This window comes from Agrobacterium sp. NPDC089420, from assembly GCF_044900305.1.
Classification (GTDB): Bacteria; Pseudomonadota; Alphaproteobacteria; order Rhizobiales; family Rhizobiaceae; genus Agrobacterium.
In genome coordinates this window covers 1-55,586 of the sequence record NZ_JBJDMY010000019.1, presented here as the reverse complement: position 1 = coordinate 55,586, position 55,586 = coordinate 1, and the positions used below count along the sequence as shown (strand labels likewise).

Sequence of the window (55,586 nt, the reverse complement as noted above, 5' to 3'; positions counted from 1 at the left end):
TGCCCAGATCGGCACGCCCGACGATCTTTACCGCCGGCCGGACAATCTGTTCGTCGCCGGTTTCATCGGCACGCCGCCGATGAACCTCCTGAAGGGGCGGGCGGAGCGTGAAGAACTGCGCATCGATGACGCGCGGCTCCGCCTCAATGCCCGCTGCGATGGCGATATCACCTTCGGATTGCGTCCCGAGGATATCGCGCTCGTCAAACCCGCCGAAGCACGGCTTGAAGGCGAGGTCGCCGCCGTCGAGCCGATGGGGCGCGAGGTTTTTTATACGATCGACTCGTCGGCGGGCATGGTTCATGCGCTGGAATATGGCGAGACGGTGAGACACGCGCCGGGTGAGCGGGTCGGCCTCGCCTGCGCACCCGCCCTGACGCTGGTTTTCGATGCCGCCGGCAATCGTATTGCCGGGCTGCACGCCGATCTTTCGCACCATTCGACCATTCCGGCGCGCGCGCCGGAGCTCGTAAACTGACAGGATGACCCATGCCCAAAATCGTTTCCCACCGCGGCGCGAACCGGTTCGCACCCGAAAATACCTTTGCTGCCGCCGACCTCGCCTTGCAGCAGGGTGCTGATTACATCGAGCTTGATGTGCGCGAGAGCGCCGATGGCGTGCTTTATGTCTTTCACGACGAAACGCTCGATCGTACCACAAACGGCACGGGACCGATCGGCCATGCCCTGTCGAGCGAAATCGATGCGCTGGATGCCGGCGGCTGGTTTGGCGAAAGCTTCAAGGGGGCAGTGGTGCCGCGTCTCGATGCCTATCTTAGCCATCTGCGCGGCCGCTGCGGCGTTTATATCGAGCTGAAATATTGCGATCCCGTCAAGGTCGTTGCACTGGTGCGGGATCTCGGCATGGCGCGCGATACGTTCTTTTTCTCCTTTTCGGAGGAGATGCGCCGGGGATTGCAGGCGGCCGCGCCGGAATTTCGCAAGATGATGACGCTCGACATCGCCAGATCGCCCTCGCTGGCGGCGGCGGTTCACCATGCCTCGATCATCGAGATCACGCCGGCGCAGATGCGCAGGCCGGGCCTTGTCGAGGCATGCCGCAAGGCCGGTCTCGACGTCATGGTTTATTATGGCGGCGATGACGTCGACCTTCATAATGAGATCGCATTGGCCGGAGTAGACTACGCCAATATCGACCGCCCTGACCTGTTCGATATGGCGCGCCGAACAACACGGCTGCCTGAACTTGCGTAATCTTTTATCCCTGGAGATGATGACATGAGCAATCTTATTGGTACGGGTTTCAACGCCGGTTCGGACGACGGCGAACTGGCCACGCTTGAAAACGATCTGCGCGCATTGGCCGAGATCGGCTGCGATACCGTCGAAATCGCTGCGACCAGCCTCGACATGATCGCCGGCGGCCGTATCATCGAGGAGCGCGCCGACCGTTTCGTGGCGCTCGTGAAGGCGTTCGATTTCCGCTACACCGTGCATGGCCTGGTTTCGTCGAATTTCATGGATCCCGTGACCTGCCGTTACCAGATCGATGCCGCCAAGGCGCTCGCTGTTCTCTGCGACCGCATCGGCGCCGGCATTCTCGTCCAGCATGGCGGCGCCTTGCGTGCCGACCAGATTGCCGAACGCGCCGATGCCGATGCCCGCGAGCGGGAAGCGCTGTTCGAACTTGGCGAATTCTGCAAGCCCTATGGCGTGCGTATCGCGCTTGAGAATATCTTCACCACCGAGCCTGGCCAGTATCGCCAGACCCCGGCCGAGGTGGCAGCGACGGTGAAGGCCGTCGGTCACGACAATGTCGTGGCGTTGATCGATTTCAGCCATGCCTATCTGGAATCCACCTATCGTGGCCTCGATTTTCGCCAACAGCTGCGCGCGATGGCGCCCGTTGCCGGCCATCTGCATGTGCACGATTCCTTTGGCCGGCCGCAGGGATTTTACGAGCCCTATTTCACGCAGGAAAATACCGCGCTCGGCATTGGCGACCTGCACATGCCGCTCGGCTGGGGTGATATCGAATGGGAAAGCATCTTCTCTGAACTGACCTTCCTGCCGGACACCGTGCTGATGATGGAAATCGGCCGTCGTTACCGCGCCGAACAGCCGGCAAGCCTGGAAACGGCGCGGCACCTCATGTCGCTTTATGCCGCACGGACGCAGCTTGCGGCCGAGTGAGGCGGCTAAACAGCGGCAGCCCCAAGGGCTGACGCCTGAAACGCCGGCAGTTCTGGACGCGACTGCCGGCGTTTTTATCAGGCGGCCCAGTCCGACAGCGAATAGGCCCTGATATAGTCGATCATCATCTGCGAACCGTCGCTGAAATCATCGGCGGAAGGTGTTCCCGCCATGCCGCCGACGGCGAGGTTGACCACCATATACATGGGGTTGTGCATATCGTCCGGCGTATCCGTCTGGGCGACGGCGACATCGTCGAAATACCAGGTGATGTGTTCGGCGTCCCACAACACGCCGTAGGTGTGAAACCCGTCCGTGCTCGGTACGCTGACATTGTTGATGACCGACGTCTGCTCGCCGGTGGCGTTGGAATGGGTGGACATGATGAGCGTGTTCGGGTTCTGGCCGCGCATTTCGATGACATCGAGTTCCGGCGGCCAGGATCCGTCTTCCGGCAGAAGCCAGAAGGCCGGCCAGGCCCCCTGATCGGTCGGCATATCGGCGCGGATTTCGAAATAGCCATAGGTCTGGCTGAAGGAGGAATAGGTGTTTAGCATGCCCGACGTATAGTCGTACCCCTCGACCTCATCGGCGATCGATTGCGGGGTTTCGGCAGCGGTGATGGTCAGGACGCCGTTTTCCACGCTGAAGGGATTGACCTCGGACGTGCCGGCATAAGAGGGGTTTATGTACCATTGCGCCTCGCCATTCGTCGTCAGCGAGCTGCCTTTTTCCGGCGCCCACCAATATTTGGCGTCCCAGGTTCCCTGATCGCCATTACGCAGCGACAGCGCGTCAAATTCGTCCGCGAAGGTCTGGGTCAGGGTTGACCGGTCGAGGCTGAGTTCGAACTGGCTGGCCTGAAGATCGTCTATGGTCGTTCCGGCCAGAACGACGGCCTCGCCATTCGAAAAATTCAGCCACAGATCATCGCCCTGCTGCGTGGCGCTGCTCACGAGCTGGTCGAAGGATGTGATGTCATAACCGTTGAGCCGGATCGTGTCGTCGGCGCCGAAATCCATGATGAGGTCGGTGCCGTTGCCTTTGGTGAAAACAAAGGTATCCGCACCGCCGCCGCCGATCAGCACATCATTGCCGGCGCCGCCATCGATAGTCTGGCTGCCCGACCCGCCGGTGATGATATTGTCGAGCGAATTCCCGAAAGCATAACGGCCATCGCCCGTCACCCTGAGATTTTCGAAATTGTCCGGCAGGGTATAGCTCATCCATGTGTCGATGGTATCGATGCCTTCACCGGCATTTTCGACGGCGCGGTTGATGCTGGAATAAAGATAATAAATATCGTCGCCCGTGCCGCCCGCCATCGTTACATTGACGGCACTGTCACCCCACATGGAATCATTGCCGGCCGTGCCGGTAAGCAACGGGCCGGAGCCCGTGGCGGAGAAAAATCCTGTGGAACTGCCGCTGTAATAAAGCGTGTCTCCAAGCGCATTCACCACTGTCCGGGCCATGGCCGTCTCCTGTCCGTTAGCGTTGGGTTTCGCTCCTCCTGCAAGACAGCCTAACAGGGCAAAAAGCCTCCTGTTAGGGCCAGAAATGAGGGGTACGTTCCATTCCGGAAGGGCAGGTGAAGACTGTTCCTATGTAATGAAACAGAGCGCGGTTGTCACATGTGGTGGTTACCGCTGGTTCTTGAGGTCGTCTTGTTCTTCATCATCACGAACGATCAGCCTTTGCCGTTTTAGGTTCGTGTATTCAACATAGTCTGCCGCACACTCTTTCCTAGGCGAATGAATGGCTGTTCGATAAAGTGATAGGTGAGAATGCTTAGTATGATGGTGGCGACAAACAAGCTGACAATATACGCGCCAGACCGGATTAGAGCGTCCTCCAGCCCAAAAACCGTGATCATCTCCATCAATATTGGGTGCGTTATATAGAGAGAATAGCTGATGACACCCATGTAGGTGAGGGAAGGAAACTCCAGTTTGTCGAACCACGCCAGCGTACTCAGAAAGAGAATGATCGCTGCCGCATGAGTGATGATGATCGAGTTGAAATTCTCAAATTTTGTATCTGTTCCGTATAAGAACAATACATAATGAATATATCCCCGAAGTATAATTCCGCCCATCAGCAGGACGATGATCAGTTTAAGCCAGCCGTCGACAAGGCGCCCCTGATCGATCTGTGTTTTCCGGATCGTCGAACCCAGGAACATAAATCCTATAAGAATGATTTTATCGCCTGCGGCGACCGGCTGGCCCATTATCTGGAAAATTGAAATTATGATGGATAAACAAGCGCATAAAATTGCGGCCTGTCGGGTGATCGTCAAGTTCAGCGGCCCTGCGCACACATATATGATGACGACAGTCACGTAGAACAGGACTTCATAAGCCAAGGTCCAGTAGATATCGAGGACCCGATGGGATGCCAGAAAATCAGGAATCATCGTCATGTTTGCGAGCACATCATATATTGATAGTGGGTTTCCCGCATAAAAACGAAGGAACAGCGCGGCCGTAAGAGATGCCCAGAATAACGGGTAAAGCCTGAAAACGCGGCTTATGACGAAACCCGCAATCGGATTTTGCTTTGGAAAGCTGAAAGGGACGACGTAACCGCTGATTATGAAGAAAAGAATCACGCCAAAACGGCCAAAATTGAGATAGTCTCCGGCTATGACATTCTTGAAAGTAATATCTACCCAAGAATTTTGAACTATGTCGCTCCGATTGATGAGTGAATGGGCCGACAGATGGTAAAAAATGACGGATAGTGCTGCAATGCCACGTAATTGGTCAATGCTTGTGAGGCGCGTTTTCTCAATCATTTCAATCTCTATATGTGAATAAAATTTCGTAAAAAAACAATTTATGCGTATTATTTAAAATTAACTCAGTTTACCGATCACCGCAATCTGGCTTTGTTTCCTCCTGGCGCTTAGTTTTTTAAGCACCGCGAGCGGGAATGCCGGATAATCCCGATAGCCGGGTGAGCGCGTTTTTCAGAAAAAGCCTGAAGTCGAGATCGATAAACGCATATCCAAGCGCAAGTCCGATATGCGCCATAAAGACGGGGTTTGAATTCAGTTCCTCGAATTGATAGCCAATAATCACTCCAATCGCCGAGTAGAGGAAAAAGCCGACTTTTCGTTTCCTGAAGACGGTATAGACAAGTGCAAAAGCGCTTAGCAGGCAAAACCCTATGCCTGATGTATAGGCGGTGGCGAGAAAGCCGTTATGAGGCGTGCCTATGCCCGATATTCCCGACAACTCCTGGTCTCGAGCGCTGAACCCAATTCCTAGCGGGTGATTGATCATCACCTCGAAGCCCCCGGTAATCGTCGTCCATCGTTCCTGTGCATTGTCAGTGCTGCGGTTGTCCTCGAGAAAGCGTTTGGAAAAGGCTTGCTCCGCAAAATCGAGCGCCCCGAAAGGTAAAACGGCGGCAATGATAAGCGCCGACAATGCAAAGCCGAAATAGGTGCTGAACAGCATGCGGATGGAAAAATTTCTGAGGTAAAAATAAAGCCCGATCGCGAAAACGGCGAATACACCTGACCTGTTGAGAGTCAATGTGAAGCTGGCCAAATAGATAAGCAAGAACACGGCGAAGAATGCTGGACGCCGGTAGCGCTCGGCAAGATAGGCAGCCGCGGCACCGGCCAGAGCGAAGGCCGGTCCCGCCATGTTGCCTGCAGACCAGATCCCCCCGGCCTTTTCGATGCGCAAAAACATGGCGCTCATTTCACCTTTTGCTGCGGCCTCCAGAACTGCGGCTTCGTCGAACTGGAAGGAAAGCCCGAGCGAGGCGAGCCGGTCATGAATAACACTGTCCAGAAAAAGAAGGATAATTACCACAAGGAAGCCCGCGGATATTCCCCAGCAGAAAACGTCCAGAAGCTTCTCCTTGAACAGCATGTAGGTGAAGAACAGAAAATAGACTGCGTAGAAATAGGTTAGTGCCGTGGGATAAAATTCGCCATCACCGCGGGCATCCGCAAAAAGAGCGGTGAGGACAAACAAGACCGTGAGTGGGAGCAGATAAAGTAGAATGATCGACGGTGTGAGACAGCGGATGTAGAGAAGGGCGACGGCGGGCAGCGTCGTCAATACCAGCATGTCGGTAATGTTGAGAAAGCGCAGCCCTATATTGCTGGTTACGATATTACACTGGATGAAGAAGCCCATAAAAAAAACGAAGAGGGCGAGAACGATGCCGGGAAGATTGACCGTCTTTGATGGGTAAAAGGGCATCGCCATGACGAAACCCGGCAATTGAAACTGGTGCGATGCCGCCATGTTTGCGCTTCTGGTCATTCGCGGCCTGTGTCTTTCACTGCCGGACCTTTGATCGGCCCTGTTGGAAGGGTGTCATCACCATGAGGCAAAGGGATGACGGCGATGGATAGTGGTTCTGATAACCTTGCCGCGCAAGGGATTTTATGTCCTGGTCAGTCGCTCAGATTGCCTTTCGGCAAGGGACCCTCGGTGGCGATGATCCGCTGGATATAAAGCGGCTCATCGGAACTCGGCGGGCTGATGCCAAAGGCCGGATAGATATGCAGATACAAATCGAAGCCGTCGGGGTTGAGATCGGGATCGATTTTGATCTCATTGGCGGTAGCCCACATCCAGCCACTGCTGCCGGCGGCTTCCGCCCCGCCGAATTGCAGGGCGGACATATTGATGGTGTGAGAAATGCCGCCGCTTTTTACGATCAGCATGATAAAGGGCAGGCGCTGGCCCTCGGAATGTCTATAAAGTATCGCAAAAGAAATCGTCTTGCCGATCATGGCGGCCGCCTCCGGGCCGCGGAAGTAGTGAAGCAATCCGACTGCTTGGTTGCCATTGGCGCGCAGGGCGAGGCTGTACGCGAAGGCGGGGGAAAAGGTCACGTCGGTGGCTTTGACAGCGGAGCCGGACGCACTCAAACCCCAGCCTGCGGGCAAAAGGCCTGACCAGTCGGTGAAATCGCCATTGGCAATGAGATTGGTCGTGGGAAGTTTCGGCCAGCAGGGGGTCTCGAAGCTGGTGCCGGGTGCTGCCGCCAGAAAGGCGCTGAACAGGCTCTGGGCGACGAGCCCGGCGCCGGCATCGTTCGGATGGATATTGTCGCGGTAAAGCGCCACGTCCTTGTTCCTGGCCATGAAGGCCGCATGGGTATCCACCAGGGTGAGACCGGGATGTGCCCGGGCGACATCGAGTATCGCCTGGTAGACCTTGTCGTAACCATTGTCGTGCCGCCAAGGGTTTTGGGTGGTGATAAGCTGGGCTACGCCAGGCCATCGCCACGCCGTCATGCCCAACGGCCCGAGCAGGGTGGCGCGTCCGGAGCTCAGAATGCCGCCCGGCGCCTCGAAACTTTGCATATTGTGGCCTTGATGCATGATGCACAGATCCGGGCGCGGAATTTTCAATGCATTTGCTCTGTGATCCGCCAGCATAAAGCCGGCCATGCCGCCTGGCAGGGCGGCGAGATAGACCGTGATCGTCGGGCCGGCGCCGGTGCGCAACCGGACCGGATCGGCATAAGCTTTCGGCCCGGTGGGCGCGCTTGTCTGCCATTCAGCCCAACGATAAAGGACGACATTTGCGTTGTGCAGATCGCCAAGCATCATTGCGAATTGATGAAACGGTCCCGAATCGGCATAGGCGGTACTGTCGGCATTTATGAAGATGGTTGTGTTCTGACCCGCGATCAGGCGCGCGCGTAACGGTGAAAACGCGTTCAGCGACGGAACCGTGCGGCTGGGGGGAACGAGGCCGAGGGAAACACCGATCATGCCGGCACCTCTTCCGTTCCGCTCACATATATGCATAAGTTGTGTTTACGCCATGTCATCGTTCGTTCTCCTGGTCAGGCCTCAGGATAACCCCGCTGGAAAACAGGGGGAAAAGCCGCAGGGATCGCGACGACGGTCGGCATATGAATTGAGTGTCACGATTTTTTCTTCAATTGTCGTTAAAATATAAAAATAGAATATTTTTTCTTTTATTGGGCGCGGATTGAATATTGTCTTCCGCACAAAGGGTTCAATGTCAGGTTTTTTCATTACGAGCAAGGATTTCTTTTCCGCAACGAAGTTTCCGGTGAAGACATTCCTTCTGCAGACAGCCATTTTGTTTTTTGTGACGGGCGCTTTCTTCATGCCCGCAGCGGCGGGCAATAGCGCCGCCTGCGCTTCCTTGCGCCGCCGGTGATGCCATGACATCCGCTCTTTTCGTCAGCCATACCGGGGAGAAGGGTGGCGCTGAACTTTTCCTGACGGATATCGTCAAGGCCGGGCCGCAGTCCTGGCGGGCCTGTTTTCTGAGCGGCGGTGCGGCGGTGCAGGATCTGGCGGCTTCCGGGCGGCCGCCGGTCATGTTGTCCGCCGGTGAAAAGATGCTGTCGATCCGCCGCGATTCCTCCGTCGGCGTGCTGCTGCGCGGCGCGGCCGATGTGATGGCTGTCGCCTGGCAATTGAGCCGCCGGGCAAAAGACTATGACGTGATCTGCGCCAATTCGCAAAAGGCGCTTTTCGTCTGTGCGCTGGCGGCAAAGCTCAGCGGCCGCCCGCTCGTCTGGATTTTGCACGATATCGTCACGGATCCGGCCTTCAGTGCCGTCAATCGCCGTGCTTCTCTGGCATTTGCGCGCCTTTTCGCCAAGCTGGTCGCCGTCAATTCCGGAGAGACCGGCCGGGCCTTCATCGAGGCTGGCGGCGAGGCTGAAAAGGTCCGTATCGTCTATAACGGTTTCGATCCCGCCAGGGGGGAGCTCCATGATCCCGGCAAGGCGGCGCGGTTGCGCGCAGAGCTCGGCCTTGGCCCGGCCCCGCTCATCGGCCTGTTTGGCCGGTTGAGCGAATGGAAAGGGCAGCATGTTTTTCTGGAAGCCGTTGCGGCAATGGAGGGTGTTCAGGCCATCATCGTTGGCGGCGCGCTTTTCGGGCAGGAAGAGTATGAGGCAAGTATCCGCCGGCAGGCATCCCGTCTCGGTCTCGATGATCGCGTCCGTTTCCTCGGTTTCCGCTCCGACGTGCCGGAACTGATGGCGGCGACGGATGTGGTTGCCCACACGTCGATCGTCGCCGAACCCTTCGGCCGGGTGGTGGTGGAGGCGATGATGTGCGGACGGCCGGTCGTTGCGACAAGCGGCGGCGGCGTGACCGAGATCATTCGCGACGGCGAGACGGGCCTTCTGGTGCCGCCGGGCAATGCAGCCGCGCTGGCTGCGGCGCTCGGCTGCATCCTTTCGCATCCGGCCCTTGCGCAAAGGCTGGCGCAGGCGGGGCGGGAGGATGTGAGCCGGCGTTTCTCGCTCGAGGAGACCTGCCGGGCGGTTTCCGTACTGCTGTCGGAAGCAGCATGAGGTTGGCTTGATGTTCGATCGGGGCGGAAAACAAAGGCAGGCGGAAGGGGCGGAATGCGCATTCTCGTAAACATGCCGAGTCAATATGGCGGCAAGGCCTCGGGTGTCGCCCGTGTGATCTTCAGCCTGCTGGAGCGGTTGCTGCATCAGACCGATCATCATTATATTCTGCGCTCGCCCTGGACGCGGGCGCAATTGCCTGAAAGTCTGCGCGACAGTCGTCTTCAGCTGATGGAGACACCGCGGCCGCGGATCATGGTTTTTGATGTGGTGCGGCAGGCCGCAATGCTGCCGGTCCTTTGCCGCCTCCAGGGCATCGACGTGGTGTTTAATGCCGATCCTTTCGGCAGTCCGCTCGGCGGCAGACGGCGCATTACCCTCGTTCACGACCTTTATTTCAAGACCATTCCGAAGCAGATCGGCTGGCGCGCGGCCTTGACGACCGACATCATCTTCCGCCTGATGATGGCCGGCTCGGACCGGATCAGCTGCGTGTCCGATGCGACGCGCCATGATCTGTCATGTTTTTATCCCGCCGCCGCCGGCAAAAGTGTCACCATTCATTCCGACAGCACGTTGACGATGGACGTCGGGGCCTTGAATGAGGTGCGGCCGGTCGCAGGCCCCTATATATTGGCGGTCGGCAATGCGACGTCCAACAAGAATTTCTCCCTTCTGGGCAAGGCCTTCGCACGGCTTGGCAGGGCGATGCCGGACCTACATGTCGTCCATGTGGGCCGCGACGACGCGGAAGAAATTGCCGGCATGCTGGATGATCCGGAACTGAAGGCCCGTCTGGTGCGGCTTTCCGGCATAAACGACCGGCAATTGGCCACGCTTTACCGTCATGCCGCGTGTCTCTGCGTGCCTTCGACCTATGAAGGCTTTTGCCTGCCGGTGCTCGAGGCACAACAACTGGGGTGCCCCGTTATTTGCTCCGACCGCTCGGCGACCCCTGAGATTGCCGGCAACGGGGCGCTCACCTTCGATCCCGCTGATCCGGACAGCCTCGTCTCTGCGCTCGAGCGGCTTTTCCAGGAGCCGGGGCTTGCGGATACACTTCGCAAGGCGGGGTACGAAAACCGCAAGCTCTATTCCTGGCACAGGGCGGCAGAAAGTTATGCGCAGCTTTTTGCCGAGCGGACCTAGCGCGAGCAGGTGCGTTTGCCGGTGGCGGAACGACCAGCCGCTTTATCTTTCTGACAAAATCCCGGCGCTTGACGTGAACCGGCAATGGATGGCTTTGCCCGTCATCGGAACAGTTCGATTTTTAGATTGCCAAACGCCATGTTCACGCGACGCCGTGGCGAGAGCGGGGATGCATTGGGCGCTTTCAAGATTTTGCCACGCTCTCATGACCCAGATCGGCATAAAGGGTTTCATAAGCCGAGATCACCCGTTCGGGAGCGACGCCCTTTAAAATTCGCTCCCGCGTTTGAGGCGGTTCCTCAAGAATGGCGGGATTTCGCATGGCTTCGAGCATGCGCGCGGCAAGTTCCGCGGGGTTGCCGGGTGTGAACAGGCGCTCCGGCCTGTCATGGCCGATCTGTTCCGCAACCCCGGCGATATTGGCGCCGATGACGGGTATGCCGCGCAGAATGGCTTCTGCCACGGTGCGACCGAAGGCCTCGGGCCACAATGGCGGGACGATAAGGCAATCGATATCGGCGAAAAACCGGTCGGCTTCCACATAACCGGGAAATTCGACAGGAAGGCCGTCAGCCTGTTGCCGATAGGTTTCGACGCCGCCGGGCGCGCGCCCGGCCATCACGAGCCGCCAGCCCTGGGGTGGCAGAAAGCGCAAGGCCTCGATCAGGAGATCCGCCCCTTTTGGCGTCTCGATGCGCCCGAGATAGCCGAAAACAAGCTGCTCTGCCGGCGCGCGTGGGAGACGTGGTGCCGGCGATGCCGGCGTTGCGATGGCATTCCAGATCACGGCGCGGCGTTTTGCAGGCACATGGCTGAAAAATCCTGCCTGCACATGGCGTTCGACAATGTCTTGGCCAACGCCGGCGACGGCGTCGACCGCGCATTGGCAGCGCCGGTGCAGCGATGAAAAGATGCGGCATTTCTTGCTGCTGCCATCACAAATGTGCCCGTCATGGAACAGCGAGCCATTGGTGCACATGCTGGTGAAATCATGCAGGGAATGGACCAGCGGAAGACCGCGTCTGCGGATCATCGGCCAGATCAGCGGCGTCAACTCGGACAATGAATGGGTATTGACCACATCCGGACGGAAATCATCGATAACGCGCGCCAGCCGGCGCACGAGGCGCGGATCCAGCTGCACCGCGATCTTATAATATTTCTGTTTCCATACCGGTTGCCGCTCCCAGTCACCGATAAAAAACGGCGTGGTATGTCCGAGGCGATGAATGGAAAAACCGTTGCGCAACTCCACAGGCAGCTGTTTCCGGGAAATCGCGGCCACTGCAACCGTGTGTCCCCTCTGCGCCAGCCCGCGCGCAAGATCTTCCACGAAGATTTCCGCGCCTCCCACCCGGTCCGGCGAAAATAGCGACGTTATCTGCAATATCCGCATGCTGAAGTTCCCGCGCCAATATTTGTTCTTACAGTCATTGCCGTGCTTCACCTGCGGTGAAACCTGTGCCGTGTTCCGGCATCAATCACGCCAGAATACGGTTCTGGCCGTGTCATCTGCAGCCGGTGAAACCGATATCGCGGCTGCGGTTAAAGATTGTCTGCGTTGTCCCCCATCGCGCTCGCCTCCCGGCGTGTGCAGGCACAGGGCAATGATGGGAGCGAGGAAGACGGCATAGGCCATGGCGAAACCGGGTATCTGCAGCGAAAAATCGAGCGTCGAATGCAGGACGACAAGCAACAGCCCCGCAAGGCCGAGATGCGAAGCGTAACGATAGCTCTTTCGTTTGCGCGCCCCATGAATAAGGATGACCAATTGGCCAAGCACAAAAAATACGGCATAAAACGGGAAAGCCATGCCGAGGGTCAACAAGCCCTCGGCATAGACATTATGCGCGTGGGTGACGACGGCGTTCACGCCGCATTGTGCCGCATGATAGGGGGCGTAGGTTTCCGTAAAGCTTGCGAGGCCTGATCCCCATGGCCAGTTGTCGGCAATGGCGCGCCCGATGCCGGGCATGTAACAGAAGCGCATATCGTCTTCCAGCCGGGTTTCCATGCGCAGGGCCACCCGATTGGCGAAGAGTGCGAAGAGGCCGACAGCGATGGCCAGCATGATGGCGGCCCGGCGTTTGGAGCCGCGCCGTTTACGCCTTGAGGCGGCGGCGGTGCGGCCCGTTCTCGGCGGCGCATTAAAAACAGCCAGAAGAATAAGGAAAATCAGGGCCACGAAGCTCGATACGATGCCGGCGCGCGATCCGGTCAGCATCAGGGCGATAAAGCACAAGGCGGCGAGCCCGCCGATGAAAACGGCCTGGCGGATGAGGCGCTTCTGGTCACCGGGCACTGTCAGGCGGTTTGCGACGAGGGCCTTGATCCTTTCCCAGTCAGGTGCCTGCAGTCTTTTTTGCAGCAGAGCGCCAAGGGTGAGCAAGATGAGACCGAAAAACGTCGCGGCGGTATTGCGATTGACGAAGAGGCCGGTCAGGCTGCCGAGGTAGAAACGTTTCTGAATAAAGCCGAGCATGTCGGGAAAAAGCAGAAACTGCACGATGGACAACAGCGCGAGCCAGCCGCCGCCGATTGCAAACCATCGCAACGCTTTTGCCGCCCGCTCATCGGTATTGAAGATCACCAGCCCGGTCATGAAGGCGCCGAAGGGCAGGGCGGCGCTGAGCAGACCGAGGCGATCATCCGCCGGGGTGAGCGAAATTGAGGCGGTGGGCGCGACCTGCGTAAACATGGCCGCTGCGGACCAGGCCGGGTTGGGTGGTGCGACGCCGCCAAGGGACATGGTTTGCAGAAAGACCTGGACGATCAGTGCGCCAAACAGAAGGCAGGCCGCCACCAGGACCTTGCCGGCTCCGGCGCGGGGCGGACCCAGCAGAAGGATGCTGGGGACCAGCACGAGATAAATTGCAATCGTCACGACAATGCGGCTTTCGATTTCCGTTGCGCCGCGATTAAGGAGCGTCAGAAGGAAGATTGCCCAGAAAGCGGCCGTAGCGGTTGCCCGGACAGGATCCTGAAATGCCGCCGGTCGCAGCGGCGAGGAGGACAATGGTTCTGATCGGGCTTCGCTTTGTGACATGGGTTTCGGCTTTGAAAGAATGGCTCTGGCGGTGGTGTCCGGATCAATGATGCATCAGGGTTGTATCGCCTGTGACATTACGGGCGCGGCATGGCGCGATTGCCGCCGCCCTGTGGTTCGGGTTTGCAGATATGCCGCAGCGTCCAGCGTAGAATTTCCCCCTCCTTGCCGCAGACGATCGCCACATCCGCCTTGCGGGCCGCTTCGGCCTCGGGCAGCGTTCCTTCCGGGAAAGCTTGCCACATCACGAAGCGCCCGCTTATCAGGTTGGCATCCGCCGGCCCGTAAAGCTGGGAAAAATTCATCAGGACGGCAATCTCCATGGGGGCGGCGTTGCGCAGTGAGCGCACCATTGCAAGGCGCAGCCAGACATCGCCATTTGCGGGAAAACAGGATAGCGCATGGCGAATATAGGTTTCTGCAAGGCCAAGACGCGCCGTGCCGGCTTCGGAGGTGTCATCGCTGCCATTTGCATCAAGATCGGCCATGACGAGCCGCAGCCCGGCCTTGATGATGTCCGAGCGGCATATTTTTTCCGCCATGACCGGGCGCAAGCCCTCGACGGTCTTTGCCAGGAGATCGGGAGCAAGGCCGTTGGCCTCGTCGGCGATTTTCGCCAGGGCGATGATGTCGGAAAAACGCCGTGTTTCGGACAGTGCCTGTGCGGCAAAGGACAAGACGGTGACCGCGATGATGAGAGCCGGCGCGGCCGCAAAGACCTGACCCAGGCGGGTCACGCCGTTTGTCCTAGTCATGATAATAGCGCGTATAACGCGTATGGTAATATTCGCTCGAACCATAGGCCCGGTAAAGTTTCAGCTTTTCCGTATCGACCTTGTTGAGGATGACGCCGAGGCATTTCTTGCGGATCTGGACTTCGTTTTCGATGGTGTTGCGGACCGCCCTGCGGGCGGTCTTGCCCCATTCCGTGACGAAGACGAAACCATCGATCCGGCCGGCCATGGCGCGGGCATCGACGACGGGGCCAAGCGGCGGCAGATCGACGACGATGTAATCGAAGGCGCTGCTCGCTTCGGCCAGCAATCTGTGCATCTGCGCCGATGTCAGCAGTTCAGAGGAATGTGGCACACGCTGCTTGACGACGGTCGGCAGGAAGGCAAGCCGTGTTTTTTCGTCATGCAGAAGCACGTCACGCATTGCACGGCCTTCGAGCAGAACCTCCAGCAGGCCCTCGCCGGCGTGACGCGCCAAAGCGCGCGTGGCGCCGGGATTGCGGATATCCGCATCCAGCAGCAGGACCCTTGCACCCTGGCCGGCCAGAAGCTGCGCCAGATTGATCGAGATCGTCGATTTCCCCTCGCTCGGCAAGGAGGATACGACACCCACCACCCGCGCCCCGCTTTTGGCGGGAATGCCGAGATCCATGGCGAGCCGCGTGCTGCGCAGCGTTTCGGCGAAGGATGATAGCGGGTGGTCGACGGCATAACGGGCGACGCTGGACGGTCGTGTGGTGTTCGGGGAGCTTGCCGCCCCCTTCGCCAAATCGTCTGGGGTTGGTTTGTCCGCAACGAGCGGCGTGTTGCCCAAGAATTCCAGACCGAGGACATCGCGAACCTGTTCTCCCGTGCGGAAGAAACGGTCGCGAAATTCGCGGAACGCGGCAATGCCGCCGCCAGCCGCAGCGCCCATGATCATGAACAGCGCCAGAACCAGCGGTTTATTGGGCTTGCTCGGAATTTTCGGCGGCATCGCCTTGGAAATCACCCGCGCTTCCGTCACCGGGAAGGATTGCTGCTGCATCGCTTCCTGATAACGCTGCAGAAAGGTCTGGTACATGTTCTTGTAGGTTTCCGCCTCGCGCTGCAATTCGCGAAGCTGAACCTGGGTCTGGCTGGCCGAGTTACTGACGTTGGTGGCCTTGGCGACACTTTCCGCAAGCGACCTCTCTCTGGCTTCCGAGACTTCCAGATCGCTTTTGTAACTTTGGGCTATGCGGCTGATTTCCTGAAACATCAGCCGGCGATATTCCTGCATTTCATTGCGCAGGCGCACCGCCTGCACGTGATTGGCGCCGAGCCGGCTCGTGATTTCCGCTTCGACCTTCGACGATTCGAGATATTTCTTGCGCAGATCGTTGGCGACCGAGCTTTCGAGAATATCGGTGACGACCGCATCGACATCGTCGGTGGCCAGAATATGTTCGATGCGCTGCACCCGCGCCCGCGCCCTGGCCGTCTCCGACTGCGCCAGGATCAGCGCGCTGTTGGATTCAGCCAGTTGCTGATCGGAAAGCAGACCATTATTGCCGGTTTCGATCAGATTGTGTTCGGCACGGAACTTCTGCACGGCGAGGTCGGTATCGAGCGCCCTCTGGCGCAACTCGGCAATACGTTCGGATAACCAGTCGCTCGCCCTCTTTGTCGCCTCGTATTTGGAGTTCAGCTTGTCGACCAGATAGGCAGACGCCACGGCATTGACGATCTGGGCGGCAAGAACCGGCGATGTCGAATTGTAGGTCAGTTCGAGCGCATAGGTTCGGCCGATACGTTTGACGCTGAGGCCCTGCAGCAGCCGGTCGGACAGCGCCCGCTTCAGGGTGCCATCGTCAATGACGGTCTCTTTTTCCGCCGGCGAGAACCATTGCGACACATTGAGGAGCGAGCGGACGGTGCCGAGTATCGAACTCAGAAAGGAGGCGCGCGTGGCCCTAAACTCCTGATTTTCCGTCAGGTTGAGACTGTCGACGACGGCAAGCCCGATGGTCTCCGATTGCAGGACCTCGACCTGACTCAGGATCGAGGCTTCGTCCTCGATGACGCCGCCGATCGTCGAAAGCTGCTCGACGACCTGGCTGTTGTTACGATCGATCAGGAGGGTAGCCGAGGCAGAATAGATCGGCACGGCTGTCGCCGCAAAGGCGAGGCCGATCGCCCCGGCCACGGCAATGGCGGCAAGCACGACGCGCCATTGCCGGCGAATCGTCGCCAGGGCGGCGTCGATATCGATAAAATCGGCCGTGAATGCGCTTTTGTCGTATTCGGCCATCGTCAGGGGATCGTGCCTTTGCAACAATTGTCAGCCTCGCTCTTTTGGCCGGGTGCGGAGCCCGCCACGTCTCCATCATGGGAGAGGCGGCCGTCATTCACGTCAAAATGACGGCGAAGCCATGCTTAAACGGGACTTGTGCTTACCGGTGTGCTGGTGCTGCCGGTTGAGAGTGACCGGCCGCGGCCGGCCGGTGCGCCGGCGTCACCGGATTGCGCAGAGCCGCTGCCGGTCTGGCTGGCCGTGGTGGCCGAGCCGCCGACGCTGTTGTCGCTGGCGGGCGAGGAACCGGCGCCGCCGATCGGCGAGGCCGCCGCTGCCGCCGCAGGCGCTGCGGCCGCCGGGCCGGCAGCCGTTCCTTCAATATTCTCGCTAAAGGCGATGAGGAGATCGGAGGGCACGCCCGCCGCCTTCGTCTGCAGCTGGATCGCGGCCGCAAGGATCGTATTGCCGTTCTGCATCGCCGTGGAATAGGCGAGCGCCAATCCTTCGCCGACAACTTCGGAGAAGTCCTTGTTGGCGACCTTCTGAGCCAATGCGACGATGGTGGGCAACTGGCTCGAATCGCTCAGAACCAGAGCGGAAAGCTGTTCGGAAAGCTGTGCCGCGCTGGTCGAAACGGCGATGATCGGAAACCCGCTCGCCACCTTCCCCGTCAGATCGGCACCCGCCGCATCGGTGCCGGAAGCCAGGGCGATGAGGTCTTTGACCGTTGCTTGCGTCGGAGACTGCTTGAACAGCTCCGCAGCGGCAAGGGTCACCATATCCGGGCTGGTGCTGTTGACGCGGGCGAGGAAGGCAGCCGCGGTTTCATCCGCAGCCTTGACCGGCGCGCCTGCCGTAACGCTTTCGACAGGCGGCGTCTGCTGCGGGGCAGCCACAGGTGCAGCATCCACGTTCTGGGCATTGGCTGTTGCGGAAAAAAGAACCATGCTGGCGATCAGTATCGCACCGGTGAGCGCCGAGCCATTACGAAGGCGAGACATCACAAATCTCCAAATTAATAAAAATACGAATTTAAATACGCAAAATGCCGAACGTGGTTAGCCAGCACGTAAAATGTTTCCTTTAAATCGCATAGCCCATGCCAAGTATCAAGTGTTAAAATAACTTGTCGATTGGAACTCTTCATTATCCTTAACCGGCAGTCCGTTGAACAGGTTGTCGGAAAATTGATTCTTCATCGCTCCCTTCCTGCGCGATTGCCTCGCTCCGTTTTCAAGTCGAAGGAAGGAAACGTCGAGCTACCACCGTTCAGCCGCCGTTAAAGCCGACCGTGTTCTTGCCATGCGCAAGGTGCGGGCTTCACTTCTCTGTTCTTTTATGTGTATCTATCTTGTCCCTTGGGCGATCCCGCAAAAATACCCATCAGCCGTATTGTCTCGTTGTTATGGTTTTATGCGGTGACGGATATCGATAATATATAATTTATTTATTCAAAATTATTTTGGGTTTTATTGATGATAGTAAATCTTCAGGTATTGCGGACGATCGCGGCGCTTTTGGTATTCTTTCATCATTTGATGCCGTTGATTGACCGTGTATTTCCAGGCGTAAGGAAATACGAAACGGGCGCTTCCGGCGTGGATATATTCTTTGTCCTGAGTGGATTTATAATGGTTGTGACGACCTATCAAAAGGACGCCGACCCGGTCAGATTTTTAACGAACAGAATCGTGAGAGTCGTTCCGATATATTGGATCATGACTTTGGTAATAGTCTGTATTTTTCTTCTGGGCGCCCGTCCTTTGGGGGTCATGGATTTGCAGCCGAGCTACATTTGGAAATCTTTGTTTTTCATACCCTTTCAGCGGGCGGGTTTTTGGGAGCCCATCTTATCTGTCGGATGGACATTGAACTATGAGATGTTCTTCTATGCGGTATTTTCTTTGCTGATGATTGTACGGCGATTCTATCTCAGGATATTTTTCCTTGTATTTTCCCTGTTTGCTTTCGTCGCTGCCGGCCTGTTTTTTCATTTCAACGACTATCTTGAATATTACAGCAGCCCCGTGATCCTCGATTTTGCGCTGGGTGCTGCCTTTGGGGCATTTTTTTGTGCGAGACGGGGCAAACCGGCTGCTCTCGGGCCACGGGCAGCGTGGTTTCTTATTGCGTTGGGAGGCCTAGTCATCGTTGCCACGAGTACGGGATTTAATCTCTATAACAATAATATACTGCGGCCCATGACATGGGGTGTTGCTGGATTACTGCTGGTTGCGGGTTTGGTTTTCCTCGAACAGAACGGTCACGTCGCCAAGCATTGGTTCCTGGTGCTTTTGGGGAATGCCAGCTACTCGATCTATCTCGTTCACAATCTAATGATTCAGATATCGATGAAGGCTGTTGGCATGACAGGAATAGCTGGCTTCCCGTCATTGGTTCTCACGAGCTGTCTGGCTCTGGGATTGACCACTTTATTCGGTCTGGCGTCATATCGGTTTATCGAGGCGCCGATTAATCAGGCCTACCGGAAAAGAGATGGCGTTAGGCGTGTTTCCCTTCAACATTGACCCGTTGAACCAAAGGGGGCTTCGGGTATCCGGCGGTGGTATTTTCGTTTCTGAACTGTCCGCTTACACAGGCCGCCCGCGAACAATCGGAAAGGGGAGGACTTCCCCCACTCAGAAGACCTCAAGAACCGTCAGCTGGTCACTGACGGAAAACCGGTAACGGCCGTCCTCGCGCGGAATGGCGTGTCGGCTGACGGAGCCGTCGTCGTTGAAGCGATGCGCGATGATCTGGTCATGGGGGCCGGTCACCGAGAAGGCGACCGGGCGTTCGGCCGGCGGGTTTTCGATCCGGGCCGGCCATTGCCAGCCAGGGAGCGCGAGCCATACCGGCACAAGCAGGGCGCCATCGGGTCTCGTCAGCTGCAGGGACACTCTTTCGGAAACGCTGTCGAGGAAGGCCAGCCGGCGGTCGGCCGGCTTGGTCTGCCGTTTCGCCGTGCAGAGAGAAAGAAGGGCGCGAACCGCTCCGTAGGCGGGCGTGCGACTCAGATCATGGCGCAGCAGGCCAAAGGACGATTCCGGATTGGTCTCGTCCTGGGCGAAGCTGGAAACGATTTCATAAATGTAGGTTCTGCGGATTCCGCTGAGGAAGCACCATAAAAGCATGCGCGGCATGTAGCGCGCCTTGATGCTTTCGGTGACGGGGAAATGAAAGCTCTGGGTCTGGAGCGAGGTATGGTAGCCGATTTCGGTGGCGAGCGTCGGTCGCCCGGCGGCGATATGGGCCGAGGCGGCGAGGGATTTGGAGAGGGCGCCCGGCCCGGTGGTTTCGGGATGTTCCATTCCGGCATAGGGATGAATATTGCCGTACTGGCAGACCTGCGCCAGATCTGAGGCGAGCGCCCGGTTGGTCAGGACATAGCTCGGCGCGGCGACGGACACGGCGTTCAGGCCCGGATCTGAACGAACGGCTTCGTACAGGGCTGCCTGGTGTCGCGCCGAAAGGCGTGGGGCGTTCTGCGGATCGGAGGTGAGGACAGGTTCGTTGCTGCCTTCGAAAATCTCGATGCCGCCGTCACACCAGTCGTAGAACGCCGCCAGCCTGTCCAGCGGGGTGGCGAAGTAGGGATTGAGATCGTCATAGCAGATGATTGTGAGGCGGATGCCGGCGGCGACGATCTGGCGCAACCGCTGGAAGGCGGGGGTGTTGCGGCTGTCTCCCGCCGCAATAAACCCCTCGTCACGCAGATGGCGCACGCCGAGAGCTTCCAGTTCGGGCAGGATGTGCTGGAATTTTTCCGGATAGATCCCACGGGGGCGGGCGAAATGCCCGCATACCCCGACGCTGTCGAGAAAAGCGTCCGTGCTGGCGGCAACATCCGTCTGGGCCTGCGACGGGGAAGGACGCAGGCCACCCGTCGCGGCAAGGGCGAAAGACGCCGCCGAAAGCAATGCGCGCCGGGTCATGAGGGGCGCGGCCAAGTGCATGTCTTCTTTCATTTGCGCCTCCTGATGCGATATCCGCCAAAACCGGACCGCTCGCTTTACGGCTTTGGTCTAGCGGGCGAACGTTGCATTCAGATGTCGGCCGGAAACCGCGCTGACGACACTCTCGCCCCAGGCAAACACCGGTTTCAGGACGACGCGATCGATAATCAACCCGCTTGCGATGGCGCAGAGGACCGAACAGATCAGAATGACGGATGGGGGGAGAGAGGTCGCGGTGGGGGTAAAGCCGATCCTGTCGAGGGCGGCATAAACGGACGGATGACACAGGAAAATGGTGTAGCTTGCGCTACCGAGCGGTGACAGCCGATTGAGAAGCGGCCGTTTCATTGCCGAGACCGCCAGAAAAATCGTCATGCCCGTCCCATAACTGATCGTATAACGATACCAGGTTTCCTCAAAGCCGTAATCATGGGAATAAGCCAGGAGGCAGATGGGCAAGAGCAGCGCGTAAAACGCGCCGATGGCGATCCACGCATATCGGCTCTTGTCCCTGTCGCGCCCGGCGTTTGACGCCTTCCACAGCGACGCCAGAAAACACACGCCGACCATGAGCGGCAGCGCAACCGGCATCTTGATGCCGAACTTGTATCGTATCAGCGAGATGAGCGCTGCAAAAACGAAAAATGCAACAGTCGCCGCCGTCACGACGCGTAAATCGCCGGCGCGGCCGACGAGGAAAAGCAGGGCGCAGATCGCATAAAAAGTCAGGTTGATCTGCAGGGTCCAATAAAGGCCCATGACATTTTCCGTCAGGAAAAATCCCTGCAGCATCGTCGCATTGATGGCCACCACCTCGGCTGGAAATATCCTGCCGGGATCGTCCCAGGGCAGAAGCACGCCGAACAGGAGCGAAAGCCAATAGGCCGGATAAAGATGGAAAAACCGGTGCAGCAGGAAAGCGGTCAGCGGTCTCTGATATCGGCGGGCGGCATTTTGCAGCGATGACAGGATGAAATAGCCGCCCAAGGCGAACAGCACGATCACGCCGAGTTTCCCGACATCGAGAAACACCTTCGTTGCGCTGAAAAGGCCGCGCGTCAGCACATCCGTTTCACCGCGGTTGTGCATCTTCAGGATCAGGTGCGAATAGGCGACGCAAACCGCGGCGAGGCCCCGCAACATGTCGAGATTATAGTTTCTTGCGGGTTTTGTGCCGCTGTCAGACGTCATTAAATCCACATTTCCAATATAAAATTAAGTAAAATGAAGTCGTAAAATTGGTGGCGACCCGTGTTTGCGCAGGCTGCCCGCATATATGTGAATATGAGTATCAATGGATGTTATTTTTTGCAATACGGCGCTGATTCCGCCGCGTCGCAAAAAAATCACTTGAAATGCCGGTGATTTCGGTGCTTTTTAGTTCCGATATTTTGACGTTGATTTTTTAGGCATTACATCCACCGGTCTATTTTTCAGGCGTACAGCCAGGCGTGTGAGCTTGGGTTGGGGCGCGGACCGGAGTGGAGACAGAAATTTTTATGAAGGAAAATAGAGCGTATCCGCATGCGAATTCTCCATCTCAGCAGCCTTTATCCGCCCCATATCGTCGGCGGTTGCGAACGCTCGGTCGAGCATCTTGCCGAGGAGCTCGTCTCCATGGGACATACGGTTGGCGCGGCCTGCATTGAGCGGCAGGCCGAACCGAAGACGGTGCGCAACGGCGTCAGCGTTTACCGCATGTTTCACAACAATGATTTCTGGCTTGAGGACTGGCCACAGTATACGCCACAGCAAAGGCGTATGCAGAAGCTCAAGCAGCAATGGAACTTCAATGTCGAGAAGCAGTTCGAAGCCGTTCTTGACGATTTCAAACCGGACGTTCTCAACACCCACTCGCTGCTGGACGTGACGACGCTGGTGTGGCGGGCCGCGCATAAGCGCCGCATCCCGATCGTCCATACGATCTGCGAATATGACCTCTTGTGCGGCAATGCCGCCATGTTCAAGGGCGGCAAACCCTGCGAACACATCCATCTGGGTTGTCAGGCGGTGAACTTCACCAAGAAATTTACCCAGCGTTATATCGGCGCGGTCGCAAGCGTGGGTACGGAAATCCTCAAGACTCACGTCAATCACGGGCTTTTTCATCACATTCCGGAAAGCCTGCGCCGCGTCATCTTTTATTCCTGCACGGTTCCGGAGGGGGATCCCGTCGCGCGGCGGCGGATCGACCGGGTGGGCCGGCCGCTGACCTTTGGTTATATCGGCCGTATCAACACCGAAAAAGGCGTCGGCAATATGGTCGATGCTTTTAAGGAAATCGGCGGCGGCGACTGGCGCTGTCTGGTTGCCGGCCATGCGATGGATGATTCCATCGAGCGCTTCAAGGCGCAGGCGGGCGACCTGCCGATCGAGTTTATCGGCTGGGCGAGGCCGAAGGAGTTTTTCGAAGAGATCGACGTCCTCATCGTCCCCTCCTTCTGGGCCGAACCTTCGCCGCGCACGATTTATGAGGCCTACGCCATGGGCGTGCCGGTCATCGGCGCCGCCTCCGGCGGTATTCCGGAGTTGATCGGCGAGACCAATCACGACTGGCTGTTCGAACCGGGCAACGCCACGGACCTCGCTGCGCGCATACGCCGCGTGCTGACGCTGTCGCGCGAAGAATTGCCGACGGAAGCCGATTTCGGGAACATCGTCGAGGAATCCACCTCGCGCCGGGTGGGCGAGAACTATGTGAAGCTTTATGAGGACGTGCTGGCGAAAAGCAGGGCAGCGGCGGCATGACGGCCCTTTGTCCGGCGGCCCTGGATGAAGCGTCGCCTCGGCCGCTTGGGGCGTGCAAATGCTGAAAACGAAGGATGATGCTCCGGGGCTGGAAAGACGTTCGGTGACAAGCGCCTTGTGGAGCGCTGTCGGCGGTTATGGCAATGTCTTCCTGTCCTTTGCGGTTTTTCTCATTCTCGCGCGTCTGCTGACGCCGGATGAATTTGGCCTCGTCGCCATCGCAACGGTTTTTGTCGACATTATTCTTGTCATCGCCCGCGGCGGTTTGCCGGAGGCGGTGCTGCAGCGTCCGCAGCTGGAAGAAGATTATGCCGATACCGCCTTCTGGTTTTCCCTCGCCTGGGGCGGCGCGTTATGCGCGCTGCTTGCAGCAGCCGCTCCTCTTCTTGCGGTTCTGTTCGGACTTGCCGAACTCGGTCCGGTATTGATGGCGTTGTCGGCCGTGCTCTTCATCATGGGCGCCGGCAGCATCCATGAGGCCCGGCTGCAGCGTGAATTCGCATTCCGCAAGCTCGCCATGCGGGCGATTTTTTCCAACATGGCCGCCGGCGCCATCGCGATCATTCTTGCCCTTCAGGGATGGGGTGTGTGGGCGATGGTGGCCCAGCGGCTGATCGCCAGCATCGTTACCACGGTCCTGAACTGGCTTGCGTCCGGCTGGGTGCCGCGCCGGCGTTTCCTCAGGCATTATGCGGCGGACCAATGGCGTTTCGGGTCCAGAATTTTCTCGGCCAGTTTTTTATTGGCCATGAATCTGCGGCTCCAGGAGCTTATCGCGGCAATGTTCCTGACGCCCGCTGCGGTTGGTTATATCCGGCTTTGCTGGCGCTGTATCGACCTCGTCAGCCAGTTCGCCGTCATTCCATTCGGTTCGGTGGCCATGGCGACCTATTCTCAGGCCCATGCGCAGAAAGGATCGGTTGAAGAGGCCTGCCTCGGTTTCATCCGTTTTTCGGGCCTGCTGGCCTTTCCCTGTTTCGCCGGCATGGCGGCCGTTGCGCCGCTATTCATTCCGGTGCTGTTCGGGGAGAACTGGAAACCAGCGGTTCCCGTCCTGCAAATCCTTTGCCTCATCGCCATTCCCTTCGTGGTGGAATCCTTTACCTGGGGTGTGCTGGCGGCGATCAAGCGGCCGGAACTCAATCTGAAAATATCGATCCTGCAATTGCTGGCCGGTATCGGCCTGAGCTTCCTTGCCGCACCCTTCGGCCTTTATCCGGTGGCCTGGGCGCATGTGGCAAAAGTCTATGGCGTCTGGCCATTGGGTATTGTCTACACCCAGCGTCATGGCGGCGTCGAATTCGGAAAAATCATCAAGGTCGTCGCAATACCGCTGGGCGCCTCCATCATCATGGGCGCGTCTGTCTGCGTGGCGGGGCTGATGATCGACGGGCATTGGCCACCGGCCGTTTCTCTGGCGGCCCTGGTTGCCATGGGCGTCTGTGTTTATGCCGCGTTGATTTATGCCGGCATGCCCACTGTCGCGAGGACATGCGTTGGAGAATTGCGCAAAATATTGTCGCGCGGCTGACGCCGCGGCGCGACGGTTGCTGCCGGCACCGTTCACCGCCTCACGAAAACGGCAGCGCCCGCAATTTTTCAGGACCCGGGACCGGTGGCTGCGCGAGCAGGATATCGCGAAACGCAGCGGGATGCCGGATGGTCCTTGCCGCGAGTGACAGGAGTTTCCGGCTTTTATAAAGGCGCACCATATCGGCTTTCAACGGCTCTCGATAATGCGCAGTCTTGATGCGTGCCCTGCGCCCGAGCAGGGCCTCACGCCGCTGGTCGCCTTGCGGCAACATGCCGATGAGGATGTCGCTCGACGCCAATAGCTGTGCGTTGTTGACGACTGTCTGGGACGTGGAGCGCTGTCCGGATACCGCGCCGGTTGGCGTTGTATAGAGATAGAGCGCCTCGTTGAGGATAGCGGCTCTGCAGCCGGTCAGCATCAACTCCGCATAAAGAAGAAAATCCTCGCCGACACGGAAGGCGTCGCGATAGCGAAGGTTGTTCTCCTCAAGCAGGCGTCTGCGGAAGACCGGCTTCAACCATCCGGTGTGGCTTTGCCGGCCCGGCCCGTCGTTTTCGCAAAGGTTCTCGATCGTCCATTTGGAAAGAGCGCAGTCCGCTGAAAAGGCCGGGCCGACAATGCTGTCGGCAACGAGATCGTAAAGCAGGAGATTGTCGGCGACCATGTCGAGGCCGGCATGTTCGGAGATTTCCGTCAGTCTTTTCAGCCTGTCGGGCAAATAGGCGTCGTCCGCATCGAGAAGAGCGATCCATTCGCCGCGGGCAAGCTCGATACCGGCGTTGCGGGCGGCGGCGGGGCCTGCATTGCCTGGCCGGCGGACGACCTGAAAGCGGCTGTCGCGCATGGCGTAGGCCTCGGCCAGCGCCGCGGTTCCATCCGTGGAGGCGTCATCGATGATCAGGGCTTCCCAGTCCGTGAAGCTCTGCCGGCACAGGCTGTCCAAGGTCCGCGCCAGCTTCCTTTCCGAATTGAAGGCCGGGATGAGAATGGAATAACGCATGAAGCCTCTTGCAAATCAGTGTTTCACGACCTGCTACACCCCGAAACCTGTCCGTTGCCCATGGTTTGCCGCTGCGGCATCTATCGATCGACTTCTGGCGGTATCGACGGGTCGTGTTCAATATTTAAAATAAAGTATGAATGTCTTGAAATATGCCACGCTCTTCAAGCGCTCATCTTTTTAAGGGTATTTTACGTGGGGAAGGAAGGCAAATCGCGGCCGTCGACAGGGGATCAGTATATTTGGCCGACATGTTGCCGGCGGGTTACAGTCCGATGGGCTGGAACGCGCAACCCGCGCCTATGCGATGATCGAGAGACCCGACTCCAGAATTTTCAAGATCGTCAGCCGGCCCGTCGTGAAAGCGCCGGTGTCGATGCCGATCCGTTGCGGCCCGGTTTCCGGTTCCGTCACCGGCGTATGGCCATGGACGACGATGAGGTCCAGTCCCGCGCCGCGCGAAAGAAAAGGTTCGCGGATCCACAACATGTCTTCGTCGGTCTGCCCCTCGAGCGGCACGCCCGGCCGCAAACCGGCATGCACGAAGATGTAAGGCCCGACGCGGGCACAGATCGGCAGGTTGGATAACAGCTGACGATGGGTCTGCGGGATTGCGCCAAGCAGGGCATCCTTGAACGGCTGGAGCCGCAGGCGGCCCTTTTGCAGAAAATAATCGAAGTCGACCCCATAGGACAGAAGCGTCTGGCGGCCACCGAAATCGAGCCAGTGCATGTTGTCCTGCGGATTTTCAAGGAAGTCGCCGAAAAGCTGCTCGTGATTGCCGCAAAGCGCAATGCGGCGCAGCGGCGCGGGTGGTGGCTGCAGCAGATGCTCCAGAACGCCGCAGGAATCGCGCCCGCGATCAACATAATCTCCTAAAAGAACGACAAGAGCGGGGGAGGGGTTGCCCGCCAGATCCGCGAGGATTTTTCGCTCCGCCTGCAAGAGCAGATCAAGGCTGCCATGCACGTCGCCAATGGCATAAATCGGAAAGGAGGCCGGCTTGTCGCCAAGGTCTATTCTGCGCCGCCTCCGGTCATCTCGGGAGGCTGGCTGTCTGCGACCGCGAATCCAGTTGAGCACCTTGGGCATAGCTGCCGATACTGTCTCTCCTGCATCAGGTCAAGAGCGCTGAAAGCGGATGCCCTGTGACCCGCCGGGATTGCTCCGGCGCCGGGATCATGCCGTCGCCAGGGCAGCCTTCGAACAAGGCTGCCGGAGGCGGTTTGCGCGAAACGGATTGCTTCCGCTCGGCGTCAGAAGAAGGCGTCTTTCATACGCGAAACATATGGTTCCGCGCTTCCGGGATCTAGAGCTTCAGCCAGACGCGCGGGTTTTCGTGCGACTGGATCTTGATCCATTTCAGGTCCACCGATTTCCAGGGTTTGACCACATTGGTGCGGTTGTCCAGCACCAGATCGCCTTGGCTGGTGCTGACGACCAGAACCGCATGGCCGATGCCGGTCGGAGTGCGGGCGGTGGCGATGCGCAGGGCGCCCGAGGGCCAGCCGGCGCGTAGCAGGCGTTGCCGTTTGGTCACCGCGTAGTCGTCACAATCGCCACTTGCCGGGTTCAGCTTCCATTCGTCCTCGCCGTCCAATTCGCCAACATAGCTTATCGCCGTATTGATCTCGGCGTTGATGCGCTGAAGTTCCGCACGCTTCTGTTTCGTCAGCTCGACGGTATCGCGATCGCCGATCCGGATGCACTGGTCGGCGGCATTGTCGCAGAATTTCGCGAAGGCGATGGGCGCGATGGTCGGACGGGTTGTCGTCATGAACTGGCCGGGCCGTGAGGCCGCCGGGTTCTTCGCCAGGCCGCCGAGCGGGATGGCCGACGCGGCCGTTGCAATGCTTGCCGCCACGCCAGCGGCGATGGCCAAAGTCTTCGCCAGACGGAATGTTTTCTTCGCCATGTCTTTGCCCCTGCACAGTTGTTTTCTTGTGCCTGGCACCATAGCCGCCCTTTCTTGCGGGCCGTTTAAGTCGATAGATTGCTTTTTAACGAAATTGAATTTTGTTGCCGCCCGGTTGACGGTGACGGCAAGCGCGGCACGTGCCGGATGTCATTTGCAGCGGGTTTGCCCCTGGGCATCGACAATGCAGCTTTGTTGCGGCACGGGATTTCCACGCTCCCGTCGTGTATCAGGCGCGGCGCGGTTGGCCGGCGGCCGGTCATAATTGCGGTAGACCTCGAAATTGCGCCTCCCGATCGTGCCTTGCCCGCCGCCATGCCCGTCCGGCGTCACTTCGAAATTCTGATATTGCTGCGCATGCGCCACGACGGCCGGGCCTGCGGCGAAGACGAATAGGCCCGCCGCCAGTCCGGTCCGCAATGCCGTCGATAGATACCGGCGCGAAACCATGCCGCCTCTCCCGATGGTGGAGCGAATGGCGGGCTTCCGGCGCTCCGTTTTTGTATCGCCCGCCGGGATGATTATATCATCAATGCCACGTCGAATGGGAGAAGGATTCGACGTCGCACGAAGAGGCGAATCGCCATCGTGCCGCTGTTGCGCCGCCACCGGGCGCCATGCCTTCAGACAGGCGGGCCGGAACATAAAAGGGCCTTTTTCCCGCTGAAAAATTAAGCTCTTCTCCGCTGCATTTATAGGCTTCACAATCCTGTAACAACGGACCTAATATACAAGTGCAGATGCCGAATCGCTCAGGAGAAGCCCTTGACGATTGCAGTTTCCCCACAGGCCCTGCCGGCGCTCGTTCTGAACGCAGACTACAGGCCACTGAGTTATTATCCCTTGTCGTTATGGTCCTGGCAGGACGCGATCAAGGCTGTTTTTCTCGACCGTGTGAACATCATTGCAGAATATGATCACGCGGTGTCGTCCCCTAGCTTTTCCATGCGGCTGCCGAGTGTCGTCAGCCTCAAGACCTATGTGCAGCCCACCCGCAACCCCGCCTTCACGCGCTTCAACGTTTTCCTTCGGGACAAGTTCGAATGCCAGTATTGCGGCTCGCGCGACGACCTCACCTTTGACCACGTGGTTCCCCGCGCGCATGGCGGCGAAACCACCTGGCACAATGTCGTGGCGGCCTGTTCTCCGTGCAACCTTAAAAAAGGCAGCAAGCTTCCCAAGCAGGCGGGCATGTTCCCGGCGCAGAAGCCCTTCCAGCCGACGGTTCAGGATTTGCACAATAACGGGCGGCTGTTCCCGCCCAACTATCTGCACGAAAGCTGGATGGACTATCTTTACTGGGATACCGAACTGCAGCCCTGACCCCTCAGGACTGCAAGGCGGTTTTCCGTTTACCGGCTTTTACGGCTCGCGCCAAAAAAGGCGATGGCCGCAAGTGCAACGCTTGCGATGACATTCCAGCCTGCGAAGGAAAGGCCGAGCACCCGAAGCGCTGCATCATTGCAGGAGGGGGCCTTGATGGCATTGAGATTGCCCAGCAGGTCGCCGGCATTGGTGGTGATGGACGGAGCCCCGGTGGCGCAGGTGATCGGGCCTTCCCAGAAACCCCATTCGACGCCGGCATGATAGACGCCCAGCCCGGCGCCGATCAGCATCGCCACGCCGATGAGGGCAAGCAGCAGCCGTGTGATCTGGGTCGGCAGTTTGAAGACGCTGGTCGCAATGGCCAATATGCCCAGCGGAATGGCGTAATAATAAGGATCGCGCTGCAGCAGGCACAGGGCGCAGGGCGTGTAACCGCCAATATGCTGGAAACCGAGGGCGGAGCCGACGGTAAAGATCATTCCCGCCGTCACCGCAAGCGCGGCGAGCGTGCGGCTGTTGTCGGCAGTCGTTGCATTGGCCATGATGTTTTCCCCAAACTTCGCGAAGAAGCAGATATCCTGAACGGACTTTCAAAAAGGCGGGCGTGATGGCGAAATTAAGTCGCCGGTCAAAGCGGATGTTACGGGACTCGTCTAATCCAGTCCTTTGCATCTGGCAAATGAAAGCCCGGTCAGAAAAGGCGGCCTGCAAGCAAGCTTTCGTGAGCGTGCCGGAAGACGGTTCGCACAATCGGGTTTCCTGGGAATCCAAGGGTAACACGCAGGAAGTCAAAGCGATTTTGGAAATGGTACCCCAAGCCGGGATCGAACCAGCACTCCTTTCGGAACCGCATTTTGAGTGCGGCGCGTCTACCAATTCCGCCATTGGGGCAACGGTGGTAATGCCACGGCGTCTATCATGGTCGAGGCCATGCGTGCAACCCCAAAGCTGTGAATTTGGCGTGTTTGCCGATGCCATGGCCTGCGCCGTTACCTGGCATCGGCGTAGACGCGGGGGATGCCGCGGCAGGGTGCGGCCGTGCCGTCCCGATACGGATGCCGCTGCGACGTTAAGGTAATATTAGTCTCCTCTAATAAATCAGAATATACGCAATTGCTAATTGAATTATAATGTCGGGGTGGAATGTCCACGCGGGGCGGGAGAAGCCAAACTCATAGGGAGGAAATTATGAGGGCGCTTTCTCGCAATTTATTATTGTCGGCCTGTCTGATTCTACCGGTCAACGCGCATGCGCTGGATATCGGCATCGGCGGCGAAAACGGGGTGAATGCCAGTGTCGGCGGCAATGGCAGCGGCGGGCTCGGGGTCGATGCCTCCGTTGGCGGCAGCAGCGGCGTCAATGCCAGCGCCGATGTCGGCGGCCGAAGCGGCGGCGGACTGGGTGCGGATGTCAACGCGTCCGTCGGCGGCAGCAATGGGGTCAATGCCGATGTCAACGCGTCGGTTGGTGGTTCGAGCGGCGTCAATGCGGGTGCCACGGCCTCGGTCGGCGGTTCGAGCGGCATTAATGCCAATGTCGGGGCCAATGTGGGCGGATCGAGTGGTCTCGGCCTTGGCGTCGGCCTGGGCATCGGCGGCTCTGGATCGAGCGGCACGCCCGGAAATCCCGCAAGCCCCTCCAATCCCGGCGGCGGTTCGGGAACGATGTCTCCCGGCGCCATGCGCAACGCCATTCAGGCTTATAATGACATGTCGCGGACCGAGCAGATCAGGCTCGCCCGCCGTTGCGCCGAGATTCTCGGCGGCGGATACGACGCTGCGCTGACGCAATTGTGCAAGATGATCCGCACGGCCTCGCGCTGACGGTCGCATGCGGTAAATCCGGAGGGCGCCCCGCCGGCGTCCTCCGTTTTTTCAAGCGCCCTTGCGTCCGAAGGACAGAATCTTCTGCCGCAGGCTGCGGGCGAGGTTGCGCGTGTTGCGATACATGTCCACCTGTGTGGAAACCTGGCGCACGTCGCGGTCGCTATTCTGGCTCAGCCCGACGACCAATGTGCCCATTTCCTGCCGCTCCTGCCAGAAACGGCTCATGATCGGATGGTCGGGCACCGCGCAGCTGTCGCTCCGCAGGATATTGGCGTCGTCCAGGTGCCAGTCCGTCAGTTTCTGCACCAACAGCTTGCCGGGTGAAAATTGCGCATAGGCCTCGTCGAAGGCGGTCTTCCACGTGTAAGCCTCACCGGCCGTAATGAAGACGACCATCGACGCGATGGCGCTGCCGTTGAGATCGATGGTGTGGATGCGCACCGCATCGGCTTCGGCCAGATTGGTGATCGCCTCGCGGGCGAAGGCGGCGCGATAGCGGTCGTTGACCAGTGCCGTGCGTTTGCGGCCTTTCCAGCCGCTGGCCTCCAGCGCCAGGAATTCCTCCATGCGGTAACGCACGTCTTTGGGCTGGCGGGTCACGCTGTAGGAGAGCGCCCCCAGTCTTTCGAGCTGGCGCCACTGCCTGCGCATTTCCCGCAAATGGTGTGGGGCAAGGGCGTTCTGCAGATAGGCCCTGCCGTCGAGCAGGCTTTCCAGCATTGGCCGATGATAGTGCCCCGTCGTTGTCACCGGCAGGTTGCGGCTGAGCGCGATTGCCCTGAACATCCGGGCAAAAGGCCCCTCCAGCCGCACATCCGGCAGCACCAGGACATTCGGCAGGCGCATGTCCCGATCGGAAAGCGCGTCGAAAAGATTATCGAGCGTCTCGGCGGCGCCCTCGGTATCGACCAGCGGCGTCCCGAGCGGCCCGAAGGGATTGGCCCAGACGCGAATAATGGAGGGACCGATGGAAAAGCCCGGCTTCTCCACGGTAAACGGCATCAGAAACCGCATGCGGCTTCGGGCACCGTTCTCATCGCGGATAAGCGCGAAGCGCACGGATTTGTCGTCGATACGCGGCATGGCGGGTGCAAGAAGCCGGCCGGTGAAGAAGACATTGGCCTCCATGACGCGGTTGGACAGAAAGTCGAGTTCTTCCTGCATGTCGTAACCGAGCTGACCCGGATAGATGCAGAACTCCCGGCCGTCGCGCCCCACACGCCGGCTGCTGTCGGCCACGGGGCGGTCACGCTCCGCAGACGCCATCAGCGCCGCGATGCGCGGGTCCTGAAAGTCCGGATTCTTTGGATCGCTGGACATGCTTATCGTTACACCGCCTTCCCAGTGTCTTGACCCGCCCGGGGATCGTTGAAGGCAAAAAGGACGATCCCGAGTGTGCGGCGAATGGCAATATGCAATAGCACAGCTTCTATGCACATGGCTATCGCGACCGCTGCCGCAGCCCCTGCCAGACCATAGACCGGAATGAGCGCCATGTTGAGTGCAATGTTGCAACCGAAGATGATAATATAAAGCACAACGCACAATTTTTGTTTGCCGGCCATGTTCAGCAGCGTTTCTCCCGGACCGATCATCGCTTTTGCGAGGAAGCCCGCAAACAGGAAAAACATCAGCTCGTATCCCTGCACGAAGCCGGGACCGAACAGCGACAGCAGAAACGGCCCGGCCAGCAGCACCACGCCGCCGACGGCAAGCGATGGCCAGAAAGCCCAGCGCGCGGCCTGGCTGGCGAAACCGGAAAGGCCCTGCCTGTCATTGGCCGAAATCAGGGCGGCCAGACGCGGCGCCGCGGCCGCTTGCACCGAGAAAAACACGAATTGCATCAACACGATGGTTTTTGCCGCAGCGAAATAGATGCCGACCTGATCCGGCGGCAGATAAAGGCCGACGATCACCACATCGGAATTGGTCATGAGGAAACCGATGCCGTCGATCAGGAAGACCGGAAAGGCGAATTTGATCCAGTGTCGGAAATGGACCCTGCGGGCGACGCTGCGGAAATGTTGGTTTAGCCGGCGATTGAGGAAGGCGAAGTGACAGATCGTGGTGACATAGGTGGCGAGAAGCGCCACGAGCATGGCCGTCGTCGCGGTCTTGTCGGCACCGAGAGCGATTGCCGCCAGCATGAACAGCAGGATCAGCACCGGGCGGACGATATAGGTGGGGCTGAGCGCGGAAACGGCCCAGCCATTGGCGCGGGCCGTGCCGTTCAACACGTCGCCCAGCGCCACCATGGGCAGGGTGAAAAGCGCCAGCGAAACGGGAATGAGATAATAGGCGGCGATGCGCTCACCGAAGACATACAGGAATACGAAACCGCAAAGCGCCAGCGCACTTGCGGACAGCATGGCGAAGACACGGGCTGTCGAGGTCAGCCCCATGATCTTGTCATGGGCTTCCTCCAGGCGATAGCCGGGCAGGAAGCGGATGACGGTGGTATGAAAGCCGAGACAGGAAAGATTACCGAACAGGATGACCAGAACCCAGACAAAGGCGAACAGGCCATATTCGAACTCACCCATCAGCCGGGCGAGGATGATCTGCGACAGGAAGGCAATGCCGGCGCTGACGATGCGCACCGCGAAGGCAACCAGCGCCATGCGCTGGGCGCGGGAGACATCGTCGCCCCCGAGGCCGATGACGGCGACTTTCGCCACCAGCGGCGCAAGTTTGGCGCGCAGACCTGCGGGTAAGGCTTTTTCCGCCGTGTTGAGGATAGCCATGATCCACACGCCATCATTTCCAGTTGAATAGGCAGGCCGAGTATAGGCGCTTTATCCTTAACGAAGGGTTTGGGAGCTGGGGAACTGTGTCCCGACACCATCAGCTTTTGTTGGCCTGCGAATGCCGTTGAACAGGAAAAGGGCAAGCGTGCTGCGGCGTATCGCCTGGTGCAGCAGATAGGCGGTTGCGGTGGTGGCTGCGACGATGATGGCGAATTCCAGTATCGGCGGCAGCGCGATCAAAATGAAGAGCGTACCGAAGGCGTAAACCAGCGGATGATGAAACAGGTAAATGGTGAAGGAGGCGTCCGTCATGCGTCTGGCAAGCCGGCTCGGCCTGTCGAAATAACGGCAGGCGAGATCGATCAGCAGGCGGCTCGCCGCCACTGCCGCGATCGCCGAAACCAGCACCAGCAGGGCCGAGTTTGAGAAGGGATTTTGCAGGCGCAGGGTCACCGCCGCCCCGATGGCTGCCGCAGCGACAATGGCCGTGAGAGGTCCGGTCTGGCGAAAGCGATGGAAAAGAACCCGATCACGCTGAAGCAATGCGCCGACGAGGAAGAATGGCAGATAACGCGCATACGGATCGGAAGCGCGCTCATAAAGAACAAGCAACCTGTTTCCGCTTCCAGCCGCCAGCAGGCCGGATCCATAGACCGTCACCTCCCACAATATGGGAAAGAGGCAGAGCATGGCGAAAAACAGAAGGGCGTGCCGCTGCCGCAGATTGTCGAACCAGTCTCTCGCATGGGTCCACGGTCGGCATTGCGCGAGGAAAAGCAGGCCGGCCAGCAGGACGGAATAGGCGATGAGGGCCGGCAGGAACCAGAGATGCATGATCCACTGTTCGCTCGGGTGCAGCAAACCGGGAGGGCTCTCAAGCAGCCGGTCCGCCGGTATATCGCCCCTGGCGATACCGGCCAATTGCAGCAGGAACAGCTGTAACGGCCCGAGCAGAAGAACCGCCACGATGAAGGGGACGCCGAGGCGGAGGAAACGCTGTCCGAGCCAGCGTCCCTTGCCCTTCTTGCCAATGACCATGGTGGAGAAATATCCGGCGACCAGAAAAAACGCCGGCATGCGGAAGGTGACGAGCGCTGCGCCAAGCGCGCTCAGAAACGGGCTGGTTTCGAAGTCCTTGATGTCCCATGGCAGGGCATGGCTGTAGAGCAGGGAGGCGTGGTAGGGAATGCCGAGAAGCATGAGGAGAGCCCTGAGCGGGTCCCAGTAATGCTCATAGTCTGACTTGCCCGGCTGCATTTTTCCCCCGCGCCGAAAACGCGATACCGTGTGATCCGCAACGGCCGACACGACTATTGGTGGAAAAAGCTAATAAACCCTTCATGCGCCGGAAGGGGTGGGCGGCGCCTTTTTCCTGGGCAGGAGGTCGAGCACCAGGGCGCAGCCGAAAATGATGATGCCGGCGCCGAAGAGCTGGGGAAGCGACAGCGGCTCGTCGAGCACCAGAGCGCCGACCAGAACCGCCACGACGGTGACGGCGAATTCGACGCTGATCGCCCTGGTCGCGCCTATGGTCGAGACCAGGCGAAAATAGGTGATATAGGTGAGGCCGCTCATCACCACCGCCTGGACGAGGAGGTAGCCATAGTCGATGAGGCGGGGCGTTCCGGGCAGGGGCACGGCCAGAAGCAGCGGCAGCGTCATCATGCCTCCCGTCAGGAAGGAGCCGATGGTGATTTCCCAGGCCCCCACGCCCTTGAGGTATTGGCTTGCGTAATTGCTGCCATAGGCGGCGCAGATGCAGGCGGCGACGGCGGCAGCGCAGCCGATGATGAAGCCGGTGGTGACGGGAACGGCGGGAAAGCCGACAAGCAGCACGATGCCGCCGAAACCGATGACGAGGCCGATGCTCCCCTGTCTGGTGAGGCGCTCAAGACCCCAGACCTGTGAGATGAGCATGGAAAAAAGCGGGATGGTCGCCACCAGGATGGCGGCCATGGCGGTGCCGATCAGCGGTGTCGCGTAAGAAAGGCCGATCAGCTGTCCCGCAACCGTCGTTGCGCCGACGACCGCGAAGGCATGCCAGCCGGCCGAAAAGGCGAGTGTCCGACGCGCCGCCCGCGCGATGAGAAACAGCGTGACGGCGGTGACGAGAGAGCGCAGCGTGACAGCGCCGATCCAGCCGAAGGCCGCAACCACATGCAGCAGCAGCAGGAAGGACATTCCCCATGCAAGCGCGAGAAAGAGATAGGCGGCGAAATCGCGAGGGGCCATGGGAGCATTTTCCGGAAGATGATCGCGCTCCCATATTGGAAAGCGCTTACATCCGTCAACAGCAATGACGGCGGCAAAGACGATCGCCCGCAACCGAGGTTGCGGGCGATCGCCGTTTATATTCCGGCTTTGCTTAAGCCTGCTCGTAAACGCCGTGGCAGTGCTTGTATTTCTTGCCCGAGCCGCAGGGGCACATTTCGTTGCGCCCGATACGGCCCCAGGTGGCCGGGTTGTTCGGATCGCGTTCCGCGGCGGGCACGAAAGCGGCCGGGACGCCCTGTGACATCTCGTCTTCGCCGGTGACGGGGTCGAGATGATGGGCGGTCATTTCCGGCAGTTCCGGCTGCTGCGGTTCCTGCTGCACCAGTTCCACGCGCATCAGCTGGGCGGTGACGGCTTCGCGCAGATTGGCGAGCAGCGTCTGGAACAGCTCGAAGGCTTCCGCCTTGTATTCCTGCAGCGGATCGCGCTGGGCGTAACCACGGAAACCGACGACGGAACGCAGATGGTCGAGGTTGACGATATGTTCGCGCCACAGATGGTCGATCGTCTGGAGAATGACCGAACGTTCGACATAGGTCATGATGTCCGGGCCGAAACGTTCCGCACGCTCGGCGGCATATCTGTCGGCGGCTTCGGTGACGCGCTGAAGAATGTCGTCCTCGGCGATGCCCTCTTCCTTCGCCCATTCCTCCACCGGCAGGTCGAGGTTCAGGAACTGGGCGATACCCGCCTTCAGGCCGGCGATATCCCACTGTTCGGCATAGGCGTTTTCAGGAATATGCTTGGCGACGAGCGTTTCGATGACTTCATTGCGCATGTCGGCGGCTGTTTCGCCGATATTGTCGGCTTCCATCAGCTCGAGGCGCTGATCGAAGATCACCTTGCGCTGGTCGTTCAGCACGTCGTCATATTTCAGAAGGTTCTTGCGCGTTTCGAAGTTGCGGGCTTCGACCTTCTTCTGGGCGCGCTCCAGCGCCTTGTTGATCCAAGGATGGACGATGGCCTCGCCTTCCTTGAGACCAAGCTTCTGCAGCATTGAATCCATGCGCTCGGAGCCGAAGATGCGCATCAGGTCATCCTGAAGCGACAGGTAGAATTTCGAGCGGCCGGGGTCGCCCTGACGGCCGGAACGGCCGCGCAGCTGGTTGTCGATACGGCGGCTTTCGTGGCGTTCGGTGGCGATGACGTAAAGACCGCCGGCGGCAAGCGCCTTTTCCTTCAGCACCTTGATTTCGGCGCGGATCGCCTCTTCCTTGGCGTCAAGCTCCGGACCCGGCTCCATGCCTTCGAGCTCGCGCTCGAGACGCATCTCGACATTGCCGCCGAGCTGGATGTCGGTGCCGCGGCCGGCCATGTTGGTGGCGATGGTGACGGCGCCGGGAACGCCGGCCTGCGAAACGATATAGGCTTCCTGCTCGTGGTAACGGGCGTTCAGGACCTGGAAATCGGTAAAGCCGGACTGGCGCAGCATATTTGCCAGAAGCTCGGATTTTTCGATCGATGTCGTGCCGACCAGAACCGGCTGGCCGCGCTCATGCGCCGCCTTGATCTCGGTGATGATCGCCAGGAACTTCTCTTCGCCGGTGCGGTAGACCTCGTCGTCCTCGTCGATACGCTGGATCGGCAGGTTGGTCGGCACTTCGATGACGTCGAGGCCATAGATGTTGCCGAATTCTTCCGCTTCCGTCGCCGCCGTACCGGTCATGCCGGCAAGCTTGGTATACATGCGGAAGTAATTCTGGAAGGTGACGGAAGAGAGCGTCTGGTTTTCCGGCTGGATCTGCACCTTTTCCTTGGCTTCCAGCGCCTGGTGCTGACCTTCGGAATAACGGCGGCCCGGCATCATGCGGCCGGTGAATTCGTCGATGATGACGATTTCGTCGTTACGGACGATATAGTCCTTGTCGCGGGTGAAGAGCTTGTGGGCCTTCAGCGCATTGTTGATGTGATGGACGATGGCGACGTTTTCGACGTCGTACAGCGATTCGCCCTTCAAGAGGCCCGCCTGGCGCAGCAGGTTTTCGAGCTTTTCGGTGCCGTCTTCGGAGAAGTTGGCCGAACGCTGCTTCTCATCGATTTCGTAATCTTCCGGCGTTAGCAGCGGAATGAAGGCGTCAATGGTGTTGTAGAGGTCGGAACGGTCGTCCAGCGGGCCGGAAATGATGAGCGGCGTGCGCGCCTCGTCGACCAGGATCGAGTCGACTTCGTCGACGATCGCGTAGTTGTGGCCGCGCTGCACCATCTGGGCGCGGTCGTATTTCATGTTGTCGCGCAGATAATCGAAGCCGAGTTCGTTATTCGTCGCATAGGTGATGTCGCAGGCATAGGCCTCGCGGCGCTGGTCGTCGTCCAGCCCGTGGACGATGACGCCGGTCGTCAGGCCGAGGAAGCCATAGAGCCTGCTCATCGTGGCCGCGTCGCGCTTGGCGAGGTAGTCGTTGACGGTGACGACATGCACGCCCTTGCCGGCGAGCGCATTGAGGTAGACCGCAAGGGTCGCCACCAGCGTCTTGCCTTCACCGGTCTTCATTTCGGCGATGGCGCCGCCATGCAGAATCATGCCGCCGGTCAGCTGCACGTCGAAGGGGCGCATGTGCAGAACGCGGCGCGAGGCTTCGCGGGCAACGGCGAAAGCCGGGATCAGCAGGTCGTCCAGCGTCTTGCCGTCGGCAAGCTGCTGGCGGAATTCCGCCGTCTTGGCCGCCAGCGCTTCGTTGGAAAGTGCCTTGGTGGCCTCTTCCAGCGCATTGATGGCTGCGATCTTGCTTTTATAGGAGCGGACGCGGCGATCATTTGCCGAACCGAACAACTTGCGGGCTATTCCGCCGAGACTGACCATCTTACTGGCCCTTTCTGAAATTCCGTTTTCGCGGGCGCTTTTTTCCGTCATGCCGATTTCAGCAACAAATGACGGAGTTCGCCCTTCAACGTATCTGGACGCGAGGTTGCGTGACAGATAAGAGGGGGGGCAAATGATGTCAACGGTTCTGCCCGTTACAGAATGGCCACAATCCGGTGTTTGGAAGTTTTTTCAGAGCCGGAAACCATGTCTGGAGCCGGCATTGTCCCCGAAAGGTTCAAAATGTTGCGCTATAATAAAATTGCGGCCGCGGTGATTGTGGCCACGCTCGGCCTTCAGTTTCCGGCTTTCGCACAGGAAGACAAGGTTGTCGCCAAGGTCGGCGATCTGGAGATCCACCAGTCCGAACTCGATCTCGCCATGAGCAATCTCGACCCGCAGCTCGCGCAGCTGCCTGACGAGCAGAAGAAGGTCGCGGCCCTTTCCGGCGCCATCGACGTCAAGCTTCTGGTGAAGAACGCGACCGCCGAAGGTCTGGAAAAGACCGAGGATTTCAAGAAGCGCATGGATTTCATCCAGGACCGCGAGCTGCACAACGCCTATTTCCGCAAGCATGTGGTCGACGCCGTCACCAATGACGAGGTGAAGGCCCGCTACGACAAGGAAGTCGCAGCCCTGCCGCAGGAAGAGGAAATCAAGGCCGCGCATATTCTCGTCGCCAGCGAGGATGAAGCCAAGGACATCATCAAGCAGCTTGATTCGGGCAAGGATTTCGCAGCACTCGCCAAGGAAAAGTCGACCGATTCCAACAAGGACGACGGCGGCGATCTCGGCTGGTTCGGCAAGGGCCGCATGGTGCCGGAATTTGAGGAAGCCGCTTTCGGCCTCGAAAAGGGCGCCTACACCAAGACCCCGGTGAAGACCCAGTTCGGCTTCCACGTCATCAAGCTGGAAGACAAGCGCATCGCCCCGCCGCCGGCTTTCGAGCAGGTCGAGCCGCAGGTTCGTCAGCTTGTCATGCGCGACAAGTACGTTGCCCTCATCGAGAAGGCAAAGGCTGACCAGAAGATCGAAATCATGGATGAGACACTGAAGAAGGGCTACGACGAAGCCTCGAAGGAACAGCAGGCTCAGCAGCCGCAGCAGTAAAGACTCATGGTGCGGGGCGGCTACGGGCCGCCCCGTTTCATCTCAGGCACTCCCATACCTCCGTTCCAGAATTTCAGGCGCTTTCCCATGTCCGTTGCCGTTTCTCCGCTTGCTCCGAAATCCTATCCCGACATGCCTGCGCTGCGCGGTGTTCGCATGGCGACGGCCGCCGCCGGCATCAAGTACAAGAACCGCACGGACGTTCTGTTGATGGTGTTCGACAAGCCGGCAAGCGTGGCCGGCGTTTTCACCAGATCGAAATGCCCTTCCGCACCGGTTGATTTCTGCCGCGCCAATCTCGGCCGCGGCGTGGCCCGTGCCGTGGTGGTCAATTCCGGCAACGCCAATGCCTTTACCGGCGTCAAGGGCAAGGCCGCGACCGAACTGACGGCGAAATCCGCCGCCGCCGCCGTCGGCTGCTCCGAAAGCGAGGTTTTCCTCGCATCGACCGGCGTGATCGGCGAGCCGCTGGATGCGACAAAATTCGCCGGTGTTCTGGGCGACATGAATGTTCGGGCGGAAGCCGATTTCTGGCAGGAAGCCGCCAAGGCGATCATGACGACCGACACCTATCCGAAGGTCGCGACCCGCACCGCCGAGATTGGCGGCGTGATCGTGACCATCAACGGCATTTCCAAGGGTGCCGGCATGATCGCGCCCGACATGGCGACGATGCTGTCCTTCGTGGTGACCGATGCCGATATCGAACCCGCCGCGCTGCAGGCCCTGCTGTCTGCCGGCGTCGGCCCGACCTTCAATTCCGTGACGGTCGACAGCGATACCTCCACCTCCGATACGCTGATGCTGTTTGCCACGGGTGCGGCGGCCGAAGACGGTCAGGTAAAGGTGACGAGCGCCGATGACGAGCGCCTGTCCTCCTTCCGTGCCGCACTCAACGATCTCCTGAAGGATCTGGCCTTGCAGGTGGTTCGTGACGGCGAAGGCGCGCGCAAGATGGTGGAAGTCACCGTGACCGGCGCGGAAAACGATGCCGCCGCCAAGAAGATCGCCCTTTCCATCGCCAATTCGCCGCTGGTGAAGACCGCGGTTGCCGGCGAAGACGCCAATTGGGGCCGTGTTGTCATGGCCGTCGGCAAGTCCGGCGAAATGGCCGATCGCGACCGTCTCGCCATCTGGTTCGGCGGCGTGCGCGTGGCCGTAAACGGTGAGCGCGACCCGGATTATTCGGAAGCGGAAACCAGCGCGGTGATGCGGCTGGAAGACATTCCGGTCAAGGTCGATATCGGTCTCGGCAATGGCACGGCCACCGTCTGGACCTGTGACCTGACGAAGGAATATGTTGCGATCAACGGCGACTACCGGAGCTGACCGTTGGAGCCGAAGAGAATGCAGGACAACAAAGCCGTCAATCTGCCGCTGGTTCGCCGCCTGGAAGCCGTCAGCTTCCGGGCCTGGCCCGCCTCGTCGGTGATTTATGACGGCAGCTGGCAAATCCGTCTGACGGGGTCGCATCCCTCCAAGCGCATCAACTGCGTGGTGCCGCTCGATCCGTCCGATTACGGCAACTGCGCGGTGCGGCTGGAAAAGGCGCGCAAGCGCTTCGAGGATTTCGGCCGGCCGCTGGTGGTGCGCGAAACGACGCTGATGCCGCCGCAACTCGTGGAGTTTCTGACTGGTGATGGCTGGTCCGTCTTCGAAGAGGTTCAGGTCATGACGGCCGATCTCTCCGGCATGGAACTGCCGGAAACGCTGGTCAGCCTGCCGAGCCACGATATCGGCCGTTTTGTCGAGGCGAGCATCAAGGTCAGCGATGGCGATCCGGCGCTGCGCCCGGCAATCGCGGAGATCGTCAGTTCCATCAAGCCGACGCTCGGTCTCTTCATCAACGAGGAGGTGGAGGGTAACCCGCTCGCCACCATGATCTGCGTACAGGATAACGATCTTGCCGGCGTCATTTCGCTCGATGTCGCAAAGTCGCAGCGTAAAAAGGGTCTTGGCACGCAGGTCCTGTCGTCGGCCCTGCGCTGGGCCAGAATAAGCGGCGCCAAAACCGCCTGGCTGCAGGTGGTGTCCACCAATGCGCCGGCGATCGCGCTTTATGAAAAATTCGGCTTTTCCGAGGCTTATCGTTATCGCTACTGGCAAAAGGGGACCGGCGCATGAGCGAGGCGGGCAAAAAGATCCTGCTGGTCGCCGCCTGTGCGCTTCTCGATCAGGACGGCCGCATTCTTCTGGCGCAGCGGCCAGAGGGCAAGTCTCTTGCCGGGCTTTGGGAATTTCCCGGCGGCAAGGTGGAGCACGGCGAAACGCCGGAGGAAACCCTTGTCCGCGAGCTGGACGAGGAAATCGGCATCAAGACCAAGGTTGCCTGCCTTGCGCCGCTGACCTTCGCCAGCCATACCTATGAGACCTTTCACCTGTTGATGCCGCTTTACGTGTGCCGCCGTTATGAAGGCATCGCCCATGGCCGGGAAGGGCAGGCGCTGAAATGGGTCAAACCCCAGGCGCTGCGCGATTATCCCATGCCGCCGGCCGATGAGCCGCTCATCCCTTTCCTCCAGGATCTGCTGTAAAACCGCAGGTTTGCTTCCGGACTTTAAGGTATATCCCGTCACAGATCCGTGAAAATGCCCGGCAGCGCCCGCTTTGCCGTGCCAAAACGGGGCTGCGTTAAGAGATCGTTCAGCACCCTCTGGCAGATTATTAAGCTAAAGAAGCGGTAAACTGCGCGAGACGAGGTTGGTCATGAACGAGGATTTCTGGAAGACGGTGGAAGGTCGTCACACATATTCCGATAAATCCCGTCGCACCGGCGTACTCAATGTGGCGCTGCTGTTCGGCACTGCGGTCATCGCGCTGTCTCTCATTATCACCCCCATGCTCGCCGGCAAAACCTCGACGCGGGTGGCGCAATTTCCCGAGAATTACGACATGATCAGCACCGGCTCCATCAAGAAGAGCGATGTTGGCAAGACCTATTCCATCCGCCGCAGCATCACCCAGCCGATGCCGGAAATGCCGTGTATCGTGACCGGCTATAATAATGAGAATGGTTGCTGATCATTTACCATCACCGGTAACCGATTTCTCACAATGGCGGCCTAATATACTTGTGATTTCAGTAAAGCATAATGCCGGCTGGCGGATTGGGGCTATCCTGTGCTGCATTCTTTCATCAATTTTCGCAGAAATGACGACGGCGCCAGCGCAATTGAATATGGCCTGATCGCCGGTGTGATTTCCGTCGCCCTTATCGGTGGCGCGGGTGCCATCGGCAGCAATATCAACGTCATATTCCAGTTTATCGCCGATACTTTCGCAAGATTTTGAGCCCGTCGAACCTCTCGCTCAGGACAGCTTCACCTCGGTCGTCTTCAGGGCGTCGGCAAGGCGCATCTTGGCGGAGCCTGGTTTCAGCGGTTTTTGCTGGCTCTCATGCGGAGCCCAGCCGGAGACATAGATAATCGAAAAGGTCGCCCTTATGCGTCCGTCCGGATCGGAGTAACGTTCGGCGTAAAGCTGCGCCGCCCGCAGGAAAAAGGCGCGGTTGACCGGTTTGCGGCTTCTGCTTGCCAGCGGATTGGCCATGCCCATGGCGCGCAGGTCACGCATCAGCGGAAAGATCGAATCGTAACGCACCGTATAGCTTTCCGCATCGGTGACGGGCAGCGCAAAACCGGCGCGTTGCAAAAGCGCGCCGATATCGCGCACATCGGCAAAGGGAATGACGCGCGGGCTGGCGCCGCCGGTCAGTTCCGCCTCGGCCGTCAGCAAAACGTCGCGCAGTTCATGCAGGGTGCCGCTGCCGGGAATGGCGCCGAGGAAGAGGCCGTCCGGCTTTAATGCCCGCCGGATCTGGATCAGCGCGCCGGGCGTATCGTTGGTCAGATGCAGCGCAAGCGGTGAAACGACAAGATTGGCGGAGGCTTCCTCCAGCGGCAGATGCTCCATGGAGGCCGCCTCGGGATTATTTCCGTCCGTCGCAAAATAGCTTTCCGTTTCGATACGGCGAATGGCGTCGACCTTTCCGGTTTCCGCCAGCCGCCGGGCCGTGACGCCGGTTGCGCCGTGCAGTTCGATCGCTGTCTCAAACCGGCGTTCGACGATGGCCAGCCTGTCGGCCAGTTCTTCGGCCGCCATATCGAGGAGAAACAGAGCCTTGTCGTCGCGGCGGGTCCATGCCCGGCGGCGATTCTGTTCGATCAGGGCCTGGTCAAAGAGAATATCCATCGTCTTGCCTGCTCGGCCTCCGGCGTCTTGGGCACAGGCGGGGCCGTATCGTTGCTGTCTGTCATGCCGCTTCGGGCATCGCTCCCGGTATCGAGCCGGTGCGTATCGCTCTCGCAAAGGCACCCGTTCGGCGCTAAAGTCAACCTCATGGGTGCTGGTGACGATCTGTTTTCGGGATTGCTGTCGAGGCCTGCCGCCGTGCCGGCGGGGGTGCGGGGCGTATTGCGCTCGGTCTTTCGCCTCGTTTATCCGCCGACCTGTGTCGGCTGCAATCGCATGACCGGCGAGGCGGGAGCCCTGTGTCCCGATTGCTGGCGGGAGATAGGCTTCATCGATCGCCCTTTCTGCGAGGTTCTGGGCATCCCTTTCGCGCGCGATCATGGGGAAGGCGCAGTAAGCGCGCAGGCCATTGCCCAGCCGCCGCCATTTGACCGACTGCGCGCTGCAGCCAGCCATGAGGGCACTGCCCGCAAGCTGGTGCACCGGCTGAAATATCTGGACCGTACCGATCTTGCCTGCCTGATGGCGCAGTGGATGCTGCGGGCAAGTGACGGAACGGTGGATGCCTGCGATTGCATCGTGCCGGTTCCCCTGCATCGCGGCCGCTTCCTGCGCCGCCGCTTCAATCAGTCCGCCGAGCTGGCGCGGCATCTGGCCAAGGCGGCCGGCAAACCCCTGCTTGCCGGCACGTTGCTGCGCGTGAAGCCGACGGAACGGCAGGTGGGGCTTTCCGCACTCGCCCGGCGGGATAATATGCGCGGCGCTTTCTCCCTTGCGCCCGGACGGGAGGCCGACGTTTACGGCAAGCGCGTGGTCCTGGTGGACGACGTCTACACCACCGGCGCGACGGTGGGTGCGGCAAGCCGCGCCCTGCGCAAGGCGGGTGCCGCGGATGTGACAGTTTTGACCTTTGCAATGGCCATTTCCGGGCCTATATGAAGCCTAGTTGACATGAGGAAATCGTGCGTTGGACGCACGTTTGCGAGGCTTTGAAAAACATGGCACCGGTGACGATCTATACACGGGATTTTTGTGGTTATTGCGCCCGCGCCAAGGCGCTGCTGGACAGCAAGGGCGTGGATTATGCCGAATATAATGCCACGACGACACCCGAGTACCGCCAGGAAATGATTGAGAAATCCGGCGGCACGACCTTCCCGCAAATCTTCATCAACGGCCAGCATGTCGGCGGTTGCGACGATCTGCATGCGCTGGAGCGCGCCGGCAAACTGGACGCCATGCTGGCCGCCTGACCAGACCGATTGACGGAGGATGTGATGAAGTTCAAGGCTGCCGCCATCCAGATGCGCTCCGGCGTAGACCCGGCAAAGAACGCCGCCGATATGGAACGGCTGGTGCGCGCCGCCGCGGCCGAAGGCGCTGTTTATGTGCAGACCCCGGAAATGACGGGTGCCATCCAGAAGGACAGGCAGGCGCTGCGTGCCCAGCTGCGCGACGACGATGGCGACATCATTGTTGCCACCGGCGCCCGCCTCGCGGGCGAACTCGGCATCCATGTCCATGTCGGCTCCACGGCCATTGCCCGTCCGGACGGCAAGATTGCCAATCGCGGTTTTCTCTTTGCGCCGGATGGCTCGCGCATCTGCAGCTATGACAAGATCCATATGTTCGATGTCGATCTCGACAATGGCGAGAGCTGGCGCGAAAGCGCGGCTTATCAACCCGGCGAAGTGGCGCGTATCGCCGAACTTCCGCTGGCGAAATTCGGTTTCGCCATTTGCTACGACGTCCGTTTCCCGCAGCTTTTCCGGGCGGAAGCGCTGGCCGGCGCCGAGGTTCTGACGGTTCCGGCGGCTTTTACCCGCCAGACGGGAGAGGCCCATTGGGAAATCCTGCTGCGCGCCCGCGCCATTGAGAACGGCGCCTTCGTCATCGCCGCCGCACAGGCAGGTGTGCATGAGGACGGACGCGAGACCTTCGGCCATTCCATCATCATCGACCCATGGGGCAAGGTGCTGGCCATGGCCGGCGGCGCCGGGGAAGAGACCATCTTTGCCGAGATCGACACGTCGCTGGTGGCGGCTGCGCGCGGCAAGATACCCAATCTCCGCAATGCCCGCGAATTCGGGCTGGACACCGTTCTTCCCCTGAAGCCTGCCGGAGGTGAGGCGGCGTGATCCGGTATGCGCTGGCCTGTGAAAAGGGCCATGAGTTCGAAGGCTGGTTTGCCGGTAGCGACGATTTCGACAATCAGTTGCGGCGCGGTTTCCTGGCTTGCCCGATCTGCAATTCCGTGCAGGTCTCCAAGCTCTTGATGGCGCCGTCGGTTTCCACAGCCCGCAAAAAGGACGAACGCCAGACGCTGGCCATGGATGCCGCCAGAAAAGAGGCGCTTGCGAAAATTCGCGATGCCGTCGCCAATATTCGTGCCAATGCCGAGGATGTCGGCGACAAGTTCCCCGAGGAGGCCCGCAAGATCCATTATGGCGAAGCGGACGAGCGCGGCATCATCGGCAATGCCTCGGTAAAGGAAGCCAAGGCCCTGCTGGACGAAGGCATCGAGATTGCGCCGCTGCCGGTTCTGCCCGACGACGTCAACTGATCAGGCCCGCCCGCGACGGCAAGCCGGCGGCGTTAACCTTGCGCCGGCCGTTTCGCCAGCATCATGTAATTGACATCCATATCCGGCGAAAGATTCCAGCGGTCCTGCAGCACGTTGTAGAACACGCCGGTGCGGTGGATGATATCCATCCCGCTTGCCACCAGCGGCCGCTCCAGTTCTTCCGGGCGGACCAGTTTTTCATATTGGTGTGTGCCGCGCGGCAGCCAGCGCAGCACGTTTTCGGCGGCGAAGATGGCCAGTGCCCGTGCCTTCAGCGTACGGTTGATGGTGGCTGCGAACATCAGCCCGCCAGGGCGCACCATTTTTGCGCAGGTGGTGACGAAGAAATCGACATTGGCCACATGTTCGACCACCTCCATGTTGAGGATGACGTCGAAGGTTTCGCCCGCTTCCTGCAATTGTTCGGCGGTCACGGCGCGGTAATCGACGCTGACGCCGCTTTCCCGCGCATGGGTGGAGGCGATGCCGATATTCTTTTCCGAGGGATCGGCGCCCACCACCGTGGCGCCCATGCGTGCCACGGGTTCGGACAGAAGGCCGCCGCCGCAGCCGATATCCAGCACGCGCAACCCTTCCAGCGGGCGGTGGGCCTTCGGGTCGCGGCCGAAATTCTCGCAGACGCGGTTGCGGATATATTCGAGCCGCACCGGGTTGAACTTGTGCAGCGGGCGGAACTTGCCCGTCGGGCTCCACCATTCCGCAGCCATCGCGGAGAAGCGATCCACCTCGCTCTGGTCGACGGTCGTCTGTGCGGTTTCGCTCATGGGTCTGCTCCCTGTTGCTGTTGCATTGAAGTCGGATGATTGCCCCCCGAAGTCAAGACCGGCGGTCCATTCCGCCGGCAATTTGTCAGGCGCGCATTGCCGCAGGTGGAACTGATGCGGCGCCTCATTTGTTTCATGCTGCGTTCATGGAGGAACGCGTATTTTTCGATCGTGGCAGTATGCGAAACGCATACTCGTCCATCGAAAGCGATGGATGCCGACAAGGGCAAAGCGGGCCTTTGCTTGAGGAGAAAGAAGTGAAGAAGAAACTGTTTGGCGCAATTGCGCTGGTGGCGATGCTTGCCGCGCCGGCTTTTGCCGAAGCCGCGACACGCGGCTTTGCCACCGCCAATGTCAATATGCGCTCCGGCCCGAGCACGGCCTATCCGGCGGTCGTCGTTATCCCCAACGGCGCGCCGCTCACTGTCCATGGCTGCCTGTCCGATACGCCGTGGTGCGACGTGTCCTTCGTGGCTGGCCGCGGCTGGGTCGCCGGGCGCTACATCGCCACGACCTACCGGCAGAACCGGGTTTATGTCGAGCCGCGTTATTATCGCGATCTCGGCGTGCCGGTCATCACCTTCGAAGTCGGACGTTACTGGGACCGCTATTACCGCGACCGCGACTTCTATCGTGAGCGGGATCGCTGGCGCCGTCCGCCGCCGTCCGGCGGCTACTGGAACGCTCCTCCTCCGCCGCCGCGCGCCGATTGGGATCGTCCCCGTCCGCGTGACGAGTGGCGTGATGGCCGCCGCGATGAATGGCGCGATCCGCGTCAGGGCGGCCCGAATGATGGCCGTTGGGAACGTCGTTACGGTGACTGGAACCAGGGCGACAGAAATCAGGACCGGCCGCGTCGTGACGATGATCGCCGCCGCTTCGAGGACGAAAACCGGGACCGCAATCGCGATCGGCAGCCAAATCAGAACGAGGGTCGTCTTCCTGCCGAGCGTCGCCAGTGGGATGACCCGCGCCGCGCACCTGCCCCGGAAAATCTCCGGGATGGCTGCCGGGTGGGTGACCCGGGTTGCGACCCGCGCTAACAGACAAAGCCCGGCGAGATATCGTCGGGCTTTTTCATTCATGACTTCAAGGGATTGTTCGGGCGGCCTTATTTTGCAGCAGAGGCCTTGCGGGTGCGGGCTTTGGGCTTTGCCGGCGCTTCCGCATCCGGTGTGGCGGCTTCAGCGGCAACGGCCTTGGGAGCTGCCTTCTTGCGCTGCGCGGGTTTCGTCGCTTCCGATGTCTTCAGCAGCGAAAATTCATGTTTTGCCTGTTGCCAATGTTCGGCGTCGCGGCCGTGGGGATGGCCTTCCTTTTCCCAGAGTGTATAGGCCCTTTTGCTGATCCATTCGTGTTCCGAAACCTGCATGCTCGTCTCCCGTTGCTGTTTACAGCGCCTTTGAGAAGGCGACATTCCGCTTGGTCCGGCACACGCTCGACAGGAATCAATGCCGGCATTTCCAGGACCCATTACATGCCATGATCTTCCGGGCGTCAAGCAAACATGCTGCATTGCGAAAGGGGATTTCCGGCATTTTGTGCCGGTAAAGGCGGTTTGCACGCAAGACGTTCCCACACGGCAAGATCAACGTTGCGTGATCATGCCAACGCCGCCAAGATGGGCATGTAAACGGCAGCGGAGGAGGCGGCATTGGAACAGAAAATGGAAACGGAGGCGCAGGTCATCGTCGAGAAGGCTGGAGCGGCCGGCATCATCCGCCTCAACCGTCCCAAAGCCATCAACAGCCTGACGCTGCCGATGGTGCGTGCCCTGTTTCAGGCGCTTCGCCATTTCGAGGACGATCCCGGCATTTCCTGCGTGGTGCTGACGGGAGAGGGCGAAAGGGGGCTTTGCGCCGGCGGCGACGTCCGCGTCATTCACGATCTCGGCAAAGCGGGCGATCCGCAGGTGCTGGATTTCTGGCGGGAGGAATTTCCGCTCAATTACAGTATCGCCCGTTTTGGCAAGCCTTATGTGGCATTGATGGACGGCATCGTCATGGGTGGCGGCGTCGGCATTTCTGCCCATGGCAGCCACCGCATCGTCACCGAACGGACAAGGCTCGCCATGCCGGAAACGGGCATCGGTTATTTTCCCGATGTCGGCGGTTCCTGGCTTCTGCCGAGAGCGCCGGGCGAATGCGGCACCTGGCTGGGGCTGACCGGCAATATCGTCACCGCCGCCGACGCAATCCATGCCGGTTTTGCCGATTATTGCGTCCCTTATGACCGTCTCGACGCGCTGGTGCAGGATCTGTCGCAAACTGCGGATGCCGAAGGGGTTGGGGCGACGATCGCGGCCTACACGACGCCCGCGGGCGAAGGCGTTCTAGCCGCAAACCGGGATGTCATCGACGCGACATTCCGTTTCGATACGGTCGAGGAAATCTTCGCCGCGCTTTTAAAGAGGGACGATGCGTTTTCGCGCGTGACCCTCGACGTCCTCCAAAAGCGCTCGCCCACCAGTCTCAAGCTGACCCTGAAGCTTCTGCGCCTTGGCCGGGACAGCGTAAGCCTCATCGAATGCCTCGAAAGGGAGTTTGCCGCCGGCACCGAGATATTGCGCCGGCATGATTTTTACGAAGGCGTGCGCGCGGCTCTGGTCGACAAGGACCGCAATCCCCGCTGGCGGCCGGCGCGGCTGGAAGAGGTGCGCGAGGAAGACCTCGCGCCTTATTTCGCCGCGCATTCCGGCAGTCTGTTTCCGGAGCATCGTCTTTGAGGCGGCGCAAAAGAAATCCGGCTTCCTGCCATATATGAAATCATCGCCCGTCGAAGGTTAATTCTTTGGGCGAAATTTCCAATGCATACCGTTGCAAAGCACGGTTGTTTCTCGTCGCTCTTGCCGCTGCCCGCTATGTTGGGGACCATTCGAGTTTCCGGGGGTATTCATGAAACGTCTTCTCATTATCGGCACTGCGGTTGCCGCTCTTTTTGCAGCTGCGGCGCAGGCGCAGTCTCCGACCACCATCCTCAATGCATCCTACGATGTCGCCCGCGAAGTTTTTGCGGCGGAGAACGAAGCCTTCGTCAAGCAGCATCCGGGCGTCACCGTCGACCAGTCGCATGCCGGCACCTCCAAGCAGGCGCGCGCCATCGTCGAGGGTCTGGAAGCCGACGTCGTCACCTTCAACCAGGTCACCGATGTCGATTTTCTGGTGAAGCAGGGTTTCGTCTCCGCCGACTGGCAGAAGGATTTTCCGAACGATGCCTCGCCCTTCTATTCCTTCCCGTCCTTCCTCGTGCGCGCCGGCAACCCCAAGGGCATCAAGGACTGGGACGATCTCGCCCGTGACGACGTGAAGGTAGTCTTCCCCAATCCGAAGACCTCGGGCAACGCGCGTTACACCTATCTTGCCGCCACCGCCTATGCGAAAGAGAAGTTCAACGGCGACGAAAAGAAGGTTGAGGCCTTCGTCAAGAAAATCTTCGACAACACGCCGGTCTTCGATACCGGAGGCCGCGCCGCCACCACCACCTTCGTGGAGCGTGAAATCGGCGACGTGCTGATTACCTTCGAGGCCGAAACCCGCGGCATCGCCAAGCAATATGGCGCCGACAAGGTCGAAGGCGTCGTGCCCTCCGTCAGCCTGCTGGCCGAATTCCCGGTGGCCGTGGTGGACAAGGTCGTCGACAAGCGTGGCTCCCGCGAGCTGGCCAAGAGCTATCTCGACTTCCTCTATACCGAAGAGGGCCAGCGCATCGCCGCCGAATTCGGTCACCGCGTTCATGATGAAAAGGTCGTCGGTGAGTTCAAGGACAAGTTCCCGGCCATTCGCCTCGTCAACGTCAATGATGTCTTCGGCGGCTGGGACAAGATCCAGAAAGAGCATTTTGCATCCGGCGCCACGCTTGATACGCTTTACGGCAGCCGTTAATCACAGCAATAGAGAACAGGCGAAAGGCCCGGCGGGAAACTGCCGGGTCGCTTTATGATGAATGGGGGCGGGTTTGAAGCGGAATGTTCTGCCGGGGCTGAAATTGTCCCTTGGCGTTACTCTCACCTACGTCGCCATCATCGTGCTTCTGCCGCTTTCGGCTTTGGTGTTCAAGGCGGCAAGTCTGGGACCTGCCGAATATTGGTCCATCATCTCTTCACCGCGCGCCGTCGCCAGTTATCGCGTCACCGTGCTCTGCGCGCTCGCTGCCACGCTGTTCAACGTCATTTTCGGGCTGGCGCTCGCCTGGGTGCTGACGCGTTATCGTTTTCCCGGCTGGCGTATCGTTGACGCCATTGTCGATCTGCCTTTCGCGCTGCCCACTGCCGTTGCCGGCATCGCGCTGACGACGCTGTTTGCGGGCAATGGCTGGTTCGGCTCGGTGCTTTCCCAATTCGGCATCAAGGTAGCCTATACGCCGCTCGGCATCATGGTGGCGATGGCCTTTACCAGCCTGCCCTTCATCGTGCGCACCGTGCAGCCGGTGCTGGAAGACCTCGACCCGGCGCTGGAGGAAGCGGCGCAGTCGCTCGGCGGTTCCGATCTCGAAATCTTCCGCAAGATCATTCTGCCGTTGTTGACGCCGGCGCTTTTGGCCGGTCTTTCGCTTTCCTTCGCCCGCAGCCTCGGTGAATTCGGGGCGATCATCTTCATCGCCGGCAACCAGCCGTTTTCGACGGAGATTACCGCGCTGCTGATCTTCATCCGGCTGGAGGAATATGATTATCAGGCCGCCGCCGCCATAGCCTCCGTCCTGCTCATCACCGCCTTCGTGATGCTGGCCGTGACCAATTATCTGCAGGCGCGCGCGCTGCGTTACACGGTGAGGAGCTGAGACATGAGCGCCGTTTCTTCCCATCGCAAGCCGCCGCGTGTCGGTGATGCGCCTCTCATCCGCCGCAGCCTGATCGCTTTCGTGCTGGTGATCGGTGCCCTTTTGGTGGTCGCGCCGCTCGTAATCATCGGCGTCGAAGCCTTTTCGCAGGGCTGGAAGGCCTATGCGGCGACCATCGCCCATCCCGATACCCGCCACGCCATCATGCTGACGGTGCTGACGGCGCTGATTGCCGTGCCGGTCAACACCGCCTTCGGGGTTGCGGCCGCATGGGCGATCACCAAGTTCGATTTTCCCGGCCGGCGCTTCCTGCTGGTGCTCATCGAGATACCCTTCTCCATTTCGCCGATCGTCGCCGGTGTCGCCTATCTCTTCGTTTACGGGCTGCAGGGGCTGTTCGGGCCGTTTCTCGATGCGCATGATATCAAGATACTGTTTGCGCTGCCCGGCATCGTCATCGCCTCGATGTTCGTCACGGCACCTTTCGTGGCGCGGGAACTCATCCCGCTGATGCAGGCGCAGGGTCGCGATCTGGAAGAGGCGGCGACCTCGCTTGGTGCATCCGGCTGGCGCACCTTCTTTTCGGTGACGCTGCCGAACATCAAATGGGCGCTGCTTTATGGCGTCGTGCTCTGCAATGCCCGCGTGATGGGTGAATTCGGTGCGGTATCGGTCGTATCAGGCAATATTCGCGGCCAGACCAACACGCTGCCGCTGCACATCGAACTGCTCTATCATGATTACCAGACGGCTGGCGCCTTCGCCTCGGCCTCCATCCTCGCTTTGCTCGCCGTCGTCACCATCATCGCCAAGGTGGCGCTGGAGCGGCGCGGTGCCGGGCGCGGCGCCAAAAAGACCAACGGCGATGTCGCCATCGCCACGGAGACCTGATTCCCATGAAAATCCGCCTCGAAAATGTGGTGAAGACCTTCGATACGTTTCGCGCCGTGCGCGATGTTTCGTTGGATATCGAAAGCGGCGAGCTTCTGGCGCTGCTCGGTCCTTCAGGCTCCGGCAAGACGACCATTCTGCGCATGGTCGCCGGCCTCGAATATAGCGATGGCGGCCGCATCTTTTTCGGAGACGAGGACGCCACCAATATTCCGGTGCGTGATCGCGGCGTCGGTTTCGTGTTCCAGCATTATGCGCTTTTCCCGCATATGACGCTCTACGAAAACATCGCCTTCGGCATGAAGGTCTCGAAGGTGAAGCGGGACAAGGCGGCCATCGACGCCCGCGTCGAGGAACTTCTGCGGCTGGTGAAGCTCGACGGTCTCGGCGGCCGTTTCCCGGCGCAGATTTCCGGTGGCCAGCGGCAGCGCGTGGCGCTGGCGCGTGCGCTTTCGGTCGATCCCAAGGTGCTGTTGCTGGATGAGCCTTTCGGGGCGCTGGACGCCAATGTGCGTCGGGATCTGCGCCGCTGGCTGCGGGAAATTCACGATTCACTCGGCATCACCACGATTTTCGTGACGCATGACCAGGAAGAGGCGCTCGATCTGGCCGACCGCGTGGTCATTCTCAATCAGGGTGAGATCGTGCAGCAGGGCACGCCGAAAGAGGTCTGCCGCCAGCCCAATAGTTCTTTCGTCATGCGCTTCCTCGGCGATGCCAACCGGGTGTCCGGCGTGGCGCGCGGCGGCAAGGTCTATGTCGGCGACAATGAATTGCCCTTCTCCTATGCGCAAGGGGATGGCGCCGTCGATATCTATGCGCGTCCCGGCGATCTCGAATGGGAGGACCTGCATGAGGGAATTCCGGCCTCGGTGGCGCGGGTTCTCGACCGCGCGGGCGAACGCCGGGTGATCGCCAGCACCGATGGCGGCGATCTCCTGGAATTCGACGTACCGCCGGAAAACGATGTCGCCGCCGGCGATCGCGGTTCCGTCATCATTCGCCGGGCAAAGATTTTCCCGGCGGCGTGAGGCGCGGCAGGGCGCTCGCCGGCTTCAGATCAGAAGTTCGAAGGCGCTGTCCGCCACCAGCCGGCCATTGATCATCAGGTCGACCCTGTGAAGGCCGGCATAATGCTTGCGGGTGGTGAAATCGCGTATGGCGCGGTTGATCGACAGTGCACATGTCTCGCCGGGCTGAAGCTCGATCTCTTTCCACTTGAAGACCTTGGCGGAGGCATCGCCGCTCTTTTTCACGTAATGCACGGCATAATCGATCACCAGCTTTTGCGTGCTTTTTGCCGTCGAGCTGAAAGAGGCCGAAATCCGCACCGGATTGCCGAGCGCCACCTTGTCCGGCGTAACCTGAAAGGCCGCAAGCGCAATCTCCGCTTCCTCATGCGCGCCGAGATGGGCAAGTGCCGCCGCATCGCCCTTCTTGATCAATGTGCGCAACGCCTGCCGGGTGATCCAGCGCGTATGCGGATTGTCCTTCGGCCAGGTATCGATGAGCGCCAGCACGAAAGCCGGATTGTCCTTGGTGATGTCGTTCAGATGATTGGCGACGGATTTGCGTACATACAGCGCCTCATCGGCCTTCATGGTATCGAGGATCGCCGTCACCGGTGACGGATCGTCGATCAGCGGCTTGAGCTGGAACGACCAGGGCAGGCGGGGCCGGCAGCCTTCGCTGGCCAGCCGCCGCACATGCTCGTCTTCGTGCTGCGACCATGTTTCCATCACGGCAAGGGTGGCGCCTAAGTCCTTTTGCAGGAAATGCCTTATGGCGAATTCCGACGAGCCGAAGCGGGTGAAATAGGCCAGGGCCTGCATGGAAAGATCGAAATCGTCGAGACCGTAAAGGGCTACGTATTCTGGCAGCGAAATGGCGGCGAAGCCGTTGCCGATGCCCGGCGCTGCGGCGGTCAGTATGTCGATATTGCGGGCATAGTCCCCCGGCAGCGTAGCATGCAGGCTCGTCGCCACCTGCCGCATGCGCTGCATGATGCCCAGCGCTTCCAGGTCGGCGGTGGCGAGCGCCATGAAGGCGGAAACGTCAAAGGAAGGATAAACGGCCTTCGTCTGATCGGCGATATGCCGCAGTTTTTCGCGGTTGAAGATTTCCTTCAGTGCCGGTGCCGCCGCGTCGCTCATGTCGCCCCTCAAGGTTCACTCTTTGTTCTTTTAGGGCAACATGAGGCTGGAGGCAAGGGATGGTAGCAGTGCTGGAGCAGGATAGGTAAATTCTGCCCTTTCGCAGACTGCGAGCAAGGGGCCGAGACTTCTTCTCCGTCATGCCGGTCCCCGGAACAAGTCCGAGGATGATCCGGCATTCAGCCACGGCGCGTCTGCGCCGTGAGAAGAGTCTTTAGCGATCAAGGATTTGATCGCGCTGGCAACTGTATTGGTGGATATTATTCTCAGGATGTTTTGAATGTGGTTTTGTCCCTGAGAATGGCGTTTGCGATGACGAGCAGT

Annotated in this window: 53 protein-coding genes and 1 tRNA gene (1 of these 54 running past the window's edge); 26 read left to right on the top strand and 28 right to left on the bottom strand. The window is 59.7% G+C overall.

Annotated elements, in window-relative coordinates; genetic code table 11:
- The 3 genes in view from ACI2KA_RS23140 to ACI2KA_RS23130 are tightly spaced (at most 24 nt apart) and all read left to right on the top strand, a layout consistent with a single transcriptional unit that may run on beyond the window.
- Positions 1-478, top strand: partial view of an ABC transporter ATP-binding protein gene (locus ACI2KA_RS23140; protein WP_404504806.1) — the end only. It extends 635 nt beyond the left edge of the window; the window shows 478 of its 1,113 coding nt (coding positions 636-1,113); the start codon falls outside the window, past its left edge; the stop codon is at positions 476-478.
- A gap of 11 nt (positions 479-489) precedes the next feature.
- On the top strand, positions 490-1,215 hold the full coding sequence (ugpQ, locus tag ACI2KA_RS23135; RefSeq protein ID WP_404504805.1) for a glycerophosphodiester phosphodiesterase: 726 nt from the start codon (positions 490-492) through the stop codon (positions 1,213-1,215).
- Between the two features lie 24 nt (positions 1,216-1,239).
- Entirely contained in the window at positions 1,240-2,154 is a 915-nt protein-coding gene (locus ACI2KA_RS23130; protein WP_404504804.1) for a TIM barrel protein, read from the top strand.
- A gap of 77 nt (positions 2,155-2,231) precedes the next feature.
- Here the strand turns inward: ACI2KA_RS23130 and ACI2KA_RS23125 are convergent, their stop codons facing one another.
- The 5 genes from ACI2KA_RS23125 to ACI2KA_RS23105 form a co-directional block, all read right to left on the bottom strand.
- Positions 2,232-3,629, bottom strand: a complete 1,398-nt coding sequence (locus tag ACI2KA_RS23125) for a family 16 glycosylhydrolase (RefSeq protein WP_404504803.1) — start codon at positions 3,627-3,629, stop codon at positions 2,232-2,234.
- Positions 3,630-3,859: 230 nt separating this feature from the next.
- Positions 3,860-4,954, bottom strand: a complete 1,095-nt coding sequence (locus ACI2KA_RS23120; RefSeq protein ID WP_404504802.1) for an acyltransferase family protein — start codon at positions 4,952-4,954, stop codon at positions 3,860-3,862.
- Between the two features lie 118 nt (positions 4,955-5,072).
- On the bottom strand, positions 5,073-6,443 hold the full coding sequence (locus tag ACI2KA_RS23115; protein WP_404504801.1) for an O-antigen ligase family protein: 1,371 nt from the start codon (positions 6,441-6,443) through the stop codon (positions 5,073-5,075).
- Positions 6,444-6,577: 134 nt separating this feature from the next.
- Entirely contained in the window at positions 6,578-7,909 is a 1,332-nt protein-coding gene (locus tag ACI2KA_RS23110) for an SGNH/GDSL hydrolase family protein (RefSeq protein ID WP_404504800.1), read from the bottom strand.
- Positions 7,910-7,990: 81 nt separating this feature from the next.
- Entirely contained in the window at positions 7,991-8,338 is a 348-nt protein-coding gene (locus ACI2KA_RS23105; RefSeq protein WP_404504799.1) for a hypothetical protein, read from the bottom strand.
- On the opposite strand from ACI2KA_RS23105, the gene ACI2KA_RS23100 reads away from it, so the two are divergent.
- Together ACI2KA_RS23100 and ACI2KA_RS23095 are read left to right on the top strand one after the other, a co-directional pair.
- Positions 8,332-9,480 (top strand): glycosyltransferase family 4 protein, encoded by a 1,149-nt coding sequence (locus ACI2KA_RS23100; RefSeq protein WP_404504798.1) that lies wholly within the window; start codon positions 8,332-8,334, stop codon positions 9,478-9,480. The two genes, ACI2KA_RS23105 and ACI2KA_RS23100, sit on opposite strands and share 7 nt — an antisense overlap.
- Before the next feature lie 54 nt (positions 9,481-9,534).
- Positions 9,535-10,629 carry a glycosyltransferase family 4 protein gene (locus ACI2KA_RS23095; RefSeq protein WP_404504797.1) on the top strand — a complete coding sequence of 365 codons (1,095 nt, stop codon included), beginning with the start codon at positions 9,535-9,537 and terminating at the stop codon, positions 10,627-10,629.
- A gap of 184 nt (positions 10,630-10,813) precedes the next feature.
- Here the strand turns inward: ACI2KA_RS23095 and ACI2KA_RS23090 are convergent, their stop codons facing one another.
- From ACI2KA_RS23090 to ACI2KA_RS23070, 5 genes are all read right to left on the bottom strand, one after another.
- Positions 10,814-12,025, bottom strand: coding sequence for a glycosyltransferase family 4 protein (locus ACI2KA_RS23090; RefSeq protein ID WP_404504796.1), 1,212 nt, complete (start codon positions 12,023-12,025; stop codon positions 10,814-10,816).
- Positions 12,026-12,106: 81 nt separating this feature from the next.
- Positions 12,107-13,675, bottom strand: coding sequence for an O-antigen ligase family protein (locus ACI2KA_RS23085; RefSeq protein ID WP_404504795.1), 1,569 nt, complete (start codon positions 13,673-13,675; stop codon positions 12,107-12,109).
- Between the two features lie 77 nt (positions 13,676-13,752).
- Entirely contained in the window at positions 13,753-14,412 is a 660-nt protein-coding gene (locus tag ACI2KA_RS23080; protein ID WP_404504794.1) for a hypothetical protein, read from the bottom strand.
- Between the two features lie 10 nt (positions 14,413-14,422).
- A complete protein-coding gene (locus ACI2KA_RS23075) occupies positions 14,423-16,681 on the bottom strand; it encodes a polysaccharide biosynthesis tyrosine autokinase (protein WP_404504793.1) in 2,259 nt (752 codons plus the stop codon).
- Positions 16,682-16,806: 125 nt separating this feature from the next.
- A complete protein-coding gene (locus ACI2KA_RS23070; RefSeq protein WP_404504792.1) occupies positions 16,807-17,667 on the bottom strand; it encodes a hypothetical protein in 861 nt (286 codons plus the stop codon).
- A gap of 474 nt (positions 17,668-18,141) precedes the next feature.
- Here ACI2KA_RS23070 and ACI2KA_RS23065 point away from each other — a divergent pair, with 474 nt between their 5' ends.
- Entirely contained in the window at positions 18,142-19,194 is a 1,053-nt protein-coding gene (locus tag ACI2KA_RS23065) for an acyltransferase family protein (RefSeq protein ID WP_404504791.1), read from the top strand.
- 111 nt (positions 19,195-19,305) lie between these two features.
- Here the strand turns inward: ACI2KA_RS23065 and ACI2KA_RS23060 are convergent, their stop codons facing one another.
- Both ACI2KA_RS23060 and ACI2KA_RS23055 read right to left on the bottom strand, forming a co-directional pair.
- The gene (locus ACI2KA_RS23060) at positions 19,306-20,634 is read right to left on the bottom strand and encodes a hypothetical protein (protein WP_404504790.1); all 1,329 of its coding nucleotides are present in this window, start codon (positions 20,632-20,634) and stop codon (positions 19,306-19,308) included.
- A 57-nt stretch (positions 20,635-20,691) separates the two neighbouring features.
- The gene (locus ACI2KA_RS23055; RefSeq protein WP_404504789.1) at positions 20,692-21,813 is read right to left on the bottom strand and encodes an acyltransferase family protein; all 1,122 of its coding nucleotides are present in this window, start codon (positions 21,811-21,813) and stop codon (positions 20,692-20,694) included.
- 333 nt (positions 21,814-22,146) lie between these two features.
- Between ACI2KA_RS23055 and ACI2KA_RS23050 the strand changes: the two genes are divergently transcribed.
- Together ACI2KA_RS23050 and ACI2KA_RS23045 are read left to right on the top strand one after the other, a co-directional pair.
- Positions 22,147-23,370, top strand: coding sequence for a glycosyltransferase family 4 protein (locus ACI2KA_RS23050; protein WP_404504788.1), 1,224 nt, complete (start codon positions 22,147-22,149; stop codon positions 23,368-23,370).
- A 58-nt stretch (positions 23,371-23,428) separates the two neighbouring features.
- A complete protein-coding gene (locus ACI2KA_RS23045; protein ID WP_404504787.1) occupies positions 23,429-24,901 on the top strand; it encodes a lipopolysaccharide biosynthesis protein in 1,473 nt (490 codons plus the stop codon).
- A 40-nt stretch (positions 24,902-24,941) separates the two neighbouring features.
- Here ACI2KA_RS23045 and ACI2KA_RS23040 read toward each other — a convergent pair whose 3' ends face one another.
- The 4 genes from ACI2KA_RS23040 to ACI2KA_RS23025 all read right to left on the bottom strand — a co-directional run bounded on the left by ACI2KA_RS23040 (position 24,942) and on the right by ACI2KA_RS23025 (position 28,269).
- Entirely contained in the window at positions 24,942-25,904 is a 963-nt protein-coding gene (locus tag ACI2KA_RS23040; protein ID WP_404504786.1) for a glycosyltransferase family 2 protein, read from the bottom strand.
- Positions 25,905-26,204: 300 nt separating this feature from the next.
- A complete protein-coding gene (locus tag ACI2KA_RS23035; protein WP_404504785.1) occupies positions 26,205-26,996 on the bottom strand; it encodes a metallophosphoesterase family protein in 792 nt (263 codons plus the stop codon).
- 217 nt (positions 26,997-27,213) lie between these two features.
- Positions 27,214-27,819 (bottom strand): transglutaminase-like cysteine peptidase, encoded by a 606-nt coding sequence (locus ACI2KA_RS23030; RefSeq protein WP_404504784.1) that lies wholly within the window; start codon positions 27,817-27,819, stop codon positions 27,214-27,216.
- A gap of 150 nt (positions 27,820-27,969) precedes the next feature.
- Positions 27,970-28,269: a hypothetical protein gene (locus ACI2KA_RS23025; protein WP_404504782.1), complete on the bottom strand. Its 300-nt coding sequence runs from the start codon at positions 28,267-28,269 to the stop codon at positions 27,970-27,972.
- A 315-nt stretch (positions 28,270-28,584) separates the two neighbouring features.
- Here ACI2KA_RS23025 and ACI2KA_RS23020 point away from each other — a divergent pair, with 315 nt between their 5' ends.
- Positions 28,585-29,142 (top strand): HNH endonuclease, encoded by a 558-nt coding sequence (locus ACI2KA_RS23020; RefSeq protein ID WP_404504781.1) that lies wholly within the window; start codon positions 28,585-28,587, stop codon positions 29,140-29,142.
- A gap of 29 nt (positions 29,143-29,171) precedes the next feature.
- Here ACI2KA_RS23020 and ACI2KA_RS23015 read toward each other — a convergent pair whose 3' ends face one another.
- Positions 29,172-29,687 (bottom strand): disulfide bond formation protein B, encoded by a 516-nt coding sequence (locus ACI2KA_RS23015; protein ID WP_404504780.1) that lies wholly within the window; start codon positions 29,685-29,687, stop codon positions 29,172-29,174.
- Positions 29,688-29,951: 264 nt separating this feature from the next.
- Positions 29,952-30,036 (bottom strand) — tRNA-Leu (locus ACI2KA_RS23010).
- A 297-nt stretch (positions 30,037-30,333) separates the two neighbouring features.
- Between ACI2KA_RS23010 and uppQ the strand changes: the two genes are divergently transcribed.
- A complete protein-coding gene (gene uppQ / locus ACI2KA_RS23005; protein WP_404504779.1) occupies positions 30,334-30,969 on the top strand; it encodes a polysaccharide biosynthesis GNAT family N-acetyltransferase UppQ in 636 nt (211 codons plus the stop codon).
- A 51-nt stretch (positions 30,970-31,020) separates the two neighbouring features.
- Here uppQ and ACI2KA_RS23000 read toward each other — a convergent pair whose 3' ends face one another.
- From ACI2KA_RS23000 to secA, 5 genes are all read right to left on the bottom strand, one after another.
- A complete protein-coding gene (locus tag ACI2KA_RS23000) occupies positions 31,021-32,292 on the bottom strand; it encodes a GNAT family N-acetyltransferase (RefSeq protein WP_404504778.1) in 1,272 nt (423 codons plus the stop codon).
- Positions 32,293-32,300: 8 nt separating this feature from the next.
- Positions 32,301-33,716, bottom strand: coding sequence for a Wzx-type polysaccharide biosynthesis protein UppV (gene uppV, locus ACI2KA_RS22995; RefSeq protein WP_404504777.1), 1,416 nt, complete (start codon positions 33,714-33,716; stop codon positions 32,301-32,303).
- Between the two features lie 57 nt (positions 33,717-33,773).
- Positions 33,774-34,976: a glucans biosynthesis protein MdoC gene (mdoC, locus tag ACI2KA_RS22990; RefSeq protein ID WP_404504776.1), complete on the bottom strand. Its 1,203-nt coding sequence runs from the start codon at positions 34,974-34,976 to the stop codon at positions 33,774-33,776.
- A gap of 81 nt (positions 34,977-35,057) precedes the next feature.
- The gene (locus ACI2KA_RS22985) at positions 35,058-35,951 is read right to left on the bottom strand and encodes a DMT family transporter (RefSeq protein WP_404504775.1); all 894 of its coding nucleotides are present in this window, start codon (positions 35,949-35,951) and stop codon (positions 35,058-35,060) included.
- Positions 35,952-36,084: 133 nt separating this feature from the next.
- Positions 36,085-38,793: a preprotein translocase subunit SecA gene (gene secA, locus ACI2KA_RS22980; RefSeq protein ID WP_404504774.1), complete on the bottom strand. Its 2,709-nt coding sequence runs from the start codon at positions 38,791-38,793 to the stop codon at positions 36,085-36,087.
- Positions 38,794-39,036: 243 nt separating this feature from the next.
- On the opposite strand from secA, the gene ACI2KA_RS22975 reads away from it, so the two are divergent.
- From ACI2KA_RS22975 to ACI2KA_RS22950, 6 genes are all read left to right on the top strand, one after another.
- Positions 39,037-39,903: a peptidylprolyl isomerase gene (locus ACI2KA_RS22975; protein WP_404504772.1), complete on the top strand. Its 867-nt coding sequence runs from the start codon at positions 39,037-39,039 to the stop codon at positions 39,901-39,903.
- 87 nt (positions 39,904-39,990) lie between these two features.
- The gene (gene argJ, locus ACI2KA_RS22970; RefSeq protein ID WP_404504771.1) at positions 39,991-41,232 is read left to right on the top strand and encodes a bifunctional glutamate N-acetyltransferase/amino-acid acetyltransferase ArgJ; all 1,242 of its coding nucleotides are present in this window, start codon (positions 39,991-39,993) and stop codon (positions 41,230-41,232) included.
- An 18-nt stretch (positions 41,233-41,250) separates the two neighbouring features.
- A complete protein-coding gene (locus ACI2KA_RS22965) occupies positions 41,251-42,027 on the top strand; it encodes a GNAT family N-acetyltransferase (RefSeq protein ID WP_404504770.1) in 777 nt (258 codons plus the stop codon).
- Positions 42,024-42,437: an 8-oxo-dGTP diphosphatase MutT gene (gene mutT / locus ACI2KA_RS22960; protein WP_404504769.1), complete on the top strand. Its 414-nt coding sequence runs from the start codon at positions 42,024-42,026 to the stop codon at positions 42,435-42,437. The genes ACI2KA_RS22965 and mutT overlap by 4 nt, the downstream gene beginning before the upstream one ends.
- A 172-nt stretch (positions 42,438-42,609) precedes the next feature.
- The gene (locus ACI2KA_RS22955; protein WP_404504768.1) at positions 42,610-42,924 is read left to right on the top strand and encodes a hypothetical protein; all 315 of its coding nucleotides are present in this window, start codon (positions 42,610-42,612) and stop codon (positions 42,922-42,924) included.
- A gap of 99 nt (positions 42,925-43,023) precedes the next feature.
- Positions 43,024-43,194 carry a Flp family type IVb pilin gene (locus tag ACI2KA_RS22950; RefSeq protein ID WP_404504767.1) on the top strand — a complete coding sequence of 57 codons (171 nt, stop codon included), beginning with the start codon at positions 43,024-43,026 and terminating at the stop codon, positions 43,192-43,194.
- 18 nt (positions 43,195-43,212) lie between these two features.
- Here the strand turns inward: ACI2KA_RS22950 and ACI2KA_RS22945 are convergent, their stop codons facing one another.
- On the bottom strand, positions 43,213-44,094 hold the full coding sequence (locus ACI2KA_RS22945) for a methyltransferase domain-containing protein (protein WP_404504766.1): 882 nt from the start codon (positions 44,092-44,094) through the stop codon (positions 43,213-43,215).
- Positions 44,095-44,241: 147 nt separating this feature from the next.
- Here ACI2KA_RS22945 and ACI2KA_RS22940 point away from each other — a divergent pair, with 147 nt between their 5' ends.
- From ACI2KA_RS22940 to ACI2KA_RS22925, 4 genes are read left to right on the top strand one after another with little or no spacing between them, the layout of a single operon-like run.
- Positions 44,242-45,033: a ComF family protein gene (locus ACI2KA_RS22940; RefSeq protein ID WP_404504765.1), complete on the top strand. Its 792-nt coding sequence runs from the start codon at positions 44,242-44,244 to the stop codon at positions 45,031-45,033.
- 59 nt (positions 45,034-45,092) lie between these two features.
- Positions 45,093-45,347: a glutaredoxin 3 gene (gene grxC / locus ACI2KA_RS22935; RefSeq protein ID WP_404504764.1), complete on the top strand. Its 255-nt coding sequence runs from the start codon at positions 45,093-45,095 to the stop codon at positions 45,345-45,347.
- 24 nt (positions 45,348-45,371) lie between these two features.
- Positions 45,372-46,232 (top strand): carbon-nitrogen hydrolase family protein, encoded by an 861-nt coding sequence (locus ACI2KA_RS22930; protein WP_404504763.1) that lies wholly within the window; start codon positions 45,372-45,374, stop codon positions 46,230-46,232.
- Positions 46,229-46,657, top strand: a complete 429-nt coding sequence (locus tag ACI2KA_RS22925; RefSeq protein WP_404504762.1) for a DUF1178 family protein — start codon at positions 46,229-46,231, stop codon at positions 46,655-46,657. Before ACI2KA_RS22930 ends, ACI2KA_RS22925 begins: the two co-directional genes overlap by 4 nt.
- Before the next feature lie 32 nt (positions 46,658-46,689).
- Here ACI2KA_RS22925 and ubiG read toward each other — a convergent pair whose 3' ends face one another.
- Positions 46,690-47,442, bottom strand: coding sequence for a bifunctional 2-polyprenyl-6-hydroxyphenol methylase/3-demethylubiquinol 3-O-methyltransferase UbiG (gene ubiG, locus ACI2KA_RS22920; protein WP_404504761.1), 753 nt, complete (start codon positions 47,440-47,442; stop codon positions 46,690-46,692).
- A 257-nt stretch (positions 47,443-47,699) separates the two neighbouring features.
- Here ubiG and ACI2KA_RS22915 point away from each other — a divergent pair, with 257 nt between their 5' ends.
- Complete coding sequence (locus ACI2KA_RS22915) at positions 47,700-48,485, top strand: SH3 domain-containing protein (protein ID WP_404504760.1); 786 nt, start codon at positions 47,700-47,702, stop codon at positions 48,483-48,485.
- 68 nt (positions 48,486-48,553) lie between these two features.
- Here ACI2KA_RS22915 and ACI2KA_RS22910 read toward each other — a convergent pair whose 3' ends face one another.
- Positions 48,554-48,814: a DUF2934 domain-containing protein gene (locus tag ACI2KA_RS22910; RefSeq protein ID WP_404504759.1), complete on the bottom strand. Its 261-nt coding sequence runs from the start codon at positions 48,812-48,814 to the stop codon at positions 48,554-48,556.
- A gap of 294 nt (positions 48,815-49,108) precedes the next feature.
- Here ACI2KA_RS22910 and ACI2KA_RS22905 point away from each other — a divergent pair, with 294 nt between their 5' ends.
- From ACI2KA_RS22905 to ACI2KA_RS22885, 5 genes are all read left to right on the top strand, one after another.
- Positions 49,109-50,167: an enoyl-CoA hydratase/isomerase family protein gene (locus ACI2KA_RS22905; protein WP_404504826.1), complete on the top strand. Its 1,059-nt coding sequence runs from the start codon at positions 49,109-49,111 to the stop codon at positions 50,165-50,167.
- A gap of 169 nt (positions 50,168-50,336) precedes the next feature.
- Positions 50,337-51,323 carry a thiosulfate ABC transporter substrate-binding protein CysP gene (gene cysP / locus ACI2KA_RS22900; protein ID WP_404504758.1) on the top strand — a complete coding sequence of 329 codons (987 nt, stop codon included), beginning with the start codon at positions 50,337-50,339 and terminating at the stop codon, positions 51,321-51,323.
- Between the two features lie 61 nt (positions 51,324-51,384).
- On the top strand, positions 51,385-52,218 hold the full coding sequence (gene cysT / locus ACI2KA_RS22895; RefSeq protein WP_404504757.1) for a sulfate ABC transporter permease subunit CysT: 834 nt from the start codon (positions 51,385-51,387) through the stop codon (positions 52,216-52,218).
- Between the two features lie 3 nt (positions 52,219-52,221).
- Complete coding sequence (gene cysW / locus ACI2KA_RS22890) at positions 52,222-53,109, top strand: sulfate ABC transporter permease subunit CysW (RefSeq protein ID WP_404504756.1); 888 nt, start codon at positions 52,222-52,224, stop codon at positions 53,107-53,109.
- 5 nt (positions 53,110-53,114) lie between these two features.
- Positions 53,115-54,140 (top strand): sulfate/molybdate ABC transporter ATP-binding protein, encoded by a 1,026-nt coding sequence (locus tag ACI2KA_RS22885; protein WP_404504755.1) that lies wholly within the window; start codon positions 53,115-53,117, stop codon positions 54,138-54,140.
- A 24-nt stretch (positions 54,141-54,164) separates the two neighbouring features.
- On the opposite strand, the gene ACI2KA_RS22880 is transcribed toward ACI2KA_RS22885, so the two are convergent.
- Both ACI2KA_RS22880 and ACI2KA_RS22875 read right to left on the bottom strand, forming a co-directional pair.
- Positions 54,165-55,262 carry a DNA alkylation repair protein gene (locus ACI2KA_RS22880; RefSeq protein ID WP_404504754.1) on the bottom strand — a complete coding sequence of 366 codons (1,098 nt, stop codon included), beginning with the start codon at positions 55,260-55,262 and terminating at the stop codon, positions 54,165-54,167.
- 138 nt (positions 55,263-55,400) lie between these two features.
- Positions 55,401-55,586 (bottom strand): hypothetical protein (locus tag ACI2KA_RS22875; RefSeq protein WP_404504753.1); only part of this gene is annotated, 186 nt, incomplete at its 5' end.

What these genes read in the sequence shown, in the direction of transcription:
- ugpQ (WP_404504805.1), top strand. Translation starts at nt 490, where the DNA reads ATGCCCAAAATCGTTTCCCACCGCGGCGCGAACCGGTTCGCACCCGAA.
- ACI2KA_RS23130 (WP_404504804.1), top strand. Translation starts at nt 1,240, where the DNA reads ATGAGCAATCTTATTGGTACGGGTTTCAACGCCGGTTCGGACGACGGC.
- ACI2KA_RS23125 (WP_404504803.1), bottom strand. Translation starts at nt 3,629, where the DNA reads ATGGCCCGGACAGTGGTGAATGCGCTTGGAGACACGCTTTATTACAGC.
- ACI2KA_RS23120 (WP_404504802.1), bottom strand. Translation starts at nt 4,954, where the DNA reads ATGATTGAGAAAACGCGCCTCACAAGCATTGACCAATTACGTGGCATT.
- ACI2KA_RS23115 (WP_404504801.1), bottom strand. Translation starts at nt 6,443, where the DNA reads ATGACCAGAAGCGCAAACATGGCGGCATCGCACCAGTTTCAATTGCCG.
- ACI2KA_RS23110 (WP_404504800.1), bottom strand. Translation starts at nt 7,909, where the DNA reads ATGATCGGTGTTTCCCTCGGCCTCGTTCCCCCCAGCCGCACGGTTCCG.
- ACI2KA_RS23100 (WP_404504798.1), top strand. Translation starts at nt 8,332, where the DNA reads ATGACATCCGCTCTTTTCGTCAGCCATACCGGGGAGAAGGGTGGCGCT.
- ACI2KA_RS23105 (WP_404504799.1), bottom strand. Translation starts at nt 8,338, where the DNA reads ATGTCATGGCATCACCGGCGGCGCAAGGAAGCGCAGGCGGCGCTATTG.
- ACI2KA_RS23095 (WP_404504797.1), top strand. Translation starts at nt 9,535, where the DNA reads ATGCGCATTCTCGTAAACATGCCGAGTCAATATGGCGGCAAGGCCTCG.
- ACI2KA_RS23090 (WP_404504796.1), bottom strand. Translation starts at nt 12,025, where the DNA reads ATGCGGATATTGCAGATAACGTCGCTATTTTCGCCGGACCGGGTGGGA.
- ACI2KA_RS23085 (WP_404504795.1), bottom strand. Translation starts at nt 13,675, where the DNA reads ATGTCACAAAGCGAAGCCCGATCAGAACCATTGTCCTCCTCGCCGCTG.
- ACI2KA_RS23075 (WP_404504793.1), bottom strand. Translation starts at nt 16,681, where the DNA reads ATGGCCGAATACGACAAAAGCGCATTCACGGCCGATTTTATCGATATC.
- ACI2KA_RS23070 (WP_404504792.1), bottom strand. Translation starts at nt 17,667, where the DNA reads ATGTCTCGCCTTCGTAATGGCTCGGCGCTCACCGGTGCGATACTGATC.
- ACI2KA_RS23065 (WP_404504791.1), top strand. Translation starts at nt 18,142, where the DNA reads ATGATAGTAAATCTTCAGGTATTGCGGACGATCGCGGCGCTTTTGGTA.
- ACI2KA_RS23060 (WP_404504790.1), bottom strand. Translation starts at nt 20,634, where the DNA reads ATGAAAGAAGACATGCACTTGGCCGCGCCCCTCATGACCCGGCGCGCA.
- ACI2KA_RS23055 (WP_404504789.1), bottom strand. Translation starts at nt 21,813, where the DNA reads ATGACGTCTGACAGCGGCACAAAACCCGCAAGAAACTATAATCTCGAC.
- ACI2KA_RS23050 (WP_404504788.1), top strand. Translation starts at nt 22,147, where the DNA reads ATGCGAATTCTCCATCTCAGCAGCCTTTATCCGCCCCATATCGTCGGC.
- ACI2KA_RS23045 (WP_404504787.1), top strand. Translation starts at nt 23,429, where the DNA reads ATGCTGAAAACGAAGGATGATGCTCCGGGGCTGGAAAGACGTTCGGTG.
- ACI2KA_RS23040 (WP_404504786.1), bottom strand. Translation starts at nt 25,904, where the DNA reads ATGCGTTATTCCATTCTCATCCCGGCCTTCAATTCGGAAAGGAAGCTG.
- ACI2KA_RS23035 (WP_404504785.1), bottom strand. Translation starts at nt 26,996, where the DNA reads ATGCCCAAGGTGCTCAACTGGATTCGCGGTCGCAGACAGCCAGCCTCC.
- ACI2KA_RS23030 (WP_404504784.1), bottom strand. Translation starts at nt 27,819, where the DNA reads ATGGCGAAGAAAACATTCCGTCTGGCGAAGACTTTGGCCATCGCCGCT.
- ACI2KA_RS23025 (WP_404504782.1), bottom strand. Translation starts at nt 28,269, where the DNA reads ATGGTTTCGCGCCGGTATCTATCGACGGCATTGCGGACCGGACTGGCG.
- ACI2KA_RS23015 (WP_404504780.1), bottom strand. Translation starts at nt 29,687, where the DNA reads ATGGCCAATGCAACGACTGCCGACAACAGCCGCACGCTCGCCGCGCTT.
- uppQ (WP_404504779.1), top strand. Translation starts at nt 30,334, where the DNA reads ATGAGGGCGCTTTCTCGCAATTTATTATTGTCGGCCTGTCTGATTCTA.
- ACI2KA_RS23000 (WP_404504778.1), bottom strand. Translation starts at nt 32,292, where the DNA reads ATGTCCAGCGATCCAAAGAATCCGGACTTTCAGGACCCGCGCATCGCG.
- uppV (WP_404504777.1), bottom strand. Translation starts at nt 33,716, where the DNA reads ATGGCTATCCTCAACACGGCGGAAAAAGCCTTACCCGCAGGTCTGCGC.
- mdoC (WP_404504776.1), bottom strand. Translation starts at nt 34,976, where the DNA reads ATGCAGCCGGGCAAGTCAGACTATGAGCATTACTGGGACCCGCTCAGG.
- ACI2KA_RS22985 (WP_404504775.1), bottom strand. Translation starts at nt 35,951, where the DNA reads ATGGCCCCTCGCGATTTCGCCGCCTATCTCTTTCTCGCGCTTGCATGG.
- secA (WP_404504774.1), bottom strand. Translation starts at nt 38,793, where the DNA reads ATGGTCAGTCTCGGCGGAATAGCCCGCAAGTTGTTCGGTTCGGCAAAT.
- ACI2KA_RS22975 (WP_404504772.1), top strand. Translation starts at nt 39,037, where the DNA reads ATGTTGCGCTATAATAAAATTGCGGCCGCGGTGATTGTGGCCACGCTC.
- argJ (WP_404504771.1), top strand. Translation starts at nt 39,991, where the DNA reads ATGTCCGTTGCCGTTTCTCCGCTTGCTCCGAAATCCTATCCCGACATG.
- ACI2KA_RS22965 (WP_404504770.1), top strand. Translation starts at nt 41,251, where the DNA reads ATGCAGGACAACAAAGCCGTCAATCTGCCGCTGGTTCGCCGCCTGGAA.
- mutT (WP_404504769.1), top strand. Translation starts at nt 42,024, where the DNA reads ATGAGCGAGGCGGGCAAAAAGATCCTGCTGGTCGCCGCCTGTGCGCTT.
- ACI2KA_RS22955 (WP_404504768.1), top strand. Translation starts at nt 42,610, where the DNA reads ATGAACGAGGATTTCTGGAAGACGGTGGAAGGTCGTCACACATATTCC.
- ACI2KA_RS22945 (WP_404504766.1), bottom strand. Translation starts at nt 44,094, where the DNA reads ATGGATATTCTCTTTGACCAGGCCCTGATCGAACAGAATCGCCGCCGG.
- ACI2KA_RS22940 (WP_404504765.1), top strand. Translation starts at nt 44,242, where the DNA reads ATGGGTGCTGGTGACGATCTGTTTTCGGGATTGCTGTCGAGGCCTGCC.
- grxC (WP_404504764.1), top strand. Translation starts at nt 45,093, where the DNA reads ATGGCACCGGTGACGATCTATACACGGGATTTTTGTGGTTATTGCGCC.
- ACI2KA_RS22930 (WP_404504763.1), top strand. Translation starts at nt 45,372, where the DNA reads ATGAAGTTCAAGGCTGCCGCCATCCAGATGCGCTCCGGCGTAGACCCG.
- ubiG (WP_404504761.1), bottom strand. Translation starts at nt 47,442, where the DNA reads ATGAGCGAAACCGCACAGACGACCGTCGACCAGAGCGAGGTGGATCGC.
- ACI2KA_RS22910 (WP_404504759.1), bottom strand. Translation starts at nt 48,814, where the DNA reads ATGCAGGTTTCGGAACACGAATGGATCAGCAAAAGGGCCTATACACTC.
- ACI2KA_RS22905 (WP_404504826.1), top strand. Translation starts at nt 49,109, where the DNA reads ATGGAAACGGAGGCGCAGGTCATCGTCGAGAAGGCTGGAGCGGCCGGC.
- cysP (WP_404504758.1), top strand. Translation starts at nt 50,337, where the DNA reads ATGAAACGTCTTCTCATTATCGGCACTGCGGTTGCCGCTCTTTTTGCA.
- cysT (WP_404504757.1), top strand. Translation starts at nt 51,385, where the DNA reads ATGGGGGCGGGTTTGAAGCGGAATGTTCTGCCGGGGCTGAAATTGTCC.
- cysW (WP_404504756.1), top strand. Translation starts at nt 52,222, where the DNA reads ATGAGCGCCGTTTCTTCCCATCGCAAGCCGCCGCGTGTCGGTGATGCG.
- ACI2KA_RS22885 (WP_404504755.1), top strand. Translation starts at nt 53,115, where the DNA reads ATGAAAATCCGCCTCGAAAATGTGGTGAAGACCTTCGATACGTTTCGC.
- ACI2KA_RS22880 (WP_404504754.1), bottom strand. Translation starts at nt 55,262, where the DNA reads ATGAGCGACGCGGCGGCACCGGCACTGAAGGAAATCTTCAACCGCGAA.